The sequence below is a fragment of the Priestia sp. SIMBA_032 genome (assembly GCF_046535215.1).
Lineage (GTDB): Bacteria > Bacillota > Bacilli > Bacillales > Bacillaceae_H > Priestia > Priestia aryabhattai.
Window position 1 is genome coordinate 288,358 of sequence record NZ_JAWRXD010000004.1, and the last position, 57,671, is coordinate 346,028.

The window sequence follows — 57,671 nt, forward strand, 5'->3', positions numbered from 1 at the left end:
CCTTTTACCGGTAGTGATGCATCTAAGGTATAAATTCCTATAAACATAGCTAATAGTGCTGTAATAAAAGCTGTCCATGCTAAAAATGTAAAAGCTGCTGTATTACGCTTTTTCATCGTATGACCTCCTCTTTTCCTTTTTCTGTTAAGCGTCGCTTTCATTTTACATTGTAAAATAATTGTTGTCATGGGTATTTATAGTCAGTTACCCTTTTAATCAGAACAAGATACGGAAGAATTTAGGTCTTACATCCTATTTCTATCATAAAGCTTTTTTTCGAAATGATTGGATATATGGAATTTTTCTTTAAAAGTATGTTCATTCGTTTTCATGAAGAAAAGCTTCAGTTAATTACTGCAATAAAAAAATCATCGCCGAGACGATGATTTTTTGTTTAGCCTTCAAAGTATTCTTTATAAAAGCCGCCGACTTGGCCAGTGTTATCAACAACAAAATAAAATTCTTCTGTTTCGTTTTTTACCTCATATGTTTTTCCTGCTGTTAAAACATTTTCAACCACGAATTTTTTTGCATCTGTATGTATGCATTTTACTTGTTTAATTGTTGGACGATCGTTCCATTCTAAATGAATCATGTATGTACACTCCTTTGTTTTCATTCAAGATTCATTTTATCTTACTTGAAGTAAAAAAGAAACGGAGCGAATTTAAAAATTAAAAAATTCGCTCATGCACTTTTTTTTTGGCAACTGTTGCTTGTACAAACTGTGCCGTTTGTGCAACAATTGTATCTTTATCAAAATCCATCGACGCAACATGGTAAGAGTTTCGAAGCATGTGCTGTCTTTTTTCTGCTGATTGAATATGGTTTAAGATATAAGCTGAATTCTCAGGCGGTACTACGTTATCCACGGTTGATGTTAGTACTAAAGCTGGGCACGTTACATAAGATAAGCGTTCTTTTGTTTCATCCATTAAAGAAAGCAGCTCACGCATAGAGCGCACTGGTACTTTGTCGTACGTAATTTCATGTACGTTTGGATCTTTAATATCAGGATGATCTTCTTTTAAATAACGAGGCGTATGACGAGAGCGATAAGGCTCCATTGAAGGAATGGACGTCATAGCCGGATTGATTGCAATAACCCCGTCAAGATCTAATCCTTGACTCGCTGTATGAAAGGTAAGAGTGCCTCCCATGGACTGACCTAAGATAAATATATGACGGCATTCTTGCTTCAAACGCTGATACCCAGTTAAAAAGTCTTGCTTCCATACCTCGTACGTTGTTTGTTCAATATCATAGTAGTGAGTACCATGTCCCGTTAGTCGCAAACCGTACACAGTAAAACCTTTTTCAGCTAATTCTTTTCCGATATATTCCATACTTTGAGGAGTCCCCATAAATCCATGAGAAACAAGTATACCAATGTCGTTGCCTTTATAATAAAAAGATTCTGCGCCTTGAATTACGTCATAACGTTCCATTTTCTTCACCCTTTATCAAAAATTTTCTGACTAAATGAACTATCTTTATAATACACCTATAATTCCTATAAGTCAACTGGGGTATTTATTTTTTTACGATTCAAAAAAAAACGAAGCAAGAATTATCTCTTGCTTCGTTCTTTTTGAATATGTGGAAATACTAGCTCAGCAAACGTATATGCTTCTTCTAGATGCGGGTAGCCTGATAAAATAAATGTATCAATTCCTAGCTCTTTGTACTCTTTTAACCGATTCGCTACAATTTCAGGACTTCCAACAAGAGCAGTTCCAGCACCTTCTCGTGCTAAGCCAATTCCCGCCCATAGATTCGGAGCAATCTCCAGTGCCCCTCTATCTTTTGTGCCGCTGTGTAAACTTGACTGTGTTTTTTGAGCAGTGGAGTCAAATGAGGCAAACTTATCTTGAAACGCTTTGATTGTATCATCATTAACATGTTTAATTAATTTATCTGCAGATTCCCACGCTTCGTCTTCCGATTCTCTTACAATAACGTGCAGGCGAATACCAAAGCGAATGTTCCTGCCTTCGTTTGCAGCTTTTTCTTTCATCTCATCAATTTTTGTTTTAATCACCGCGGGCGGCTCTCCCCATAACAAATATACATCTGCATGCTTTGCTCCTACTTTTTTTCCTGCTGGAGAAGACCCGCCAAAGTACAGCGGAGGATACGGTTTTTGGACAGGAGGCGATGGAATGTACGCGCCTGCTACATCAACATGTTCTCCTTTGTAGTCCACTTTTTTTCCTTCCATTACATCTCGCCAAATTGTTAAAAATTCATCTGTTAACTCATAGCGTTTATCGTGGCTTAAATAGTTACCGTACGTTGCTTGCTCCACGGGATTTCCTCCCGTCACAATATTTAACATAAGTCGGCCGTTTGACATTTGATCAAATGTCGAAGCCATCCGTGCTGAAAGTGTGGGAGACATTACACCCGGGCGAAGCGCAATTAAAAACTTTAGTCGATTCGTAACGGAAGCAAGTGCCGATGCAATCACCCATGAATCTTCACAATTTGAACCAGTAGGCAACAAAGCGCCGTCATATCCTAGATAATCCAGCCCGTGTGCGATTTGCTTTAAGTAGTGAATGTCGCTTGTTCTGCTTCCTTCGGTTGTGCCTAGATAATGTCCGTCGCCTGCTGTAGGGAAAAACCATAAGATGTTCATTTCTATTTCCTCCTAAATATTCTCGTATTCTATATAAAGCGTTTTCATATTGTTTGTTTAATTCTTGTCCGCTAATTATAGAGATGCATTTTTATATTAGCGTATGTAATACGACTCTTTTTATTTATTAAATTAGTAAAATCATATTGCTTATTTAACCTATATGTCAAGTATGAATTGAAATAAAAAAACAAGAATTAAAAGTAATTCTTGTTTGCTTTATTTCCTCATACGTGAAGCCATCGCGTTAGCAAGGGTTGATTTTGTTGATATATTTTCAAACGATAAACCTAAATGAGAAGCGGTAATCGCGATTTCAGGACGTACCCCAGAGATAGTTGATTCTACACCTATTAATTTTAATGCATCAATCAGCTGGAAAATCTGATGAGCAACCATCGTATCAACAATAACTACTCCTGAAATATCAATATAAAGGTGATTCACTTGCTGTTCAGCGCAGCCAGTTAACGTATTTTCTAAAATTCGGCGCGCTCTTGTCGTGTCGATATCTCCAACAAGCGGAAGAATCGCAATATGATCGCTTAATGGAATAACTGGCGAGCTCAGCTCATTGATCAACTCTTTGTGTGCTTCAAGCAACCGCTTTGAATGCTGATGGTGCTCTTCTACAAATTTATAAACGGTGATATCAAACACGCGTACAATTAATTCGTTCCATTCATCTATTTCTTCTTGCGTAATATTTTGCTCGTACTCTTCTACAAATTGATTTAAATACGTTAAATACTGTTTTCTAACTCGGAAAAATTCTCGAATAATATAATGAATAGGCGTTCTTACATGCTCTCCGTCTTCCGCAATCTTTAAAATCCACGTTTCAAATGAATCAAAAAATTCTTTTTCACTTTTTATAAATACATCGGCTATGTATAAATGGAATTCATTATTTTGATCTTTTAATACTGAAATGACTTCCGGATGAGTAGATGCATAAACCGATTCTGGGTCATTGTCTTCAATGCTTTCATACCATTCTTCCGTCAGTTGATCCGCATGTTTTAAAACAAACATTCGAAGTGCTTCATTTTTATTCAAAACGATTCCCCTTTCCATACCAGCTACTGCTATCATTATAATTCAACTTTTTCACCCTTACTAGTTTTATAAAAAGAGAAGAAAGAAAATTATTCTTTTAAATACGTGTAGTTTATGATTTTATGCTACATTGAAAATAGCTATAAAAACACAAAGGAGTTTTCAAATGATACGAACGTTAGCTCTTACGAACGATGACAAACTTGTGAAACATATACAATTAGATCAAATTCACGATCCCTCTATTCAGTACTATTGGATTGACTTTAACTGCCCTTCTGAAGAAGAAGCGCTGCTGCTTCAATCATCCTTTCACTTTCATCCGTTAGCGATTGAAGATTGCTTTCATTTTCTGCAGCGCCCAAAACTCGATTATTATGAAGGATACAGTTTTTTTGTCCTTCATTCGTTAAATCGTCAAACGTTAGAAGCTGAAGAAGTTGACCTTTTTATCGGCGAAAATTATATGGTTACTTTTCATTTTCATCCGTCAGCTGCAATTGATAAAATATGGGAAAAGCTGCTTCATACACCTTCGATTCATGAAAAAGGGATAAGCTATCTTGCGTATTCTGTGATGGATAAAGTGGTAGATGAATATTTCCCCACTGTATATCAGATTGAAGATGAGCTGAATGATATAGAAAACATAGATGCAAAAAAATCCATCTCTGTTTTAATGGAAGATGTATTCAAACTTCGAAGTGATTTGCTAAAAATCAGAAGAACCATTTTGCCTATGCGCGACTTATTGTACCGTGTTATAAATTCTGAACGCCTAGATGTTCATCCTGAACAAAAAAGGTATTTTAAAGATGTCTATGACCACTTGTTAAAATTAGCCGATATGATTGAATCAAATCGGGAAATGACGTCTGATATGCGCGATAATTATCTTTCTCTTAATTCAAACCGGATGAATTCAATCATGATGACACTGACTGTTATTTCATCTATCTTTATTCCCCTTACCTTTATCGTTGGCGTATACGGAATGAATTTTGAAAATATGCCTGAGCTAAAGTGGCACTATGGCTATTTCTTTGTGCTTGGCTTCATGGGACTGATAACGCTTGGATTAATTCTATGGTTCAAGCGAAAAGGCTGGTTTAATACTGATAAAGAGTAGAAAGATTGGGACATAACGAAATCAATCCAATGTAAAGACGAACAACTTGGATAAGTAAGCTAGTGCTGTCAATTTCCTCACAAGACTTCGCTTTCCGGGGGCGGCCAATGAGCTTCCTCTTCACTTAGCCTCCTGCGGAGTCTCACCTGTTCCGCTTTTCCCGCAGGAGTCTTTGCCTTGCCCTCCAATTAACAGCTAGAAATCCTGTATACATGAAGCCTACGTTCATCCTACCAATGAAAAAATTCGAAAGGTTTCGATTCCTACCAAAAATATGGATTCAATGTTCGGATCTTCCTTCAACGGAAATATGCTTGTCTCAACCGCCTTTCTATGTGATGATAACTAGTTATTTCCCGAAAATATTTATAAAATAACGTGCTTACGTTTCCTTTTTTGAAAAAGTTTCATAAGATAGTGAAAATAATGCTCAAAAAGGAGGCTGAAGTAGTGGATATTAAAGGCAAACACTTGCTAATGGATGCGTTCGAATGCGATGAAGTGATATTAAATGACCCCTCACTTTTAAGGCGAATTCTTATTGAAGCTGCACTAGATGCAGAAATGGAAGTTTTGCACTGTTATTTTCACCAGTTTACGCCCCAAGGCATTACAGGCATTCTCGTATTAGCTACCTCTCACTTGTCTATTCATACTTGGCCGGAGGAAAACTACGCTTCATTAGATTTTTATACGTGCGGAGACAAAGCAATAATTGAAATTGGTTATGCGTTGCTTAAGCAATTAGCTTCAAAAGAAGCTGTTGTGTATTCGATTTCTCGCGGAATTCAACACGCCGAAACTCCAACAAAAAATCGTCAGTATGCTGAAAGCACTCGTCTTCTCAATCGGGGAGATGACTCAGATCACGTTAGTCTACAGCAGATCTTATCAGGCCAGCATGACATTTTGTTTCATCAGAAAAACAGTATTCAAGATATTCAGCTGATTAAAGCATCTGATATTCGAATGTATTTGGATGAACAGCTGCAATTTAGTTCATTGGATGAACATGCGTATCATGAAGCTCTTGTACACCCTATCTTTGCAGCTTCCTTAAATCCTCGCCGTATTCTTATTCTAGGCGGAGGAGATGGTTTAGCTTTACGAGAAGTCCTTAAATATAAAGAAGTTAAAGAAATAGACCTTGTAGAAATAGATGCTGACGTAGTAAATGCTGCGATGAATGTAGAAGAATTAAAGAAGTTAAATCAACGCTCATTTGAAGATTCTCGTGTCACCGTTCATATTCAAGATGCTGTTGACTACCTCTCTTTGAATTCAGCGTGTTATGATATCATCATTATTGACTTTCCTGATCCTACTAATAAAAAAATAAGTGCGCTTTATACAAAAGAATTTTATACACTTCTCCAACGTTCACTATCGCGCAGAGGCTTGGTCGTATGTCAGTCAAATTCTCCTAGAGACACACCTATCGTTTTCTGGAGCATCAATGAGACGATGAAAGCTTCACAGCTTTATACGTTGAGTTACCACACTATTATTCCTTCTTTTGGAGATTGGGGTTTTCACATCGGCTCGAAAAAACCTTTGTCTGCACCTATACTCTCTACTGATGTTTTATCTCCTACGCTGCCATCAGACTTTACTAAGTTAATGCATTTTTCTATTCATTCTCTTTCTAAAAAACAGTTTGCGGTTGTGAACTCTGCTGAGCACTTGGTTCTGCATAAAATATTTAAAAAAGAAGGCTTATACTTGTAAAAAAGAAAGCTTGGCTTATACATTCCTTTTCTTTTGACATACTAAGATAGTCTCGTCACCACTGTGCAACAGAAAGGATTGTTATGAGAAAAATTTCGTTTTTTGTTATCTTATTGCTAACTGTCATTTTCCCTTCCCCCGTTTTTAGCCAAGTGAAAGTACCTATACTGATTTACCACTCTATTGATTCCTACACAGGCCACGGGGAAAAAGAACTGTATGTGACGCCTGAAAATTTTGAGAAACAGCTTCTTTATCTTAAAAAGCAAGGATATACGCCGCTCACATTTGAAAATTGGCAGGAGCTGAAGCGTGTAAAAAAGCCTATATTTATTACATTTGACGATGGATACAAAAATAATCTTACTATCTTGCCTATTTTTCAAAGAGCAGCCAGCCCTCAATTTCATCCAGCGGCTACAATTTTTGTGATTTCAGATTTTATCGGCCGTCCCAACCGTTTGTCGCCAGCGGATTTAAAAAAATTTGTTGATTCAGGATTTTTTTCTATTCAGTCTCATACCGCTACTCATCCGGATTTAACTAAGACGAAAAATTTATCCTATGAGCTAGCTGATTCAAAACGAAAAATTGAAGCCATTACGAGTCAGCCCGTTATTGCTCTTGCTTACCCTTACGGAAAGGTCGATAGCCGCGTAGTGGAAGAAACAAAAAAGAATTATACATTTGGTCTTTCAACGATTCCAAAATTTTTTACTGAAAGTGGACAAAAAAATGAAAACTATCTTATTCCCCGTCTGTACGTCACGTATTCTACAACGATTGAAGATTTTGCTAAGCTATTAAAAGAAGGCTAAAAACCCTTTCCTTAAAAGGAAAGGGTTTTTAGAATTTTGTTATTTCTAGTCCTCGCTCTTGCTGCCATTCAGCATAAAAAACTTCGCTGTATTCCTTTATTTTTTTGATTGCCAACTGTTTTTTTAACCACTTTTCATCTACGTTTGCTTCTTTCAAATTACCAGGCACTACTTTTCCATCCATGATTAAAGCAATAGGTAAATTAGTTTGAGAATAAGGGATGTTTAAATCATTTTTTGTCGGAGGGCCGAATTCGTGTTTAGGAGCGACGCTCACCTCTCCATTCGTTTCTAAAATGACGTATTCTGCTTCATACAGTGAGAAATACCCTTGCTGTCTCATTAGATGCTGAAGCTGATTCAAGTCTAAGTTATTTTTCTTAAGCTCTTTATAAAGGATTTTCCCTTTATAAATAATCATTGAAGGTTTTCCTTCAAGAATTCCTCTAAAACCTGTAAAGGTTTGAGATAGCTTTGTGACTGCGTAAATCAGAAGCCCCCAAATCAAAACGCTATAAAGAATTTCAGTTAATTCTACTCCTTTTTCAAGAGCTGCATCCCCCACAATATTTCCCAGGACAAGCGTTGTAATAAAGTCAAACGGAGTAATTTGAGCAAACTGTGTCTTACCTAAAAGCTTCAGCATAATAAATAACGCTAAAAATCCACATATCAGTTCAATCGCAATATCTTTATACATCGATACCCTTCCTCTATAGCAAGCATATTATAGTATCAGTTTGTATCATATGTGAGAGTGATAAACCTGATTTTTTATTTTTCTTTTCTTTTTTCTCAGTTATAGAACTTTTGATTAAGCTTTTTTCTTACTTGCATAGGTTTCTAACGTTGCATATTGATTAAAAATGGATGCGGCTGCTTTTTGCCCTACATATCTAAGGTGCCATGGTTCGTATTTATAGCCGGTAACCTGCTCTTCACCTTCAGGATATCGAATAATAAATCCGTATTGATAGGCATTTTTTGAAAGCCAATGAGCCTCTGATGTATCAGCGAAGCAGTCTGCGGCAGCACACATTCCACTTCCTCCCGTGACATCGATTGCTAGTCCCGTTTCGTGTTCACTTGTTCCAGGATAGGCGCTATAGGTGCGTGCTTGTTCTTCTCCGTCTCGCTTTGCGTAAAATGCAAAAAGCTCTTTTTGACGCTCGTGAGATCGATAACCGGATACACCAAGTAAGCTGATTCCCTCTTTTTCAGCATCTCGGAAAAGTTCTTCAAGCGCTTGTGCCGCAGAGTTTCTAAGCATTCGTTTTTCTATTTTTTCGTTGAAGATAAATGGAACGTCGGCATAGACTAAATCGGAAGGCTGATAGGATTCAGGAAGCTGATGCTTTTTATTAACTAAAGCCGTAACCGATTCGGGATTCGCTATTACCACTGTTTCGTCTACATTAGGTTTCGTTAAAGAAGAAGAAGCTGATGAGCTTTCTAGTTTTTGAGCCTGTCCATTTTTTGTGAATTCTCTGGCAGGCTTTGATGAAGAATTGCTTGTTCCGCACCCTGCTATCATCAGTGTAAAAGCTAAAGAACAAATAAATAAAAAGTATTTCATGATGTCTTACTCCTTTCAAACGGCTTTTGATGCGCTAAAAAAGCCTATAAAGAAAGGATAAAATATAAATGTTTCTGTCTGTTATTCAGTTGTTTCAAACTTGTAAACACTCTAAAAGAAGTTTAGTATACGTAAAAAAAGACTGCCTAAGCAGTCTTTTTCAAAAAGATAATATACGTATGAACTTGATTTTGCGTAAAGCTGGATGCAACTAGTTTATTTCCTGATTGACTCCAGGCAAGTTGATCAGCGGCATAGTCTAAATTTACGTTTAAGTGTGTAACATCTCCTGTTAATCCATCTGCTATGAATATCCCTTTATCTCCCTCTTTTTCAGAAATAAAGTTATAGGCTAATTTCGAACCGTCGGGAGACCAGCTTACGCCAAAAATTTGAGTGGACAGAGCAAGCTGAAAGGCTTCTGATCCTTTTAAATCTGTGATAGACAGCGTTCTCGTTTGGGCATCTTTTTGCTGAACGAGCGCTAATTGTTTTCCATTTGGAGACGGAATAATAGAGACAACATCATCTCGAATTTTTTCTGGATCCGTCTTTTCATTATGAAGGAAAAAAAGCTGGTTGTTTACACCAATATAATAAATGCCGTCTATTCCTTTAACTGCATCTAAAATTCGCTCATCTCTGTGCAACAGTTGTTCTGCTTCACCTTTTATATTTGCTTTATAGAGCTTTCCTTCCATTGTAATAAACATTACTTCTGAATTATTAAGCCATTCTCCGCTGGATGGATAGAGAAGAGCATCTTTTATTTTAACTGTTTCTTTTGTTTGAACGTTCATTATATAACCAAATGTATCTTCGCCTTTTGCAACTTTATAAAAAAGATATTTGCCATTCGGAGAAAGCTTCGCCGCATGTTGGATTTCATTGCTTGGATGCAACACAAAAGTAGACTTGTTTTTTAGATTATAAGTAGCTAGATTCTGCGCATATACCTCTTTAGGACCGAAATCTTGCGAGCGAAATTGTTTATTTTCTTTACTAACAATCATTGTGTTTTCATTTAAAAATTGAAATGCCCTTACGCCGTTAATATCCTGAACATCTTTCACTTCTATTTTTCCATCTTTATCTACTTGGTCCAATACAGTAATTTTCTTGTCGGGTTTTTCAACGGTTTCTCTATGGATTTCTTTTTGTCCGCATGATGTTAAAATAAGAAAAGTGCTTGCTATACATATTATTAATCTATACCGTTTCAATAACGGTTCACTCCTTTTAGCTAACTCATTTCTCTGTTTTCAAAGGAAACGACACTTTGAAAATCGTCCATTTAGAATCAGAATGATGCAACCTGATAACGCCTTTTTGTTTTTCAGTTAAATCTTTGACTAGGGCTAAGCCAAGGCCCGTTCCTCCGGATAAACGCGACCGGTCTTTATTTACAGTAAAAAATGGTTGAAATAATTTCTCTTCCGCTTCAGGTGGAATTCCTATTCCAGTGTTAGCTACATCCACAATGATAGAATTCTCTAAAGTGTAAGACGTTACTTCCACTTTTCCGCCTGGTTCATTATATTTAATAGCATTATCAATTAAATTGATAAAAATGTGTATTAAGCTTTCGCGATCCGCCCAAACAACCGATTCGTTTATATTTGTATGAAGGGTTAAATCAAATTTAGCCGCTTTTCCTTTCATGCGGTCGCATATGTCTTCGAGAAGTCCCTTCAATTTAACTGACTCCGGTCGCTGCTCAAAATCATATTTCTCAAGTGCTGAGAGTTTTAAGATTTTATCTACCATTTCATGAAGACGATCCGTTTCTTTACGAATATTTTGCACGCCGTCTTCCATAAGCTGAGGATCATCTCGATACATATCAAGTAAGTCAACATAGGCTTTGATTGATGTTAAAGGCGTTTTAAATTCGTGGCTGATGTTTCCGATAAACTGCTTTTGCTGCTGTTCAAGAGACTGCAGCTTTGAAATAGCGAGTTCAAGCTTTCTTTTTTCTTCCTTCATTTGATCGATATTTTTTTCAATCGACGTACTCATAAAAAACAAGCCTTGACTGAGCTCCCCGAGTTCATCGCCTCGTTTGAACGGCAGGTCGGTTAAATAACGGCCTTTTCGAATCTGCTGTGAAGTTTTTTGAAGGCTAGCAATAAGCGAAGCAATACGGTAAAAATAAGCATAGCCAATTAAAAAGGCTGATGCTGATGCAATCGTTCCCCAAGCACGAAATAGGTGTCTAATGTCAGCTATAAACTGCTGATTATTTTTTAATGAATGGTCAAAACGAACGGCTCCAATCAATTGATGATTGATTGAGACAGGTGCAAAGTAAATAAGAGAAGAACCCGAGTTTTGATAGGCTATTTTTCCTTTCAACGCATAGCTAAGCGTATCGGAGACATCTACAGATTTTTGGCCGATGGGAATAGAACTTCCGGCTTCCTGTCCTTTTTGATTATATAGAACTGTTTGCATTCCGCTTTGTGATGCAATAGAAGATGCAAGGCGCTGTCCTTTTTGCTGAAGAAAAGAATTTATGTTCAAAGAGGGGTCACCCGTTAAATAACTTTGACGAATTGTTTGATCGGCTGCTTTGCTTTTTTGAATAAGTTCACTTTCTAGCTGATCGCGCTGATTTGTTTCAATTCCTTTTAACACAAGTACGCTCAGGACCGTTACTGTTAAAATAATTAAAAAAGCAAGAACAAATCCCATCTTAGCTTTCAGGCTAATTTTCATTCATTGATCCCTGCAGTCGCTTTATATCCAACGCCATATACCGTTTGTAGCAAATAAGGTTCTGCGTCTCCTACTTTTTTTCGAAGGCGCTGCATGTGAATGTCTACCGTACGTGTACCGCCTGCATAATCCATTCCCCAGACAAGATCTAATAAATCTTCTCTCGTGTACACTCTTTCTAAGTTGGCAAGTAATAAAGCAATAAGATCAAATTCTTTTGGTGTAAGCTTGACTAAATCATCGGCAACGTGTAACGTGCGCTGAATTAAGTTTACCTTCACTTTTCCTACAGTGATTTCTCCTGCAGCCTCAGGCGCTTCATTCTTTTCCATTCGCCGAACAAGTGCTTTAGCTCTAGCTACAAGCTCTCTTAAATCAAAAGGTTTGGTCATGTAATCGTCTGCGCCTAACTCTAAGCCTAGAACTTTATCGACGATATCATTTTTAACCGTTAACAAAATAATTCCCATTCCTCTTCGATTCTCGAGTTTTCGGCATACTTCATATCCGGTTAATTTCGGCATCATCACATCTAATATCATTACGTCAGGTCGAAAGCTTTTTACTTTTTCAAGCGCTTCTTCGCCGTCGGATGCTATGTCTACAATATATCCTTCGCGCTTGAAAGCATAAGATACCGCTGTAGCAATACTTTTTTCATCATCAACTACTAAAATCCTTTTATTCAATGTATCACGTACTTTCATTTGATATTTCTATTCGTCTATCTTATCAAACAGCTTTAGCAAAAACATCTCCAAGTTGTTTCGAAATTGTAAACAAAAATAAAGAGATTGAGACATAACAAAATCAACTCAATCTAAAGACGAACAAATGAGATAAAGGAGCTAGTATGGAGCGTTTTTGACACCGCAGTTGATTTCCATGCAAGGCTTCGCTTTCCGCGGGCGGCCGCTGAGCCTCCTCGTCGCTTGCGCTCCTGCGGGGTCTCACCTGTTCCGCTTTTCCCGCAGGAGTCTGCGCCTTGCCTTGCAATCAACCGTTAGAATAAACTAAACAGATGAAATCTACTTTTACCATGACTATAAAAAATCCGAATAAAGTTGATTTTCCTTGAAGAATCTCGATTCATCGATCCAATTTTCCTTCAGCTAAAATCATGTTGTCGTAGCTTTTTATTAGCGTTATTATTCATTTGTAAAAGGAAGGATTTTATGAGTATTCAAATATTGATAAAGCAGATCTATACGCTGCTCGCTGCTAATAAAACCAATGTATCCATCCGGTCTAATAACGTACAGAGCATCTTTTTGAAGCCCTGCTTTCTTCAAGTAAGGGTTCCAAGAAAACTCGTGCAAGGAGAAGTCTTTTTCTTGCATGCTTTTTTTTAGCTTCTCTGCTGCTGTTCCATAGACATGTATTTGCCAGTTTAAAGACTGTAAAGATTCAAAATTCCCTTCTACATAGGGTAATCGATCACCACTTTGCACATTTGTCCCTTGCCCGCTGCTTAGGTCACTATTTCGATACTTAATGCGGATTTGAGATAAAATCGTAAATGCTTTGTGACGGGGGTAAGGGAAACGAAATAAAAAGGATAGTACAGGCGGAAAGATATGCTTCCTAAAAAATTGACTCGTTTTATCTCGTGCCACCATTCGCTTAAAAGCGCGATCAGTTGTATTTACAAGCAGCTCTGCAAAAGGCAACCTTTCTTCTTCGTATGTATCTAATATGGAAAGTGCCGCTTTGTGTTGAAGGACAGCTGCTAATTTCCATGAAAGGTTGATTGCATCTCCAATTCCTGTGTTCATTCCTTGTCCGCCCGCAGGACTATGAATATGGGCTGCATCTCCACTTAGAAAAATGCGCCCCTGTCGGAAACGACTTGCTACTCTGTGATGAATATGATATGTCGAGAACCAATTTATACCCTCAATCTGAACACCAAATGTTCGTTGAATAAAAGCGTGAATGTTTTCAGCTTTTACATCGTTTTGATCTCTAAAAGCTGAAGGAATAATGCCAATCATTCGATACGTTCCTTTACTTCTAACAGGCATACAAATCAAAAATTCTTCATTGCTAAAGGACATACTGATTTTTTGATCCTTCATTACTTCACCAGAGCCGTGAACATCCATCACATAAAAATGCTGTTTATATTTTTCTCCTTTAAACTCTATCTTCATTTGCTTGCGAACGGTACTGTGTGCTCCGTCACATCCACAAATATACTTAAAATAAGCGGTTTCCTCTTGCTGGGCTTTTAATAAAGTTTTTACCCCTTCTCCGTGTTCAGCTAGAGATAGTAACTCCGTCTTCCATTCTACTTCGATCCCAAAATTTTTTAATTTTTCAAGCAGAAACCGCTCGTGGTCGTCCTGTGGAAATGTAAGAACAAAAGGAAAAGGACTTAATCCTTCTCCTAAAGATCCTAGATGAACTTTTGCTTTTATTTTATTCTTCACTCGGACGTATACATCTTCCATCTTAATCCCGCTGTCTATGACTTCATCTGCAAAACCGAACTGCTGATAAAATTCAAGTGTTCGCGGTAAAATAGCCATTGCCCGGGAGGCTTGCCCCGGTCCGTCGCTTCTATCAATAATTCGAAAAGGAATGTTATGTCTGGCTAAATTGTAGGCCATAACGAGGCCAGTAGGGCCGGCACCAACGATTAGGATTTGTGGATTCATCATCATCTCTCCTTTTCATTCAGTTACAGTATCTTTTATATTGAGCGAGACTCCTCTTTTTTTACAGAAGATGCAGGTAAAGCAGAAGCAAACAGAGCACACAAACTTATTAAAGAGATAAGAGCTAGAGCAGATACAGAAGGATTCCATGTCAAATGTTCTCCAAAGAAAAATAGTTCTCTTACGCCATCTACCATAAATCTCATTGGCAGCCATGGATAAATCCACTCTCTATAAAAATCAGGCATAATTTCTGGGGCCATTGAAAGCAAAGGTGCGCCAAAAAATAGAACAATAACGAAAATCGGAAGTCCCTTTAGTCCTAGCCATGAAAGTACGGCTGATATCAAGGTGAAAAAACTGAAGTAAGCAATAGCTAAGAAGAGTGCTGTATCCAAAAATGAAGGAACGCTTATTCCAACTACTTCAGCCAGCCACGCTAGCCCGAAACCTGCAGCTAAAGCAAGTATAACCCCGATGACTACTAATCCTGCCTGATTAACGATTTTCTCTTTACGAGAAGAAAACGTGATTTTTTGAATGCTGAGGAAGACCATTGCAGCACCGGCTATACTTGCCATCCACAGCGGCTGAAATAATGAAACGGGGGCATTTCCGTTGACACTATGAGTCCCTGTTTCGTTTACGTTTATCACTGTCTTTTGAATCGGTGCAGCGAGTGCTAATGCTTGGTTTGCACTTAGTTGCGTTCCGTTTTGTTCAAATCTTTTCACTAGCTGCAAGCGCATATTTTCATTCATCTTATCAACTGCCCCGTTTAGCACCTGACTTGCTAGTGTTGAAGCAGCTGTATTCATTCCTTGATTCACTAATAATTTAATAGCAGGTGCATCAGGCTTAGCCGTCTGAAGAGTCGCCTGTTTTTTTGTGAAATCTTTTGGAATGATAAGCGCCCCGTAGTATTGTTGATTATTTAACCCTTTTTCAACTTCTTTAGTATTTGAGACAAAGATCCATTTAACCGAAGACTGTTCGGTACTTGCCCCTTTCGCATTTTGTTCGATTTGATTCCCTATATTTACATTACCCTTTGCTGGAACTGTCATTCCTTCGTCAGCATTTACGAATGCGATTGGCAAATTCTTAGGTGCTGAGCTTGCCGAAGGAATTAAGGTTAGAATAAAGATAAAAATAACAGCTACTACTATAATTGGTGAAAAATATATAAGCTTTTGATTCCCTAATTTCATATAGATCTCTCCTTTTTGTTTTAAGGATATACACGTTAACGAAAAGATAATGTACATGATGTTGATTAGTGATCACTATGTAAATTATAATGAATTTACCTGTATTCTCAATATGCAATAATAGCGGGAATGTCGATTACTTAACACAAAGCATATAACTGTTCATTATTAAAGAAAAAAGTAGGTGTTTAAAAGCTGTGGGGAATTCAAAAACAGACCGCAGAATTATTCGAACGAAAAGATTTATCCGAGATGCTTTGACAGAATTAATGGAAGAGAAAGGGTTTGAAGGTGTAACGGTCAGGGATTTGACGAAAAAAGCGGATATTAATCGCGGAACTTTTTATTTACACTACCAAGATAAATACGACTTGCTTGAAAAAAGCGAAAATGAAGTCATTCAAGAGATAAAAGAATTTATCAAAAATGCAAATCCCAATGAGATTGTGTCTGCTAATTTAAAAGAACAGCCTTTGCCGTTTATTATTACACTTTTTGAATATATTCAAGAAAATGCACGTTTTATGCAGGTTATGCTTGGTCCAAAAGGCAACCCTGGCTTTCATCTTAAAATTAAAGAAGTTATGAAAACCAATATGCTGGAAAAATTAGAGCTCATTGATAATAAAACGCCTCCGCTTGTTCCACTTGAACATTTAATGTCTTACGTAACGTCAGCGCATCTTGGAGTTATTCAGCACTGGTTAGAACAAGGTATGAAGCAATCACCGCGAGAAATGGCCCTGACACTCGCTAGCATGACGTTTTTGGGTCCTGCTTATGTCGCAGGCATTAAGCGAACATAAAAGAACCTGCTATTCTCCCAGAGAATAGCAGGTTCTTTTTATTAACCTTCTAGTAATAAAGATTCTGGATCTTCTAATAGTTCTTTAACAGTAGCTAGGAAACTTACAGCTTCTTTGCCGTCAACGATACGGTGATCGTAAGAAAGTGCAATGTACATCATCGGACGATTTTCGATACGCTCTTCATCAATTGCTACCGGACGAAGCTGAACTTTGTGCATTCCTAAAATACCAACTTGAGGCCCGTTTAAAATTGGTGTAGACATTAATGAACCGAATACGCCGCCGTTTGTAATTGTGAACGTTCCACCTTGTAAATCTTTTAATGCTAATTTGTTGTCACGCGCTTTTTTCGCTAAATCAACGATAGATCCTTCGATACCAGCGAATGTTTTGCGGTCGGCATCACGTACAACTGGAACAACAAGACCGTCTGGAGCTGACACAGCAATACCAATATCGTAGAATTTTTTAATTAATAACTCGTTGCCTTGAATTTCAGCATTTAATAACGGGTATTTTTTAAGTGCTGCTACTACTGCTTTTGTGAAGAATGACATAAAGCCAAGTCTTACGTCGTGCTGTTCAAAGAATTTGTCTTTACGTCTTTTGCGAAGAGCCATAACAGCCGTCATGTCTACTTCGTTAAACGTTGTCAACATAGCCGCTGTTTGCTGAACTTCAACAAGGCGTTTGGCAATTGTTTGACGACGACGTGACATACGTTCGCGTTCAACAGGTTTGTCGCTATTTTCACTTGCCGCTGGAGACGGAGATACCGGGTTAGCTGGTTTACTTGCTTGTGCCTGCTGTTTTTGCTCGTTTGATTTTTGATCTGCATATGAATCAATATCATGTTTACGCACACGGCCAAGAGGATCAGTAGTTGGTACTTGATCTAGCTTGATTCCGCGTTCTCTTGCTGCTTTGCGAGCTGCAGGAGAAGCAATCAGCCATTGTTTTTGATTTCCTTGCTGAGGCGCTTCAGCTGCTGGCGCTACTTCTTCAACTGTTTTTTGCTGAGCTGGAGCCGCTTCTTGTTTTGGTGCTTCCTCTACTGGTTTTTCTTCAGCTTTTGGTGCTGCTGGTGCTGAAGCTCCTTCTTTCGCTTCAAGACGTGCAATTGTTTCACCAACTTGCACTGTGTCGCCTTCGCCAGCAAGAAGTTCCGTTAGCACACCAGAGTCTTCAGCTGTAATTTCAACGTTAACTTTATCTGTTTCAAGTTCAACGATATAATCGCCTTTTTCAACGAAATCTCCTACTTGTTTTAGCCACTGTGCAACTGTTCCTTCAGAAATTGATTCTGCTAATTCCGGTACTTTAATCTCTCCCATGGTTCATTCCCCTTCCTTATCGTGTAACAACGTCGTTAGCAATTTCATTTTTAGTTAATGCATCTTGTAAAATACGTTCTTGTTCTTGTCTGTGAACTGTTGGATCTCCTTCAGCTGGACTTGAGCGTCTTGTGCGGCCGATGTAATCAACAGTAGCTCCTTCTGGTGCTACTTCACGAAGTCGATCTTCTACATAGTTCCATGCGCCCATGTTTTCGGGCTCTTCTTGTAACCAGACAATCTCTTTTAAATGTTTATAGCGAGCAAAGATTTCAGCAATTACGCGTCTTGGGAACGGATAAATTTGTTCTAGACGAAGGACGTGTAGCCAATCTTTATCATCTTCAGCTTTGTTTAAGCGTTCCGTTAATTCACTGCTGATTTTTCCGCTGCACAGAACGATTCGTTCAACTGCATCTTCTTTTTTGCCTAATCCAGGCTGTGCCACTACTAAGCGGAAAGAGCCTTTTGTAAACTCTTCAAGGTTTGACACACTAAAAGCATTACGAAGCAAACTTTTTGGCGTCATAACTACTAGCGGTCTTACTTCTTCACGCTGTAAAATGGCAGCTTGTCGTCGAAGTAAGTGGAAATATTGTGCAGCGCTTGTTACGTTTGCGATTGTCCAGTTGTTTTCTCCAGCTAGCTGTAAATAACGTTCTAGACGAGCGCTTGAGTGTTCTGGTCCTTGACCTTCATGGCCGTGTGGAAGCAATAAGACCATTCCAGATTTTTGTCCCCACTTAGCACGGCCTGCTGCAATAAACTGGTCAATAATAACTTGACCTGCATTGGCAAAATCACCGAACTGTGCTTCCCAAAGAACGAGCGTTTCAGGAGCAAATACATTATAGCCGTATTCAAATCCAAGAACGGATCCTTCTGATAATGGACTGTTACGAATATCGAAGGAAGCGCTTACGTTCTTCATTGCGTGTAGTGGTGAGTAAACATCCCCTGTCTTATGATCATGAAGAACAAGATGTCTATGTGCAAACGTACCACGTTCAGAATCCTGGCCTGTAATACGAATTGGCGTGCCGTCTCTTAAAATCGTAGCAAATGCAAATGCTTCACCCAATGACCAATCTACGCTTTCATTTTCTTCAAACGCTTTGGCACGTTTAGATAAGATGCGGTCAAGTTTTGGAAATACGTTAAATCCTTCAGGGTATTTTACCAGCTCTTGATTCACTTCAAACAGCTCTTCTTTTGTAACCGATGTATCAATATCTGAAATTCCTTTGAAGACTGCTTGTGGCATTTCCATAATTCTATGTTGCTTTTCAGCTTTTGGCGGTACTTTCTCATAAGCTGCTTTTAACTTCGCTTGTAACTCTTCATTAATTTGATCTGCTTGACCGCTTTGAATCACGTTTTGTTCCTCAAGCTGCTTTGCATACATAGCACGAACGGTTGGACGTTTTGTCACAATTTCATACATCTTCGGCTGCGTTACAGACGGTTCATCCATTTCATTGTGGCCAAATCGACGGTATCCAATTAAATCAATCAAGAAATCTTTGTTAAAGCGTCTGCGATACTCATAAGCAAAATAAGCAGCAGCTAAACAGGCTTCCGGATCATCCGCATTTACGTGAACAATTGGAATTTCAAACCCTTTTGCTAAGTCACTTGCATATTTCGTTGAACGAGAATCGACGCTTTCTGTTGTAAATCCAATCATGTTGTTAGCAATAATGTGGATTGTTCCACCTGTTTGATAACCAGTCAATTGATTTAAGTTCAGCGTTTCTTGTACAATACCTTCACCAGGGAACGCAGCATCTCCGTGAATTAAAATCGCGAACGATTTTTTTACATCTTGTTTTGGGTATCCATTCACATCACGCTCATCTTGAGCCGCTCTTGTAAACCCTTCCACAACCGGATTAACAAACTCCAAGTGACTAGGGTTGCTAGCCAATGTCAAACGAGCTCGAACTGTGTTCTCTGCTTTAATTTGTTTGTCGGCACCCAGGTGATATTTTACGTCTCCCGTCCAGCCATAATTGATACCGATTGAACCTTCTGAAGGAACTAATTCCTTGTTAGGTGCATGTTGGAATTCTGCAAAAATCATTTCATACGGCTTACCTAATACGTGTGCCAATACATTTAAGCGTCCACGATGAGCCATACCGATATTAACCGTTTTTGGGCTTGTTTCCACTGAGCGTGCAATCAGTTCATCTACAAGTGGAATTAACATATCTACGCCTTCAATAGAAAAGCGTTTTTGTCCGACAAATGTACGGTGTAAAAATTGTTCAAAGCCTTCTACTTCTGTTAAACGCTTTAATACAGAAGTTCTTTTCTCATTTGAAAGAGGTTGGAAAATAGCACCTGACTCGACCATATCAGTCAGCCACTTATTCTCTTCCATGTTATGTACGTGATGGAATTCAAACGCAATGGTTTTTGTATAGACATCTGTTAAATAGTTAATTGCGTCTAAACCATTTTTAACGTGTGATGGCGCATTCGTACATAAAATATCAACCGGAATTGATTTCAAATCTTCTTGCGTTAAATTGTAATCTTCCAAGTGAAGCAAGACAGGATCTTTCTTCTCGCTTTCAAGAGGCTTAATTGACGCATATAGATGACCATAAGCACGGATATTTTCCGCTAGCTTAATAGCCGATGCAATTTTAGATGTGTTAGCTGAAGGTGCAGCCTGTGCGTATTCAGCTTGCTGAACCTGCTCACTTTCGTTTAATGGAGGAGCACCCCAATAATCAAATAATTCTTTTAACTCTGGATCTACTAGATCTGACTGCTCTTCATATAACTCATACTGTTCTAATACATAGCCATAGTTCGGACCCAAAAATCCTTGCCAAGGCTCCCCTCTATTCGACGTTTCGTTACCCATGATAAAACCCCCAACGAGTTATAATAATTGTCGTACTCAACAATCTTTCCATTTTGAATGTCGATTACCTTATCGTCTGACATCTTTACAACGAGTGATAAATCTCACTGCGTGTGTATCTGATATCTGCTTATATTTTACCACTCTTTTACTCGTCAATCAAAATGAAATCGCTATATTTCTTTAATTTTTTTTACTTTTTTAATAGTCTTACTACTTTTTGAAAGCGTTTTATAAGCAAAGCTGATTAAAGGTCGAATCAGGTGTTAATTAATTGTTATTGACCTAGCTTTTGGCAAAATTAAATTGCTTGAAATATATTTTATGACTATTAAAAAAAAGAAGCAGCGTTTTGCTTCTTTTTTAAAACTCATCTACGATTTTTTCAACGTCTTCAAAATAACCATCATCTACTTCTGTAAGCTTGTTGCTTTTCGCCGCTTCGAGTAAATGAGTGAACCAAGTTAGTTCTACTTTCAAATGCATAATCGTGCGCATAATGATCGACAGATTTGCAATGGAATGATCCACCTTTTTAACTTGGTACAAATTTTGCATTTTTTCTAAATAAGCTGCCGTTTCCTCAATCTTTTTTTCTAAAGCAGAAGCCACTTTTTCTTGATCGACGTAAGAAGTAAATGAAAGAGCAGCATAAACAGGTCTATGCATATGCTCTTTTTTTAATAGCTGTTCAAAATAAAGACGCTCGAATTCTTCTTTTCCTGCATCCGTAATAGAATAAACGGTCTTTTCAGGTCTGTTCGTCTCTCGAATCACATCGACTACTTTCACCAACTGATCTTTTTCAAGCGTATCAAAGGCATAATATAAAGAGCCGCTTGAAAGTTTAATATAGTGCTTCATTTGTCTTTCATTAATGGTTTGCTGAATTTCATAAGGGTGCTTATTTCCTTCCATTAATAAACCCAATATGACTAATTTAACACTCATAACACCTTTCACCTCTTGACATGCATCTTATTTAGTGAAAAAAGCACGAACATCTTCGTGCTTTTTCTATTTTTGAGCTGCAGGTTCCTTAGCTTCTACCCGCTTTTTAGGGGGAACTTCCACTCGTTCATTTCCCATTAAAAAGACAGTAATGACAGCTACCGCAATTGGAATAAGAGCAAGCATAAATGCATACGTGATCGATGTAGACATAGCATCAACAATCTTATCTAATATCTGAGGCGGAATGCTGTTTCGGGCACTTGATTGAAAAACTGCACTCGGATCTCCTATTTGAGAAAATGCTCCTTGTGATCCATTTCCCATACCTTGAAAATTGCGCTGCAGCTCATTTGTAAATGTATTGCTTTGAATCGTTCCAAAAATCGTAACTCCCAGCGTCATTCCTAAAGAACGCGCAAATGAGTTCGTTGAGTTGGCAGAACCTCTAAACTGTGGATCCAGCTTATGCGTTGACGAAGTTGGTAAAAGAGAAAAGCTAAATCCTACGCCAAATCCAGTCAAAATCATGAATACCGTTAGCATCCAACGAGGTGTATCAGGTTCCATTGTTCCTAATAAAAACATTCCTACTGCAAATGAAAAAACGGACATAATCATTAAGTTTCGAAAGCTTGTTTTTGTGAGAAAAATCCCGCCGATAGCACTTCCTGCTACTGAGCCTAACATCATCGGAGTTAAAATTAAACCTGCATTTGTAGCAGAACCTCCGTAGACAGCTTGAACGAAAATAGGAATAAATACTGTTAAAATAATAAATGTTGCTCCGTATAAGAAAGCGAGAATTTGTGATGTTGCAAATAAACGGCGCTTGAACATCCAAAATGAAATAATCGGCTCTTGCGCGCGTTTTTCCACCAAAAAGAAGAGTGATAGCGCCACAGCAAAGATAACAAAAAGAGATAAAATTTGCGGAGAAGACCAATCGTACTCTTTCCCTCCAAGTTCAAGAGCAAACATTAAACTAACTACTGAAATGACAAGAGCGGCTGCACCAGCCCAGTCAATTTTTTGTTTTTTGTGACTTGTTGATTCTTTATAAAAGCGCACAATAAAAAATAACGATAAAAGTCCAATTGGCACGTTCACATAAAACACCCAGTGCCAGCTGATGTATTCCGTAATGTATGCACCAAGAAGCGGACCAAATACGCTTGCTGAGCCAAAAACGGCACCTAATAATCCCGTCATTTTCCCGCGTTTTTCGGGAGGGAAAATATCAAATACAATGGTAAAAGCAATCGGAAGAAGCGCTCCTCCTCCAATTCCTTGAATCGCCCGGTAAATACTTAGCTGCACAATGCTTTGCGCTAGGCCACATAATGCAGATCCAAGTAAAAATACCGTCAATCCAAAAATAAAAAAACGTTTACGGCCGTACATATCAGACAGTTTACCAAATATCGGCATACCTGCCATCACGGCAACCATATAGGCGGACGTAACCCAAACAAACTTATCTAACCCACCTAGATCAGAAATGATTTTCCCCATAGCCGTCGCTACGATGGTATTATCCATGGCTGACATAAAAATACCGAGCAGCAATCCTGCTACGATAAAACGAATATTTTTTTCTGATGAAACCATTTCAGTTCCTCCTTTCGCGTCATCTTTTTGATGAACAGAAATGATAGCTACTTAAATTATTATATTCAAATTTGAGTATTTTACAATCTTAAATGTGCTATTTTTTAGAAATAAACATAACAAAAGCGTAATGGATTCATTACGCTTTTACTGTGAGCTGAGGTTTTAATTCCATCTCTACATTTCCTTGAATGGCTCTTGAAATCATACAGGACGTTTCTGCTTTTTTTATAAGTCGATTGATTTTTTCTTCTTGAGCCGCAAATTCAGATGTGATGATAACATGAGGTTTATGAATAATTTTTTCGTATGTGAATACACCATTCGTCACGTCCACAATAGCTTCTGATTCCATCGTTAAGGCCTCCTGACGGATTCCGCTTCTTTCGAACATCGCTGCAAGCGTAATGATGTAGCACGTGGCTGCTGCCCCTAGCAGCATTTCATCTGGATTTGTTCCCACTCCTGGCCCGTCCATTTCTGGCGGAATGGAAATTTTTGTTTTTAATTGTCCTGATTCAATTGTACCTACTTCATTTCGACCTCCTGGCCAATTTGCTTGCAAATGAAAGTGATGTTTTGCCATAGTTTATCCTTCTTCCTTCTATATAATGATGTGTACCTAGCGTACCCTTTTTATGTATAAAATAAAAATGTTCTGCTTGTAACAGCAAAAAGACTGCTAAACGTGCAGTCTTTGTTGTTCCCTAACTTAAAGGTACTTTCTTTTCGCTCTCAACGAGAGTTTCAATTAATGAAGGCAGCCAGTCCTGCAGGTTCATAAATGAATATCCCCAAAAGCTAGCTTTTTCATTGCTCATCGTCCAAGAATGATCTACTCCGTACGGAGAACTATTTTCATCCGTTAAACGCGAGGTTGTTTTTGCTGTTTTATCCGCTGCTTGTTCAATATATGAAAATAAATTTTTGAGTGAAATGGTACCATTTGAACAAGCATTAATCGGCCCTTTTAGCTTTTGTTCTGCACACCAAACTAAAAATTCACCTGCTTCTTCCTGTGAAATGAAGTTCATTTCTGCTTCAATAGCCGGTACACCAATTTCTTCTCCATGGATAATTTTTTCTATATGAAAACGCAAGCGGTCCGTATAATCATCTTTTCCCATAACAATTGGAAAACGGACAGCCGTTACCGAAAACGGTGCTTTTTGAAAGAATACCGCCTCAGCTTGGCGTTTTCCTTCTTGATAGGAAATATTTTCACGACGTGTATATGAAATAGGATACTTGTATGGATCAAAATCTTCTTCATAACACGTTTTTTCTAAAGAACCGTATACTGAAAGAGTCGAGGTGAGTACATAGTGACTCGTACTATGACGAAAAGCTTCAACAGCAACAGCTGCGCCGTGTGAAGAATAGCATATTTGATCGAAGATAACATCCCATTTTCTTCCTCGGGTTGTTTCGATTACAGAATCTTTTTCTACACGATCAAGAATAATTCGTTCAACTTGGTCGCCGAAATCATCTGGTGTTTTACCTCGCGTTGCTAACGTAACCTGTACTCCTTTAGAAAGCAATGTCTGAACTAAATTTTTTCCAAAAAAACGAGTTCCACCTAACACAAGTGCTGTTTTCATCCTTTTCTCCACCTTTCATATTTGATATGGGTGACCATACCATTATTATCCAACTTTTTCATCCATAAAGCTATGAATCTTTCCGCTTATTTTTTTGTACTCCCACCTATTTTTTCCCCACTGCCGTGTTAAGATGTACATATCTAACCAAAAGGAGCGACAGCGATGAATCCTTCTCCACTTCCCCTTAACGAACGTCTTGTTGTTCTTGATATTATTCGGGGCATTGCTTTGCTGGGCATTTTTTTAGTGAATATACCGGCTTTTACTTCTCCGATATTTATTTTTCAGCTGTACAATGTTTCTTATAAGTATGAAGGAATAGATGCTTATATTGATTTATTCTTGCAGCTGTTTGTCCAAGGGAAGTTTTTTACCATTTTTTCTTTTTTGTTTGGACTTGGATGCGGCATTTTTTTGCATAGAGCTGAAGAAAAGCAGTACTTTGCCGCCGCTTTGTGGTCAAGAAGAATGGCTGCTTTACTAGTAATCGGGCTTTTTCATCTTATATTTTTATGGTATGGAGACATTTTGCATGTATATGCTATTGGTGGTTTTTTATTATTCTTTTTTTACAATCGAAAAGCTAAGACGATTTTGCTGTGGGCAATAGGCTTGCTGTGCTTTTTTTATCTTTTGGCTTGTATGCAGTTTTTTATTCCAGCACACGTCTTGCAGGACGTTCAGTCGGAGTATAAATTTTTACATGAACATGTTTTCACCCAATATTTATTCACCTACAGGCAAGCAGACTATTTATCTTGGCTGTTTTATCGTTTGAATGTTGAAGTGGTGCCTATGCTATTAAATCTACCGTTTTCTATCTTTCCCGTATTTTCTATGTTGTTATTTGGCTTATATACTGCTAAAAAAGGATTAGTGCATAATATCGAACAAAATCGTTCTTTTTTTAAGAAAATTCAGTTAATAACAGGTGCAGCAGGTTTCACTTTAACTATTATTCTCGCCATGCTAAAAATAGAGATTTTAAGATACGAACTCTATCAGCAGGCGGCCATTCACCTTTTTACAAGCTTAAGCGGCATTTTTCTATGTTTTTTTTATCTTACCACCTTACTGTTATTCCTGCAATTTTCTCCTTACGCTTCAATACTTGTTCTTTTTAAATATAGCGGAACAATGGCATTAACAACTTACCTTAGCCAAACTTTAATTTGCCTGTGTATCGTTCGAGTATTTGGTTTATACGGAAGTCTTACCTTAACGGAAAGTACGATTATATGTCTCGTCATCTATACACTCCAGCTTTTTTTCAATAAGTGGTGGCTTTATTATTTCTACTACGGTCCGTGTGAATGGTTATGGCGAAGCTTTACGTACCGATCTTTCCCACCGCTCAGACGGAATAGGAAAGCTTCAGTTTAACAGCAAATCGGCCTTCAAGTTTGAAAGCCGATTTGTCTCCTTTACTGCAAAGGCGGTATGGTTATTCGTTTAATTCCATTTTTCTCAAACTCTCGTATATAATCCATTTCTCGATGGAAAATTTGCATAAAAACTTCATTTTTTATTTCTTTAATGGGGCCTATTTGCTCTATCACATCTCGTTTAGCCATGCGATAGGCTAGCGCTTCCCAAAATACTTCGTTATCGTATTCTCCAATAATATCTTGAAGAGAATCTTCATGTTCTTCTGTAAACATAACCTCACTGTTTAGCATGTGAAAAGGTCCTTTTTCAAGGAAAGGCTCTGCGTGTGAAAACATTTGTTTTTCTACATCCGTATATTCCTGTGCATGCTCATCTTCCACTCCAGAACATGCTGTGACCATCCAGTTACCTAAATAAATTAAATCAAGCAGTTGAAAAAAGTGCGTTTCAGATAGTTGAAGTTCAATATCGTTTTTTACAGGAGCTTTTGACATAAGCGCGGATCTCTCCTTTAATTTTGAGGGTAGTTGCTACTAAATAAAATAGCTAAAAGGGTTAATATGCAGGCTAGCAGGAAAACTGAAGAAATGGCTTCACCTCTTTTCTGTAGTGTGAAAATAGAGGTACTGACATCCAAAGAAGTGAATACGAAGGGTGTAAACTTATCATAATCGAAATAAAGACAAGATACAAGACTTTTTTACTAAATTTTCTGACTGTTTTCGTCATAAATACCTATTTTTGTTTTGCTTATACTAGAAAGATCCGAAATTTGTGTGCTGAGCTGTTCAAAATAAAAAAGCGCTGAACCAGGCGCTTTAACGGTGTAAAAAAATAGATAAACCAATAAAAAAAGCAGCTAAAATAAAATCAAAAATCCATTGCCACTTCTCACGTTTTAACAATACGTGCTCTACCCCTGATAACAGCGAACTTATACTAACTAAAACAAAAATAAAGCTCAATTGGTTAAACGAAAATTTAGTGACAAAATTTGATACAAGTATGACTGCTACGGCGATGAACAGTGCCATTTGACTTATAAGTACCCATTTAATTCTCTGTTTATATCCGTCTTTTAAAGCTTGTAATAAATCGTTGCTGATCACTCTCGCTAAACCCCTTTTGTATTCCTATCGTCAAAAGTAAGAACGCAGCAAAAAACGCTTATCTGCATCTTAACTACTTAGCAAAACTAGCTATTAAATCGAAACATAAATATCAACTTGACTGAACTCAGGATCAATACAGCGTTCATCATATAATTCAAAATCTATTTTATAGGCACGATGATTTTTTTTAGCCCACTCGCGAATATAAGCCCAAGCCTCTACGACTACCTGTCTAGCTGGCCCAACAGCTGTTGTAAACACCATATATTCACCTTCTGGGATGATGAACTCTCTCATATCATCTTTGAGTTCTCCGCCGGGTAAAACTTCATATCCTAGAGCAAATGTAAAATCCATTTTTTGATTATATTCAAATTCTGTATAAAGAGCAAATGTATTACCATTTACTTTATTGGCGATTTTATTAGCTAACTGTTGTTTATAAAAAGTCTGCCAGTGCTTAGGAATAAGACCTGTGCCCGTTTCTTCCACAGGTTCATCTGTTCGAATAGGCACTCCTACAACAGTAAATTCATTTACCTTGACTACTTTTTGACTTACGACTAAGTCAGTCAACATATTGAGCCCCCTTAATTCTTCTTTTTCTGTAGTTACAATGAGGGAAATACTTCTTAATATGCATTTTATTTGTATTCAAAGAAAACGTCAACCTTTTATGCAAATCCCTTAACGAAGGGGCTGAAGATCATTCTTCTAAACTATAAAAAAACGATTCTATTTTCTTTGTACATATCATACGTATAAGATACCCCTAATTTACAATAGAGTGAGGTAAAAAAATGAAGATCATTGAACTTGCCGAATTCATTAAAACAAGTAAAAAAACAACTAAACTTGCTCTCTCCTCTTCTACAGTACAGTATACATTAGAAACAGATGATTTGAAAATTGAATTAAAAACAGGCGGCACGAATAAGCGAATCGTGTTTTTTCGCATCTTCTTAAAAGGAACATACAAGGATTGGATTTCTTATCACCGGAACGAACATCATATTTACGAATTGTATCAAAATATTCCTTTATCTCCTAAAATGCAAAAGCAGCTTTTGTATGCTATTGCATCATAAAAGAGCTGGCTTAGTTAGCCAGCTCTTTTTCAATACATTAGACGAAGCTCAAGCCAATTAGGTTTTAAATGATTCATTTTTTATCAAAAAACACCGGAAGCTTTGGGGTCAGTCCCATGCTCCGGTGCTTTTCTTATTTATGCTGTAGCTTTGTAAACGAATGTTTGTGCGGCTTTGCATGTAATTTTCCCTTTGTCCATTGAATTCCTCTGTATAAATAGTACGAGCACCAAAAAACTGCTGGGACGATAAGTACATATGCGACGATACTATTTGTAAAAAAAGAAGAATCTATGGAACGAAGCAATCGGTAGGTCTCATTTAATATACATATATGCACTACATAAATGCCAACTGAATTTTTCCCAACCTTTGAGAAAAACGAGTTTTTGCCAAGACTTGGACTGCTTAATACGAATAAAAACAATGATGCGGATAAAAAAATCGTAGAAATAAAATAGTCTCCGGGCTTGCTGTGCTGGATATTAACCAACCAGTAACGCTCAACGATCTCTAACGCTGAAAACACAAAAAAGCTGGCTAAATAAATCATGGGCCTTGCGTTTAATACTGACAGAATTTGCTTACCATAAAGGGCAAACATAGCTCCTAATACTGTATAGAACAAACCAAAGAACAGGGCATCTCTCGTTTGAAAAGAAAGTGGAAAAAATAAAGAATAAGACTGTCCAAATAACCCAGTTACATATAATACGGTGCTGATAAGCATTAATAAGCCGATCTTTTTCCATCGTTGAAATAAGAAAACGATGACAACAGCCCAAATTAATGCAATCAAGTACCAAAGCTGAAATCCGCTTGTGTCACTTCCATAATAAAAGATATCTTTGAATGTGATAGATGATGTTAAATAATCAGCTACTGCATTTTTTCGCTCTGCTAACGTTCCGTGGTTCTGAAATAAGCGCAGAACTACGCCAAACAATAAATAAAAGATGAACCAACATGCATAAAGCTTTGAAATATTCCACGTGTATTTTTTTAAGTATGCAGAAGGCTTTGGATGTTTTTGAATTTTATTCATGAACAAATAACCTGATACAATAAAGAAAAAAGGAACCGCGAATCGTGCAAATGTGTCAACAATGACATCTAGCACATTTTCTTGGTTCCCTAAAAAGAAATCGTCATGTGATGGATTAACATGAATACAAACCACAAACACTGTAGCAAAAAACTTAATAAAATCAATTGAATAATTACGTTCCATCTTGTTGTCAGCTCCTTAAAATAAACTCGAGCTCTATTTTAGCATAATTATCCAAACAAAAAAGAGATTTTGGTAAAATTAACCTTATAGTCATGGAAAAAATTTCTTAACTTCCAATATTCTAGTCTTGTTTACTTGTATGATGTCTTTCAATATTCCAAATAAATGATTCTAAAGAACTAAAAAACAAAAAAACAGATTACCGGTAACCTGTTTTTTAAATTAACATCTTCCATGCAAACTTGTTATCGTGTTTAATATCGACTTCTTTTTCATACAACGCCTGCACATGCTGTTTAATTTGTTTGAGAAACAGCATTACTTCCCCGCTTGATACGGCAGCTGAGTTGAGAGATAACGAATGTTTTTTAGCAATTTTTAATTCCTCGGTTTCCACAGAAATACTCACGTGGCGAAATAAGTGCCAAGGGTAGTAAACTGTTTTAAAAGATTTTGAGAAATAAATTCCTTTAGAACAAACGGTAATCCCTTCGGTTTTTTGAAGAGGATATGTATTTAAATGAGCTACAATTTTTTCTTTTGCAGGTAAATAGAGCCTGTTTCGCATCTCTTTTTCAACTTCTTCACATAGTTGTCCTTCTACCGACAACACATCTTTTGGATCAGGTGTTTGATGAATTTGAAAAGATGAACAAATAGAAGTTAATTCTTTTGAGGATACACACGGATATATATAGTCTTGACACATATATTCATGAGAATGAGTGCGAATAAATTTCTTGATTTTTTTTAATAGAGATACTAGCTTTCTAGCTGAGTAATCGTTTTGATTGACTTGAAATTTCTCCACGTCATTAAAACAGATCATTTCTTCTTTTCGAATGGTAATGGATTGAATATTGGCGAACTCTTCCCATGATATCTTTCCTTTTTTCATTCCTCTGCTTTTCCAGTAAATCCCCTTATTTGTAAAGCAAATTCCCCTTTTATCTAGGCCTGCTATAAAAGAGCTGTGTAAATACGCAATTATTTTTTCTTGGGGCTGAAACTGAAAGTATTTGCTAGCCATTTTTTTGTAGAAACTAGGTATTTGCATTACATAAAATTGACTTTCTCTATAGATTAAGCATAAGTCAGTCAAATAATTAGTTTTCAGCGTCGCCACGCTCTCACTTCCTTTTTGAGTGTAAATAACCGTACCCATTTTTTTCTATTACTTTATAAACGTTTTTTGATGAAAAAAGTTTCAACTTTTTTTGTTTTTTTATGAAAAAGCTTTAAATTGAAGCACCCCTTTCATCTAGGAGGTTATCTAATTACTCACTTATTCAATAATCTTATTTTAAACGTTCCCTACTTAATTAAGAAACTAAACCAGATAATAGCAGTGCTTATCTGGTTTATCCAAATCATCCGTTGTGAACAAAAATAAACCGCAATGCGGTTTGTTTTTTTAAGCTAAATAAGCTTCTTTTATTTAATTCCATAATAATCTCGAATATCTTTGTGAAAAATGTTATTTCTGAAAACGATGAAAAAGCTTACTGTTTATGTACACCTTTTTTTTCGCAATCTTTCATAATAGATTCAATCTCATATACAAAGAGAAGCTGAAAAAATAAAAATATAGTTATTTTCTACAATATACTCTTTGGCTGTATATATAACAAAAAAGCATGTCACCGTGAGGAAACATGCCGTGTAACTATTCAACCTAAAAAAAGGTGCATACTATGCACCTTTTATATGACCCTTTGTTTTCCGATTCTCCCCGAGTTTAACTATTATTTCGTAATGCCTGTGATCCCTCTTCCCCTGTTCGGATCTTAATGGCATTTTTTAATTCATAGATAAATATTTTCCCATCTCCAGGCTGACCTGTATTTAGTACTTTTCTTGCTTTATCAACAACGTCAGATACTGGAACTTCGCACACAACAATTTCTACTTTAATTCGGGCGTGCATATTGTCTTGTTTTTTGATGCCCCTGTAAAGTTCCGTAATGCCTTTTTGCAATCCGCATCCTAACGCATCTGTAACCGTAATACCGCTCACGCCAATTTTTGCTAGTTCTTGCTTAAGCTCTTCAAACTTTGAAGGGCGTGTAATAATTTCAATTTTTGTTAAAACATCACTCACTGTGCCCACCCCTTTTACATATTCGATTCATGATACGCTCTTTCACCGTGCAGCGTAATATCAAGCCCAAGCGTTTCTTCTTCTTGTGTCGCACGCAGAGATACGATTAAGCCAACGACTTTAACAATAATGAAGGTAGCGATGCCGACAAATAGATACGTTGCTACGATAGCCACTAGCTGTTTCCATAGTAGACTTGGATCTCCGTAGAATAAACCATTCGCACCGGCATCATTTACAGAAGTGGTGGCAAATAAACCTGTTGCAATACCTCCCCATGTTCCCCCGATACCGTGGAGACCAAATGCATCTAACGCATCGTCGTAACCGATTTTCTTTTTAAGTGAGAAGATACCCCAGAAACAAACTGCTCCGCCGATAAAACCAATTACAATAGAAGCAAACGGTGTAACGAATCCACAAGCTGGTGTAATAGCTACAAGTCCAGCAATCGCTCCCGAAACGGCTCCAAGCAGCGTAGGCTTTTTATTAATAATCCACTCTACTACAAGCCAGCCGATAATTCCTGTTGCTGCCGCTGTATTCGTGTTAATGAAAGCCGTCATTGCAACGCTGTTAATAGTTAAGGAACTTCCAACGTTAAATCCAAACCACCCGAACCAAATCAGCATTCCGCCTAAAAGAGTTAGCGGTAAATTGTGAGGTGCTGCAGCATCGGCATTTTTTCGTTTTCCAACAACAAGAGCTAGAATTAATCCTGCTACACCTGATGAAATGTGAACGACGTTTCCGCCAGCAAAGTCAATAGCTCCTAGTTCACGAAGCCATCCGCCAACTCCCCAAACCCAGTGTGCAACGGGTGCATATACAAATAATGACCATAGGATAGCAAATAAGATAAATGCTGAAAACTTCATGCGCTCTGCAAAAGCACCAGAGATAATAGCTACTGTTAACACAGCAAATGTTAGTTGAAACATCATAAACATGTTATGCGGGATCGTTGCGCTGTAGTCCCCGTTTGGAGTGAATCCAACACCTTTTAATCCCACCCAGTCCAAGTTTCCAATAAAAGCATTGCCACCGGTCGAAAAAGCTAACGAATAGCCAGCTACTATCCAAAGAACGGATATAACAGCTAAGGAACCTACACTATACATCGCGGTACTTAACATGTTTTTACTTCGAACCATGCCTCCGTAAAACAATGCAATAGCTGGTGTCATAATCCAAACCAATAATGCCGAAAAAAACATAAATACTGAATCGCCCATTTGCATGATGATTTCCCCCTTAAGTACGAATAAATAGCCCCTGAATTTAATGTTAGATTATATAACATCTTTTGTTATGTTTATTATCATATTTGATTTATATGTATTTAGCAACTACTTTTTGCAAATTTATTCAGAAAACTTTTGTTTTTTTATACTCTTTTCTTTTTGTTGTTTATTCTTCTATGTACACATAAGCTAAAATATTGTTTGTGTGTTAGAATTTATGACATAAAAAATCCTCTTCTTGGAGTAGAAGAGGATTTTTCTTTACAAATACATATATACACCTGGTCCTAGAGGAATACCGAATACAGCAAAAACAATCAACATTATAATCCAAATTCCTAGGAAAGCTAAAGTATAAGGAAGCATAAGTGAAATGATGGTTCCAAGTCCTGCTTTCGGCTCGTATTCTTTCATAAAGGCTAAAATGACAATCATGTATGGATTTAAAGGAGTGATTACATTCGTAGACGAATCTGCTATTCGGTAAGCTGCTTGAATAAATCCAGGATTGTATCCTAACAGCATGAATAACGGAATAAAAATAGGTGCTTCTAGTGCCCATTGAGCGGAGCCACTAAAAATAAGAAGGCTTAAAACAACAGTTAAAAATACAAAACCAACTACAACTGGAAGGCCAGTTAGATTTAGTGCTTTTAATGCATCCGCTCCTTCTACTGCAATCCACGTTCCAATATTAGTCCAATTAAAGTAAGCGATAAATTGAGCAGCGGCAAAAATAAGGACAATATAGCTAGCCATATCTTTCATCGAATCAGTCATATAAGCAGGTATATCTCTAGAACTTTTGATTTTCCCTACTGTTATTCCATAAACAGAGCCAACTACCACAAAAAACAGCAGCGTAATCGGAATGATACCATCTAAAAAAGGAGATGGAACAATTCCACCGTCTTCATTTCGTAGAGGAGAGTTGGGCCAAAATAAGAAAACAGCTAGTACAACGATATAAATACATGTAGCAACGATACTGTTTTTTAATCCTTTTGCTTCTACCTCACTGATTTCACCAAAATCATTGCGTTTTTTTCCTTTATAATTACCCAGTCTAGGTTCTACAATCTTTTCAGTAACGATCGCTCCTATAATAGTTAAAACGAATACAGAAGCCGCCATGAAGTACCAGTTCGCTGCAGGACTGACAGCAGCGCTTGGGTCAATTGTTTTAGCAGCTTCAGTAGAAATGCCTGATAACAATCCATCGGTTCCGGATATAATAAGATTCGCTGTAAAGCCTGATCCCACCCCAGCAAATCCTGCTGCTAATCCAGCAAGCGGGTGTCTTCCTACTGTATAAAATATCATTGCGGCAAGCGGAGGCACGATGACAAAAGCAGCATCTGCGGCTAAGTTGGCCATAATTCCTGTAAAAATGATGGCGTATGTAATAAGAGCTTTTGGAGCATTTAAAATCGTTTTCTTTATGGCCACTTCAAGCAGACCTACTTTTTCTGCAAGTCCGACTCCAAGCATCATAGCAAGTACAAGTCCTAGGGGCTTAAATTCAGTGAAATTGGTCAGCATCGATGTTAAGATATACTGAATGCCTTCATGCGACAATAAACTTTTAATTGGAAGAGTCTTATTAGTACCAGGATGGACCACCGTTACTCCCATACTATTAATAGCAACAGATGCTACTACGATAATAAGAGCTAAGCATACAAACAAAATAAAAGGATCAGGTAGTTTGTTTCCGAATGCTTCTACTCTTCCTAATAGTTTGTCTAGAAAGGTTGTTGGATGTGATTTTTGCTCTGTTTGCAAATTAGGTTGTGCCATACTTTCTCTCCTTTTTCTTTTAGATTCTTTTTGGTTTTTTTCCTTTTAATTACCAAAAAAGACTATTAGTACATAATAATCTGAATATTTATATTATTCAAGTATTATTTTTAAGGAATTCTTATTTATCTATTAAAACTAATAGCATTTAGATAAATAGAAAGCCAGAAGAGATCTTTTGAATCGACAATCAAAAATAACAAAAAGCTCTCCGTTTGAAGAGAGCTTTTTGTTATTTCGCTATACTAGATGGAGCAGACTCTTTTCCCGACTCGTTAACAGCTGTTACATAATAACGAGACTGAGATGCGTCGGAGTCAGCAAAGCTTTTTCGCTCAAATTCCGAAACGCTGCCAATATGGACAAATGTTCCCCCTAGGTTCTTTTTATAAATTCGGTAACCAATAATATTGCCTTCTCGTACCGCATACCACGTAAGCAAATTACCGCTCATCTTTACATGTGTAGGAGGTTTTGGTGCAGTTGCTTCACGCTCCAATTCTTTTGCTTGGTCAGCTTTTAATTCTGTATAGACAACTAACCTCTCTTGATGGGTTCCTTCTGCACGGTCAAACGTGCCTGTACACGTAATTAGATTTAAATTACGTTTGTTGCTGTACCCAAAAATTTCGTTTAAAGGTGCCTTATCTCGCGGATAGCTTTTTGTACGTTTAACAACAAAGGTAAGCGTGGTCCCCTGTACATCTCTTACGGTAATTTCATCGTCTTTTTTTAAGTTTTTTAGATTATAAAAGACGGCAGGACCGGTTTTACTGTCTACGTGTCCTGCTAATACAGCATTTCCTTTTCCTCCAATCAACAGCTAGAAGCCACTCTATATATTAAACCTGTGCCATAAAAAATCCGAACGAGTTGGATTCTCTATTAAGAATCTCAGTTCATCGTTCGGATCTTCTTTCAACTAAACTACTTTTGTCTGAGCCTCTTTTTATCTTTACTTATTTAAAAAATTCCACATCACGCCGTTTACTTCTCGTGGCTTTTCATGCTGAGGGGCATGAGATGCTTCAGCTAATCGGTGAACAGATATGTTTGGCACATATTCTTCAATACCATCTAAGTTTTCAGGCATAAAAGTAGGATCTTGATTTCCCCAAATAATTTGTACCGGGATATTTAACACTTCTTCTTCTAACGGAAACAAAGATTTTCTTCGAAGGTCTTCTTCCGTGAAAATCTTTAAATTGCGGTAATAACTTAGCATGGACAGCACAGAGCCATTTTCCCAAGAATTCATGTATGCTTGAACATCATCAGCTGTTAGGTATCCTTTTTTTACACCTGGGTCGATCACAAGCTTACGCAAACCTGAGAAGTTGTCTCGTTCCATATAGTCCTGTGCTTCTTGTTTTTGAAACCATTTCATATACTCACTTGCTTTTTGCTGATTTTTATTTGTTCTAAGCTCACGCATAAATGTATAAGGGTGCGGACCGTTAAAAGCAATTAATTTTTGTACATATTCCGGGTAGCGATAAGCGAATGTCCATCCGATTCCTGCTCCCCAATCGTGTACAACTAGCGTGCAGGAGCTATATCCTAAGCCTTCAATCACTTGGCGAATATCTTCTACTAATACATCAATCTCGTATGATTCTAGTCCGCTTGGCTTTTCAGATAAGTTATATCCTCTTAAATCCAAAGCAACTGTGTGAAAATCATTAGAAAATTCATCTATCTGGTGTCGCCAAATATGCGAAAAGTCAGGAAACCCATGAAGAAATAGCATAAGCTCTCCTTGTCCCTTGCTTATGTAGTGCAAATTGACGCCATTTACGTTTATATACTGTTTGCTCATTGTTCATTTCCTCCTTTATAAGTAGCTGTAGAGCAGTATAACGCTGTAAAAAATGAACGTAAATTCATTTGCTTCGTTCACTTCTTTTTAGTTCTTTTTATGAATATAGTTAATTATTTAGAGTGGATTTTTTTGAAGGAGTGATTAACAATGGCTCATATTTATTCAAAGGGCTGGTTTGTTCAGCAGTTAAAAGCGGCCAATATCTCTAAAATTGATGGAAGAAAGCTAGAAAGTTATAAAACCTACATTCTTCGTAATTTATATGCTGAGCTTATAGAACAAGGTAAAATCAACGGCTAAAAGAGGTTGAGACATAACGAAATGAATCCCATCTAAAGATGAACAAATTGGGTATATGAGCTGAACTGCTTGAGACACCGCAGTTGATTTTCGTGCAGGCCGCTGAGCCTCCTCCTCGCTTGCGCTCCTGCGGGGTCTCACCTGTTCCGTTTTCCCCGCAGGAGTCTTTCGTCTTGCTCTCCAATCAACTGCTAGAAAGATTTACACACATGAAATCTACGTTTGTCCTAACAAAAAAAACGAACCACTAATCAAAAGTTTTGATCAATGGTTCGTTTTACATTTCGTCTAACGTATTTTTGTCCCAGCCTCTTTTTTTTACAGCGATTGCTCAATAAAAGATAGTACGTACTTTACATATTCTTTTTTGTATACGTGATAATTTTGAACGTGTTCTGCTTTCTTAGTTTTCCAGAAGTGAAAAGCATCCGGGTGTGTTTTAGCCATTTTTTCGCTTTCAGTGTAAGGAATTTTTGTATCTCCTGTGCTGTGTATAAATAAAATGGGTCGAGGGTAAATATGCTCGACTGCTTTAATAGGGCTAGCTTCAGCAGGATTTACATCTGCAATAACAGGAAGAATAGCAATTGTTAGCGGTGTAAACGGAAAGTTTGGTAAATGAGACCATACAGATAGATTTTCTTTTAAATAAGAGGTTAAATCACTAAAAGGACTATCCGCTACTACAGCTTTTACGTCTTCATCTTGAGAGGCTGCTAATAAAGAAGTGGCTGCTCCCATTGAAATGCCGTAGAGCACAATTGGCTCTTTTGTTGTTTCTTTCATTTTCTGAATAACGCCTAATAAATCGAGCTGTTCTTTTACACCAATCGTTGTTTGATTCCCTTCTGAGTCTCCGGAATCTCTAAAATCAAACATGACTACTCGATATCCCGCTTTTACAAATTCTTTACTCAGCGGCAGAAAGCCAGCTCCTTGTGCTTCACGGTTATTTCCGTATCCATGTGACATAATGATGGTCGCTTTTGGCTGTTCCGTTGGTTCAATCATCCATCCTTTTAAATGGGTTATTCCGTCTTTGCTCAAAAATACTTGATTGCTATAGTGCATGCCGTAATCACCAGGATTTTTCACAGCAGGATTTTTATCTAGTTTTGTCAGGCTTATGCCCACATAAAGAGAAATTGCCGTACAAAGTACCAAACAAAGAATAACAAAGGATATCAGGCTGATCCATATTGTTTTTTTCTTTTTTCCTGTATTTGTCTGTCGATTTAGAACTGGAGTCAAGCTCGTTCCTCCTTTTTATCTAAGATCATCTTTCCTATTCTTATTGCTGCTTCCCTTTCTCCATTTTAAAGCTAGCCCATCTATTTTATGAATAAAATTCGTTTTATTTTCCACATATTTTTCTGGTTCAAAGCGATAGCGATGCGCTAGTTCTGTTTTCAACGTTTCGTATTCTTTTGCTGCATCAGGGTGAGTACGCAGATAATCTCGAAACCATATATGTCGATTAATTTCTGGGTGGCCTTTTTCATACATATGAACATGATGCGTTCTTTCATTTCCGCCTTTTTGGAAGTATCGTCTTCCTTTTATGCCGTTTTCACCTTTCGCTTCGTAACCAAGCTGTTCCATCCTCTGATTATATGTATCTACCTTTTTTATATCTTTCACTTCAATAAGTAAATCAATAATCGGTTTTGCGCTTAAGCCGGGAACAGCAGTGCTTCCGATATGATGAATCTCTAAAACTTGAGCTGACATTATAGTTATTAAGGCGGCAGCTTCTTTTGTAAATTCCTTTTCCCACGCGATATTATAGGGTGTCAGCTGAATTTTTCTTACAGACTTCATCTTCAATTCCTCCTCTTGCAACGAAAAAACTGCTGATTATAGAATAGCCTATAATCAGCAGTTTTTCATCATTTAACATGTTATTAAGACTATGAAGCGCTTTTATCTAGTAAACGCCTGCTTCGCTAAGTTAATAACCGTCATATCATCCATAGGAGGGTTATGAAGGCCGGCACGCACATCTCTATAATACCTCTGTAGCGGATTACTGCGCTGTAAGCTTCGCGCCCCAACTATGCGCATGGCTTTGTCGACGACCGTACAGGCACTATTGGTCACTACGTGTTTGACAGCTGCTAATTCTCCCGCTAATGCTGATCGATCGCTGGTCTCATCCCATTTGCTTGCCACGCTGTACATAAAGTGACGCGCCTGCATGAGTTCAAGTTCCATCTCTCCTACTAAACGCTGCACATTTGGCAATTCGCTAATCGTTCCTTCAATACTATTAGGAGAATATTCTTTAGCAAATGCAACAGCATAATCTCTTGCTGCGATGGCTGTACCCATGTAGCAAGCTGGTATATGAAGCAGCCAGCCGCTTGGCTCATTCTTTTTAAAGCCACCTAGGCGTTCAACAAGAAAATCGTGTTCAATATCGACATTTTCTAGCACAAGGTCGTGACTTCCTGTCCCACGCATTGCAATCATATCCCATGTTTCTTCTATTGAAAGTCCACTTGTTTCACGAGGAATTAAAAATAAGCCGATCTCTTCTTCTCCTTCGATGCTGGCTTTTACCAAAAAGTAATTTAAGACTGGAGACATTGTAGTAAATGTTTTTCGACCATTGATTTGCCAGCCTTTTTTTGTTTTTACGGCTGTCGTCTCAGGTTTTCCTCCTCGAGTAGGACTTCCTGTCTTCGGTTCAGTAGCAGCGGTGTTAATAAGTGCACCTTTTTCTATTTCTTTAAAAATAAAATCGAGCATTTGTTGATTCCAAGGCTGTTTTTCACGTAAATCCATTGTAATTCCCATATGCCATCCAATACTAAGAGCCGTAGAAGCGTCTCCTTGAGCAATTAATTCTTGAAATAATAAAAAATCATAAAGGCGTAATTCATCTCCGCCATATTTGCTTTCGAGAGAAAGACGTGTATAGCCCGCTTCTTTTAACTCTTGAATATTTTCAAACGGAAACGTACCTTCTTCATCTATTTTAAAAGCTCGTTTCTTAAATTTTTCGACTAGAGGCAGCAGTTTTTCATACGTATCTTTTTGGTTTTTATTTACAAATGAAACACTCATTTGCTTCATCTCCTTTTTATATGACAGAGTGTCCCTATCGGATTAATATATAGTTTTTATCATAGCACATCTCACTCTTACTGTGCATGTTTGGTGTGTTTATCTTTCTCGTTCGGTTTATTATTTTTCCAATTTAATGGTCTTTTTTACCTATACGTTCCATACATTTAATGGAATAAAAAGAAAGGGATGGTGTGAATGAATCAATGTCCAAAATGCGGTGCCAGTGCAAGCAAAGACCAATCATTTTGCAATAACTGCGGCTTTTCTTTCACGGTGTCGCCGGCTGCAGCTAAGCATAAAAAGGGCTGGTATATTGGCGGGGGTATTGCGCTTATACTCATTTTAACTTGTGTATTGTATAACCTGTTCGCTAGCTCAGAAGAAAAAACGGCTGACCGCTTTGTTGAGGCATTAGAATCGAAAGATACAGCTGTGTTAAGAGAGTTATTAGACTCTTCACAGTCTAATATAGTTATCAGTGACACATCTATTCAAGCACTGTTGGATGCAACTTCCGATGGTTCTATTTTAGGTGGCGTTGAAAATGACTTAAAAAATAAAACGAGTGTCTATTTTACAATAAAAGAACAGAAACATTCATTATTCTTCAAAAAACAGTATGTGGTCGTGCCTTCACCTTATTATATCTCCCTCACTACGCCAGAAGATGCAACGATTACAGTTAACGACACAAAACAATCGATATCCAAAAATCAAACGCAAAAAATAGGTCCTTTTATGATTGGAAATTATTCGCTTACGGCTTTTTATGAAAGCTCTTATGGAAAACTTACAGATCAAACTACTGTAAATTTTCATCGGCAAAAAGAAGAAAATATATCTCTTGTATTTAAAGGGGCTTACGTTACAATCTCATCGAATAGAGATGACGCTATTTTATTTATAAACGGAAAAAGCACGGGACTGCAGGTGAATAGCTCATCACAAATAGGTCCTGTTGCCACGGATGGAAGCGTCACTGTTCATGCAGAAGTGCAAAAAGACGGCACCACGTTCAAAAGCAGTCCCTACACTATTCAAAGTGAAGAAAGCATTACGTTGAATATACAAACGCCGCCCGTCGAAAAGGAAAAAACCGTCATAAAAGAACGAGAAGTGATTGTGCCTGGGCCGCGCTCTTATGCTACTTCAAGTTCTTTTATTCTTCCTGGTTCGGATTCTTACAAATTAAGCTATAGTGATATCAGCAGCTTGAGCTCTGGTGAACTAAGGCTAGCTCGGAATGAAATCTATGCGCGACATGGGTATGTATTTAAATCGAAAGATCTTCAAGCCTATTTTTATGGAAAGTCGTGGTATACGCCTGATTCATCATTTAGAGACTCCTACTTATCAAGCGTTGAAAAATATAACGTTGATTTTATCAAATCATATGAATAAAGTGAACTCCCCTTTTACACAGGGGAGTTTTTTGATTGAAGCAAGTGCTTACTCCTACGTTTTAACTTACCATGATTCCTGTACACGTTACTAAATTTCTTATAGCCTTCTTCATTCTTTTCACTGTAAAATATAAAATAGATGTACATAAACTTAATACACGCATAAGGAGAGATGGAGAATGAATGGAATTGGACGACTTCCACAAAAGCTTAATGGACATTTGATTTTAGAAAATATTCAAGAAACCATGATCATTGCGGATAAAGACCATCGTGTGCAGTGGATGAATGCAAGAGCAATTGAAACACTCCAAGCAGTACTCCCAATCTACCAGTTATCTCACACTGAGGAGTTAATTGGAAAGCATATGGACTTCTTTCATTCCAATTCTGAAGAAGTAAAAAAATTACTCACCTCTCTTCATACCACTTACCGGACGCGTATAACGATTGGAACTCAATACGTAGCAGAAGCCGTGATTCACCCCATTGACACAAAAGACGGTGAGCGTTATGGCTACTTGCTTATGTTATTAGACTTTACTGATCAAGCAGAAGCAGAGCTTGAAAAAGAACAGTTAATTGAGGACTTATCTACCCCTTTATTAAAGATATGGGACGAGGTTTTAGCTGTGCCCATTACCGGTAAGATGAATATAGAACGTGGAAAGAAGCTGACTGAAACGGTGTTAGAGGCAGTTGTAAAAGAACAGGCGCGCCATGTGCTTATTGATTTGTCTTCCCTTCATTCGTTAGACGAAGAACACGGTTATTATATTAACACTCTTCATGATGCCTTGCGGTTGATTGGTACCACTTGCCTTATTGTTGGTCTGTCTTCAAAAATGGCTCTTTCGCTTGTAGACTCTCAGTTTAATTGGCAGACATTTTCCACTGTTCAACAAAGCATCTCTTACATTTTAGAAAAAAAGAATTATCGTATTGCACCCATTTCATAAGCCCATCATATCATTAAGTAATCCTCTCTCAATCGCTTTTTCCTTCAACCGGAAAAGGCGATTTTAGTTATGAGGAATTGTGAACGTTTAGGCACTTATCATCATAGGATACATTAATCAACCATAGAAAAGGGTGAGAGCGTATGCCAAGTGTTATTAACATTTATAATTTAAAGATCAACAGTATCTCAAGCAACGGTTCTGTCAACATTGGCGAAGCACTCCATAACAGTCACACGGCTCATTCAAAATCCACTGGTACGAACTCTTCTTATGGCGATGTCTCACCTGCTTCCTCGAAAATGCGGAACATTTATATCGATCCTGATACAAATGACCAAACAGATATTGCAAACGTTGATCATGCCAATGGTTATCAGCAGTGATATAGGGCAATGCTTGTCAACAGTATGACGACAAACGGTGAATACATTCTCTCTTAAAGCGATAGTTAGAGCGGAATGAATAAAAACAGTAAGGAGTCTCTTTATGCCTCTTCAAATTAACGTTTTTAATATCGTACCAAATGGTGTCACGCAAAACGCAAATATTGATTTTGGTTCCACCATTCAAAACAGTCACACGGCGAACTCAAAGTTTAACGGCGCAAATTTTTCTTTAGGTAACTTCTCTCCTACTTGCTCTCAAATGAATACGGGCGTGTTAGATCCTGATGTAAGTGATTAAGATCAAATTGCAAACCCTTCAGCTCCAATTGGAAATCAAATTTAGCTTTGACAATTCAGTCATGTTACTTAGCACACTACAAGGAGGTGGATAAATATGTTTCCATTTGGAAAGTCTCCTTTTAAAGGAATGATGGAAAATATCCCAAAAGGAATGGCATCTAAAGACATGAATAAATATATTCAGCAAATGATTTCTTCTACGATGTCCCATTCTTTTCCGGATTTTATGCAAGGAAACGAATTCTTTAAGCAAGCCCAAGACATGATGAAAGAACAGCAGGATGTGGGAAATGAAGGTCATGGACAACAGCTAAGAAGGTTTGATTCAAACGTCATCAATACATTAGACGAATGCATTGTTCAGTTAAAAATCCCTAACCGTGATATTGTATCAAGCATTAAAGTCTATCATACTCCATACGTGTGCACGATTGAAGGAATAGATGGAGAAGAATCCTTCAAAGAAGAAATTCAGCTTCCTTGTTCAGTTCGCAAAAAAGGTACGCGCGCCGTATATCGTTCCGGGGTGTTGGAAATCCGGATGCCTAAACATGTTAATATTCCTATGTCTCAAATAGACGTCCACGATTTAGATTAAAGTGGACGTTTTTTTCTGTTTTCATGCATACATATAAAATAGAAAGCGGCAAAAGGCCTTGTTTTATTTTTTTAAAGAAGGTGACAAATATGAATCATGGAAAGTTTAAAAAGTGGGCAGAAACGTTACAAGAAGAAAACCATACAAAATTTTGGGAAAAGATTTTTGACGATGATCCTGAAGAAAAGAATGATACGGAAGCAGATGCTTCTCCTCAGATTGTAAATGAGTATCGAGACTATCCTTTAATTGATGTATACGAATGGGCAAATCAACTGTTAGTTGTGATTGAAATACCCGGTGCTAAACGAACAGATGTTGAATTGACCATGCACGAAAATACTTTACACATATCCGGTTCATCTCTTTTAACGATGAAGGATGCAAATGTTCTTCACAAAGAAAGACGTGAAGGGACGTTTCAACGATCAATTATCCTTCCACCTGCTGTAGGTGAAGCGCCGTGTCACGCATCATTTAAAGATGGTCTTTTGCATGTGAAATTTGATTTGTAATTTATTGTGCAGAACTATACGTAGCATGAAAGGCAGGGAATTTCATGTTTTCTAAGTGGTTTAAACAATCGCCTAAAATTGAAACAGTCCGCAAAATAAATCCGTCTTCCCTTCCAACCCAAAAAAAAGTGAGTCCCATAGACCAAAGTTCTAATCAAAAGCGGAAAGAATTACCCCAAAAGATGAAAACTAAAAAACATTCTAATCTAAAGAGCCCTTCTCAGCAGCCAAAGAAGTTGCCTAGCAAAATGGAGCCTAAGACCTCTGCTGAAGCTGAATTCACAAAACCTACTCTTTCGTCAGATTCAGCGCTGAACCTGCAGGGAATTATTGATCAAGTGACGCGTTTAACCGACGCGATCCCTAAAATAGAAGAGCTTCATCAGCAATTACATGAATCAGCTCACCTTATTCAATCACTGTCTCAACTGCACGAGCAAACAGCTCATTTACTCTCGGCTATGCAGTCAGCTCCTAATTTCGAAGCTATTCAAAATCAGCTCTCTGCGTTAAAGGAAGAATCGTCCAATACAGCCTTATATGAGATGGTGAAAACTCTTGACAAAAAGATTGATGAAGTAACTCAGCCAAAGCAGTCCATTGTTGTTGAAAAAATCATGGTCGAAAAAGTACTGTTAGACAAAATTGATCTTAGTAATAATTTCGGACAGCTAGGCATTAAAGATCTGACCGGCCACTTAAACATCGGCACCACTTACAGCGCTGACTCTGATCAAGTAGATGAAGAAGTCAAAGACTTGTTTTCTGTTAAGCTGAAAGAAAAAAAGATTGATGAACATACAACTGAGACAACGATGAGTTCAGGAGGTGAAACAGAAAAGTCTGACGATCACTCCGAAGAATAAAAAATGACCGCTACTGCTTACTTAAAGCAATTGTCGGTCATTTTTGTTTCCATAAATAGTTGTAATTCTTTTTGGAGGCGTTCCATTAAGAACTCTGAAATTTCTTCTTGATTTTCTTCTTTATGATGAGATGATGCTACAGCAATACGTCCTGTTTTCCCTAAGAAAGCCCGGTACTCAATTACCTTCATCGCAGCATGAAGTAAGTTCGCGTCCGAAAGCGGTGTATTTGTTAGTAGAACAATATTCATTTCATTCTCTTTTTGTCCATGTGTCAGCACAGCCAGCCACGAGTAACCTTTATCGTCTTTTAAGCGAACTTCATGACTGGATAAAGACGCAGATTTCCACGCCACGTTAGCACTGCTTTGCTGTTGAACAATTTCTTGACACCAGTCTAGACCTGTTTCATTTGAACCAAGCGAAAGAGTTCTCAGAGGACGAACAAATGATAAAGACAACAGGCCGGGTTCCTTTTGTAACTGATACAACTCATGGAAGTCCGTCTCTGGATATTGATGCGGAGGCACAAAAGCAATTTGCCGCTTGTTCACAGCGGGATGGTGAAATACATGCAAATCAACGCCATATACTCTTTTTAACGTAGCTGCATCATGGAAAATGGCATCCATCCCCGTTTCTTCTACTCTTCCATCCTTCAGTAACACGGCATTATCTGCAAACAGCGAGGCGATGTTGAGATCATGCAAAATGGCCAGGACCGTTAAGCTCATTTCTTGCTGTAACGTTTTTAACAGCTGAAGCAGTTCCATCGTATGTTTTACATCTAAGTGATTCGTTGGTTCATCAAGAAGTAAGTAGTCAGGTTCTTGCGCCAGTGCTTTAGCCAGTAAAACCCGCTGTTTTTCTCCACCGCTCAGCGATTGAAAAGTATGATTTCTATAGTGCCAAACGTTTGTTAATTTCAGCACGCTTTCCACCACTTCTTCATCCTGTGCTGATACAGTGCTAAACAATCCTTTTGCCTGATAAGGGTAACGTCCAAGTGAAACAATTTCTTGAACCGTAAATTCTAGCCCAATTTGATTTTCTTGCGTCATGACTGCAACTTTTTGCGCCAGCTGCTTTGGTGAATAAGCCTTCACTGACTTTCCTTCTACCTTCACTTCTCCTGATTGAATGGTTAATACATTCATAATCAAGCGAATAAGCGTTGTTTTCCCGCTTCCATTTGGTCCTAGTAAAGCGACAAAAGAACCTTTGTCTACGGTGAACGTGATGTCACGAACGGTCGGCTGCTGCTTATCGTATCCTCCTGTCACATTATATAGTTCAATCATGATATTCCTCTTTTCCGCATACGTTCTTTTACAAGGAGCAGGGTAAAAATCGGCGAACCAATTAAGGCGGTTACGACTCCAATCGGCAGTTCACGAGGTTCTAATATCGTTCGTGCCAATAAATCTGCTAAAACCAAATAACTTCCTCCGATTAAAATAGAAAGCGGCAGTACATGCTTATGATTAGCTCCCGCTACGAGACGCACTACGTGGGGAATAACTAAGCCAACAAATCCAATTGCCCCAGATACTGATACCGCAGCCCCTGTTAATACGGATGCACCTATTAAAATCATTCTTTTTTTCTTCTTTACGTCTATTCCCATAAACTGAGCGGATTGATCGCCAAATGCTAAGCCGTTCAGCTCTTTAACATGTAACAGCAGTATAATCGTACCGACTAAAAAGAACGGCCCTAAAATTTGAATATGAGACCATCCTCTCATTGATACGCTTCCCATTAGCCAGTATAAAACCTGTCTTACATCTTCTTCAGGAGAAAGAGCTACAATTAATGAAATAAGCGCGCTCATAAAGGATGATAAAATAATCCCTGCTAAGATGATGGTTTCATTGGCCAAATTGCCGCTTGCGAGTTTCGTAATACCAAAAACTAAAAGAAGAGTAATAAAACCAGATACAATGCCGACTACAGGCAGTGTGAAGATAGACAAACCAAAAATACTCCAATGAAAATAAATTGCCATGACAGAGCCAAGGGTTGCACCTGAGGAAACCCCGATCGTATAAGGATCAGCAAGCGAGTTTCTTAATAGCCCTTGAAAGGCAGCCCCTGCTATTGAAAGCGAAGCTCCTACTAAAAATGCCACCAGTACTCTTGGAAAACGAATTTGCCAAATGATTAAATCCATGTTTTCCGGACCGTGATATAAGGATAGCCCGGTAAGGTGGCCAATAATAATTTTGATTGTATCTCCTACGGTTAACGAAACTGTACCAATAAATACGCCCATAATTACCGAAGTACATACAATAAATAAACTGACTATGTATAAAATAGATGCTTTGTTTAAAAAAATACGTTTAAAAATCAATACGTTCAGCTCCTCTAGGAAACGAGGCGTGATGTTTTACATTACATTAACCATTCATTTTCCTGTCCATAAACCATGTTTCCATCCTACATAGTATTGGAAACAATCATCTTTTATTTGTTACGAGTGCTAGACTGTTGAACTAGGCAACGTAGAATAGCGTACTAAAGTTCCCGGTGAAAAAACAAGCGAAAACCTCTACAAGCTACACTTTTTGTGCTTGCTCGGGGCTTTTATAGTTGTCAATTAAATGATAAAGCTTTTCCATATCTACAGCTTCTCTCACATATGCTGCTGCTTTTGAAAAAGACTCCTCTTTTTGCAGGCGACTGTTGAATGTGTCCGTAATAGGCGGCAATTTTTTATGTTTACGAATTTGATTAAGCAAAGCCCTGCGCAAAGCATCGTTATGAAACACATCATGAACATACGTGCCAACAACGTTGTCTTTAACCGTTCCTTCTTTTTCATGCTCTACCACTGCAAAAGCTTCCGTGGTACTCTTAGAAACCGTCTTTCCCATATGAATTTCGTAGCCTTCAATCGAAACTCTTTCACTTTCTAGCTGGACATACCCAGCAACTCTTTCTGTTTTTTTGCTGGTTGTCATAACGGTTTCCACTGGAAGCAAGCCCAGCCCTTTAATGGATTCAATCCGAGATTCTACTGCATCAGGGTCTGTAATTGTCTCCCCTAGCATTTGATATCCTCCGCAGATGCCAATGACGTGAACGTTCGTTGTGTTCAAGACTTGATTAATGGCTAGAGCCAGGCCGCTTTCTTGTAAAAACTGCGCATCTTCAATCGTATTTTTGCTTCCTGGTAAAACAATTAAATCAGGCGTACCTAATTGCGACGGCTTGGTTACAAGCCTCACGTGACAGTCTTCTTCTAAGCTTAAAGGATCGATGTCTGTAAAATTTGAGATGCGAGGATACGAGATAACCGCAATATCGATTTCTTTTAACGGGTTCACAAGCGTTGAGTAATTTCTGAGTGATAACGAATCTTCAGCGTCAATTTCCACGTCATGCATATAAGGAATCACTCCTAGTACCGGAACTCCCGTGTATTCTTCAAACCACTTCAACCCCGGTTTTAAAAGCTCTAAGTCTCCTCGGAATTTATTGATTAACACCCCAATTACTCTAGGTTTATGTTCATCTGGGAGCAATTGAAGAGTACCCACTAAACTCGCAAAAACCCCTCCTTTATCAATGTCTCCTACTAACACAACAGGGGCTTGGGCTATCTTTGCTACGCGCATATTTACCAGTTCCCGATCGTTCAAATTCACTTCAGCAGGACTTCCAGCACCTTCAATCACAATTCGATCATAATGATTGGCAAGCTCTTTATAAGACTCCGTGATAACGTTCAAACCTTCATTAAAAAATTCTTGCCGATACTGAAAAGCAAACATATTACGAAGCGGCTTTCCATGAACGACAATTTGAGATTCATGATCACGAGTTGGTTTAATCAAAATAGGATTCATATTGGTTGTTGCTTCGACTCCAGCCGCTTCTGCTTGAATTCCTTGCGCTCTTCCAATTTCTTTTCCATCCATTGTAATGTATGAATTAAGCGCCATATTTTGCGATTTAAACGGTGCAGTTTGATAGCCGTCTTCTTTAAAAATACGGCAAAACGCTGTAGCAATCATGCTTTTTCCAGCGTCTGAGTGCGTTCCTTGAATCATAAGAGGTTTTCCTTTTTTCACTTTTTCCACTCCCTATCACATAAAAAAACCTTAACTGTAAAAGTCAAGGTTTGGTCATGCGCTCATTAACACATTGTCTTGACTTATTTCTCCCACCGAAAAATAAGGGGTTTTTAAAAGCAGGTCTCCTGGCTTATGCTTCATTTTACTTCTGCATCCTTCCTAGTTTGACTAGTGGGTCTTTGCAGGTTCATCCACATTTACAGTAGCGGGGGCTGCACCGGATTTACACCGATTTCCCTATTATCCTCCTTAGAGGCACTTTTAAAATCATTTATTCTTTATTGTAACGAATTTTATAACCATTCACAATAACGATTTTCTTCTATTATTATATATTACTGTGTTTATACTTATTTGGGTCTCTTATGCTATAATAACAATTATTTTCCAAACATCTTATGAAATAGTTAGGAAGGTGCTCGTAGTTGAAGAAAAAAATCATTTATATCTTTATTAGTTTGCTTGTTCTTTATGCTGTAATCATGTCTTTTTGTATGTATCAAACCGCTCATCAGCCTGTTCCGCAAAAAGCAGATTATGTGCTTATTTTAGGTTCGAAAGTAGATGGAGATCAAATGTCTCCTAGTTTAAAAGAACGAGCAAAAACGGCTTTATCTTATTTAAAGACTCATAAACAAACAAAAGTTATCGTAACGGGTGGAAAAGGATCCGATGAAGAAATTTCTGAAGCAGAAGCAGCCTATCGTTTTCTACGAAAAGAAGGAATTAAAAAGAATCGAATTATAAAAGAGGATCAGTCAACTTCTACTTTTGAGAATTTCACTTTCACTAAAAAGAAAGTTGATATTCAACACAAAAAAGTCGTGCTTGTTAGCAGTGATTTTCATTTATTTCGCGCCTCTATTATTGCTAAACGTCAGGGTTATGATGTTTATTCTTTAGGTGCAAAGACACCAAATTCAATTAAACTTCAAGCCTACTTTCGTGAGTATGCTGCTATCTTAAAAACGTGGCTGTTTGATAAATAAATAGAGTACACCCCTGTACAAATAAAAAACACGGCATGAATTCATGCCGTGTTTTTTATTAATCATCTGTATCGATAACTGCTTTTGGTAAACCTGTGTATTTCGCCCAGTAGAAAATACCGATTGAAACAAGAGCAATTAAAATTAAGTCAAGCGGGTTGCTTAGCACACCCTGTCCTCCACCAAATGAGCCTAGGTAAGAGATAACAAGCATAATAATATAATAAGCAACTAGCCACCAAGCAGATTTAAGCTGCTGTGCAAATTTTACAACGTCAGTTGGTACGTATTTCTTAAATGCTACGTAGATAACAACCATTAGAAGCTGTGATCCTAGAAGCCAAGAAATTGTCGTCCATCCTGACCAATATACGATGTATGAACAGAAGATAAATGAAACAGGAGCAATAACGCTCATACCTTTTAATTTAAAAGGCTTTTTAAGGTCTTTTGCATTTACTCTGAATGCAGCAGCTGAAATTGGCGCAATCGCATAAGACAGAATAAGTGCCACTGAACATACGTTTACTAGCGCTTCCCAAGAAGGAAATGGCAGTGTCCAGAATACGGACATTCCAAATGATAGCCATAGTGACGCACGTGGAATTCCTGTTTTCTTATCTACTTTTGAAAAACGTTTAAATAGTGTTCCATTACGAGACCAAGCATAAACTAAACGAGAAGTTGTATTCATGAAGATGTTCCCGTTACCGCCTGGTGATAAAATAGCATCAAAAATAACAAGCGTTACTAACCAGCCAAGGCCTAAAATAAGTGCAATATCTTTAAATGGTAAAGAGAATTGCTCTTGAATTGTTCCCCACCCTCCTGATAGCATATCAGCCGGGATGTTACCAATGAACAATACTTGCAGTGCTGTGTAAATAATCGCTGAAAGTACAATACAGATAATGAGCGCGATTGGAATATTACGCTGCGGATTTTTAACTTCACTGGCTACAGAAACAATAGGGTGAAGTCCTAGGTAAGCAAACATAACGCCACCTGTTGAAATGGCTGCTTGAATACCATTAAAACCAAACGGAGTAAAATCGCCAGTTGTAAAGTTAGCTGATTTAAAGTGATAAGCTAACACGACGATAATTGTAAGAGGAACCGCATATTTGAACACAGATATAATAACATTTGACTTAGCAAATGCTTTTACACTTACGTAGTTAATGATAAAAAATAGCGTTAATAACGCGAACTGAAATAACCAGCCGATTGTAGTAGGCGATTCAGAACCATGTTTAGTTAGACCAGGAAGCCAAAAAGCAACATACTGACGTACAGCCGTTACCTCGATGGCAATCAAACTAGTGTAAGCAATAATGGTAATGAATGAAATTAAGTAACCCACTAAATGACCGTGTGAGTAAACCGGATAACGGATAATTCCACCGGTACGCGGCAGCGCTGCTCCAAGTTCAGCATACACTAAACCGATAAGTAAAATAATGACTCCGCCAATCAGCCACGAAAAACTTCCGGCTGGACCAGCCTTTGACGCTACGTTACTAACCGCAAATAACCAGGCGGAACCAAAAATAGCCCCCATCCCAATTAACGTTAGGTCAAGTAACGATATTGATTTTTTAAACTTTCCTTGATTTCCTTGATCAGACATAATATCCTCCTTTAAAATTTCCACTCCACACATCTACGCCCTTGCGTCCGATATGGGATTCTTTACATCATCCTCCTCTTACTAAGACCTCACAAGTGGATATGTTAACAAATATTCTCTAAAAAACCAAGTTAAAAACTTTATTTTTTTGTAAAACATCGTTGAATTGCTTATGTATAGCGCATAAATTCCACAGAAGATTTGAGGACTACTCCTCCTATTTAACCGCATTTTTCTTAGGTTAAACATAAAAGAATATTCAAACTATTTGTTGTAAAAAAAAGGTCTGGGACATAACGAAATCGACCGCTAGAAGCGGCTACATACGCAACCCCAACGCTTGCCATACCAATAAAAAAATCCGAACGATTTATCGTTCGGATTTTGCTTCAGCTAAAATAATTTTGTCCGTGCCTCTTTTTTTGCTTATTTAAATACTTTTACACGTTCACTTAGCGGTTGAAATTCTTTTTCACCCGCAGGTGCCACGGGATTACCAAATGGCATTTGGGCAATTAATTTCCATGAGCTTGGAATATGCCAAGCTGCTTTTACTTCATCATCAATCAATGGATTGTAATGTTGCAATGTTGCTCCTAGGCCTTCGAGCTCAAGCGCTGTCCAAATCACATGCTGCAGCATGCCGGATGATTGGTTAGACCAAACCGGGAAATTTTCACTGTAAGATGCGAACTGCTTTTGCAGCCCTTCAACTACTTCTTGATCTTCAAAGAAAAGAACTGTTCCATAGCCGCTTCCGAATAAGTTCATTTTTTGATCCGTATCTGAAAAATTTTCAGCTGGAACAATTTTACGAAGCGTTTCCCTTGTAATATCCCATACTTTATCATGCTGTTCGCCAAATAAAACGACTACGCGTGCGCTTTGGGAATTAAATGCTGAAGGAGTATGTTTCACCGCAAAGTTAATAATTTCTTCAATTTTTTCTTCTGATATTTTTACATTTTTATCAATTGCATAAATAGAACGTCGGTTTTTAATTGCTTCATAAAAATCTTTTCCAGCCTGTTGTTGATCACTTGATTTATCAAATAATTTATCTAAAAAACCCATTTTCCACACTCCTAATTGTTTGTTTTTTTAACCTTAAATTGCATGTTTATACCCTTCCCCCTGATAAAAGGAGATAAACAAGATATAATGAATTCTTATATCTCTAATTCGAGATATTAAACTAAAAAAATACTAATTGAAATTTAATTACTTTATGTAACTTACTTTACAATGATTATTATTACCTGTCAACAGAAAAATTATTATTTTTTTGTTAATCATCAAAAGAGGTTGAGACATAACGAAATGAATCCAATCTAAAATGAACAAATGGGATATATGAGCTGAACCGCTTTTTCCGCAGGAGTCTTCGTCGTGCCCTTCAATCAACTGCTAGAAGGAACGAAACAGGTGAAACCTACGTTCACCGTAATAAAAAAACGAACCGCTAATCAAAAATTTTGATCAAGGGTTCATTTTTTCACTTCGTCTAAAATACTTTTATTTCAGCTTTTTTTATAGATACTTAATGTTCATAATTCATCTTTCGCGTCATTCCCCCGTCTACTACGAGGTTAGCTCCTGTTACAAAATCATTTTCAGCGTTTGTTAAGTACATACACGCTCTTGAGATATCCGCCGGCGTTCCAACTCGATTAGAAGGATGCTGCGTATGATCGATTTCACGAAGGCCATCGTAGTCAGATGTCTCGATCCATCCTGGAGAAATAGCATTTACCGTGATGTTGTCATCACCAAGCGAAATGGCAAGTGCATGAGTTAAAGCAACGATGCCGCCTTTTGTAGCGGCATAGGCTTCGGTGTGAGGTTCAGACATTGTAGCTCTCGTAGAAGCTAAGTTTACAATGGAGCCTCCGCTTTTGTTTTTTCTCATCACCTTAGCTGCTTCGCGAGAGCATAGAAACACGCTGCGCAGGTTCGTATTGATAATGTCATCCCATTCATCAATGGTTAGATCATACGGTGATTTCCAGCGGGAAACACCTGCATTATTAATTAAAATATGTATCGTTCCGTACGTACTGACCGTTTTTTTAACGAGATGTAAAATGTCGCTTTCTTTTCGGACGTCTGTTTTTACAAAAATGGCTTCTCCGCCTTGTCTTTGAATAGCCTCTGCATGACGCTCGCCTTCGATTTCGTCCACATCTGCCAGTACCACTTTTGCTCCTTGTTTCGCGTATGCGCGTGACACATCTTTACCTATTCCGTTCGCAGCTCCGGTAACAACAACAACTAAATCTTTAAACGACATATCATCTCCTCCTTATACGCTTTATTCACTTTTTTCTTCGTCTTTAAACAAGTGATCCGTGACGAAAAGAGCAAACGTTTCAGCCGTTAACTTGCATCCAGAAGCTTTTGGATGACCTCCTCCTCCAAGGTGCCCAACAATTTCGGCTAAGTTGATTTCGTCTTTTACTGCACGGAAGCCAATCTTTTGGCGCCCCATGTCCACCATAACGGAAAAGTCGATATCTTCGTTTTCTAGACACAGTGCGTTTCCTAGCTCAGACTGATATGTATCTGCAAATACAATGCCTACGTTGTATGCTGTTTTAGCAATTTTAACACTTTCTTTTATAATTTGTTTTTGCTTGTCGTAAATGTATTTTTCAATCTTCTTTTCTTCTGCTTCTAGTAAAATTTCGTGTTTGTCCGTAAACGTAAATTCTTGATTTTCAGTATGATACGATTCACGAAGCGTTTCTAGAATGGTCTCTTTAAATTCTTCATGCGGGATTAGATAATATAGATGATTGAGGCGCTTTGCTTTCAAATTATTTTCATGGAACCAGTCCCACGTATCAAATAAGCGCACAAGTTCTACGTATTCATCAAGCAGCTCCGTTTTTTGAAGCATGTTGCGGCGCACTAAGTAGTCGTAAAAAAGAGATGTAGCTGCCGTCTTTTTACCATTTTCATCTTCTGCAATAACATGAACCCAATCATATTTCTCAGCTAGCGGAAGAGCAGAAATATGATGGTCAATAAGAGTGATTTGCTGTCCTTTTTTTACCAGTTCATTTAATTTTTCCGCTACTTCATCGTTTACGCTAATATCCGTTATGTATAAAGCTGTGTCTCCATCGTTTTCTTCTTCAATAAAATGCGTCACTGTGTCATTGATGCGACCTATGCTTACGGTGCTGTAATCAAAGTTGTCGTCGCCAAACGCTAACCGACCCAACAGTGCTGGACTTACCCCGTCTAAATCGTTATGTGAAATTAATTTTATTTTTGTCATTAATCAAAACTCCTTTATTTTCAGTCGCCTTAGTATATGTACCGGCTTGTATATTATAGCAATTTCAACATAAAAATGCTGTTATTTACTTTGAAGAGAAGGAATATATTCGCAATAACCAAAAGTAAAGTAAACGTTTAGACCTAGACTTACTTGTATCAAAAGAGAGTGAGACATAACTACATCGATTCAATCAACAGCTAGAAGAAACTACACACATGAGACCTACGCTCACCAATACCAATGAAAAAATCCGAACGAATGTGATTCTCCATCAAGAATCTCGATTCATCGTTCGGATTTTCTTTTAAATAACCTACTTTTTTCAGCCTCTTTCCACTTACTCTAAATTGCTGTGCTGCTTAAACGCCTGTTCATGATTCGTGTGGTTCAAATTCCCGTATTCTAAGCAAATCGTATCAAATACAACATGAGCACATTGATCAAACAATGAACCAAGCGGCTGAATAGAAGCTGCTTCATTTTCGCTTCGGTATTTGGTTGCAGCGGGAATGTGTAAAAGCTCATCAGTATGAGCAGTTAATGGTGATTCTGTACTAGCTGAAATGCCGATAACTGAACATCCTACTTCTTTCGCTTTTTTTGCTACACTCACTACTTGCTGTGTTTTTCCTGAGCCTGATACAGCCACCAATACGTCACCTGCTGCAATCGAAGGAGTAATAGTCTCCCCCACAACGTATACTGTTGCACCTAAATGCATTAGTCTCATCGCAAATGATTTGCCCATTAACCCTGAGCGACCTTCGCCTATAACAAAAATTCGTTTCGCTTGGTAAAGTGAAAATGCTACTTCTTCTATTTGAGGCTCTTTTATGTGATTCATTACGGTCGTAATTTCGTGTAAAATCGTTTGTGTTTTTGTCATTATACGTTCCCCCTGCTCATAAATAAGTCTTGAAATTCAGCAGATGCCTTTGCCACATCCGAACTTTTTGTAATCGCTGATCCAATAATCGCAACATCTGCCTTCATTTGAAGTAATGCTGCTGCTGAGGCTGGATTAATTCCTCCTGCTACTGCTATTTGCGCATCTGAATGAAAATACCGACGCAAATTTATTTGACTCAGCGATTTTCCTTCTTTTTCTTGCTCATCTTTGCTGATATGATGGCAGAAAATAGCGTTTCTATAAATACTTACTTGCTTTTGCGAGCTGCTTGACGTGTTTAATAAATCAACCATCATTTTTTTATTCCATTTTTCGCTGACATTTGCACATGTCTCTATCGTGGGTAAAGGTGATACGCCCATGACTGTTGCTATATCTGCTCCTGCCTGATAGCACATTGTAAATTCATACTCTGCGTTATCAATCGTTTTGATATCTGCTACAATCATCTTGTGCGGAAATGCCTGTTTGATTTTATAAATGCTTTCAATTCCATACTCTTTTATAAGAGATGTACCTACTTCAATCCAATCAACAGAGGGTTCTGCCAGCTTGGCAAGGATAATAGCTTCTTCAATTGTGACGCGATCTAATGCTAATTGTATCTTCATATTCCTTCTCCTCACTTTCTACTAAACCGGTTTAGTAACAACGTAAAAAAATCTAATGTTTTGATGGGCTAAAAAGAGCACGCCATAGGCGCTCTTTTTAGCTTAATGCGACAACGTTGTTTCTCGAATAATTAATTCACACTCATATTGATACTCTTCATAAGCTATCTTTTCTTTCAAAATTTGCTTAATAAGTAAATCTGCTGCTTTTGTTCCCATGTCAAAAGCAGGCTGCGAAATCGTGGTAACGGCAGGCGTTGCTACATCTGCGTAAGGAATATTATCATAAACAATTAAAGATAAATCATTTGGGATATTAAATCCGTGTTGTTTAATAAATTTCTGTACTTCAATGAACACTAAATCGTTTCCAGCAAGCAGCGCTGTCGGCGGATTATCGGCTGCAAATAGCTTCTCCAGCGCTTTTTGCATGTCCGCTTTTTTGCAGTTAATAATCATGAATTCATTTACAGGCATATTGGCTGATGTTAACGCTTCTTTGTACCCTTCTACACGTTCAATCCGGGGTGTAATAGTTAATGGTTCTGTAATAATCGCTATATGCTTATGTCCAAGCTCGAGCAGATGCAAAATAGCCTGTTTTGTGGCCTCTTGGTTGTTCGCCACTACGGATGGAATTTTTCCTTTTACATCATGAATTTTACGATCCATAATAACAACTGGGTATTCTTCTTTGATCATCTGCTCATAAAGAGAAGTATTGGCACCCGTTGGAAATAAAATAAGGCCATCTACTTGCTTTGCTTTTAACATATTAATATATTTCTTTTCTTTATCAGGGTCATCATCTGCGTTGCAGATGATGGCATGTATATCTTGCGAATGGCAATAGTCTTCAATGGCACGAATGACTTCAGTAGAAAACCTGTGCATAATATTTGCGACAATAATCCCAATCATTGACGTTCGCTTTTGTTTTAAGCTCCGTGCTAGATAGTTGGGCTGATAGCCCAGTGTATCGATCGCTTCTTTAATTTTCTTTCGTGTTTCTTCACCCATATATTCATACCGCTTGTTAATGTATTGTGATACGGTGCTTTTGGAGACATTTGCTGCTTTTGCGACATCAAGCATAGTAACTTTTTGCATCATAATCCGTCCTTTTCATTCAATCCCTAAAATTATGCTACTCCTAGTGTAAACGAAAAAAACGAAAAAGGAAAAGCCTTCTTGATAGCAGAAGGCTTTATTTATTAAGCGTACGCAAGCCTAGCTTCTTGAAT

Annotated in this window: 58 protein-coding genes and 1 riboswitch (2 of these 59 only partly in view); of the genes, 15 read left to right on the forward strand and 43 right to left on the reverse strand. The window is 37.9% G+C overall.

All coding sequences use genetic code 11. From position 1 onward, the window contains the following. The 5 genes from SB717_RS15720 to SB717_RS15740 all read right to left on the reverse strand — a co-directional run. Window positions 1–116: the start of a YiaA/YiaB family inner membrane protein gene (locus SB717_RS15720; RefSeq protein WP_013057577.1), read on the reverse strand. Its footprint begins 124 nt before the window's first position; the window shows 116 of its 240 coding nt (coding positions 1–116); the start codon lies at window positions 114–116; the stop codon falls past the left edge of the window. 278 nt (window positions 117–394) lie between these two features. Then, window positions 395–595, reverse strand: coding sequence for a DUF6501 family protein (locus SB717_RS15725; RefSeq protein WP_074680432.1), 201 nt, complete (start codon window positions 593–595; stop codon window positions 395–397). A gap of 79 nt (window positions 596–674) precedes the next feature. Then, entirely contained in the window at window positions 675–1,448 is a 774-nt protein-coding gene (locus tag SB717_RS15730; protein WP_410904163.1) for an alpha/beta hydrolase, read from the reverse strand. A 122-nt stretch (window positions 1,449–1,570) separates the two neighbouring features. Next, complete coding sequence (ssuD, locus tag SB717_RS15735; protein WP_410904165.1) at window positions 1,571–2,641, reverse strand: FMNH2-dependent alkanesulfonate monooxygenase; 1,071 nt, start codon at window positions 2,639–2,641, stop codon at window positions 1,571–1,573. Window positions 2,642–2,860: 219 nt separating this feature from the next. Then, on the reverse strand, window positions 2,861–3,736 hold the full coding sequence (locus tag SB717_RS15740) for an STAS domain-containing protein (protein WP_410904166.1): 876 nt from the start codon (window positions 3,734–3,736) through the stop codon (window positions 2,861–2,863). Between the two features lie 130 nt (window positions 3,737–3,866). Between SB717_RS15740 and corA the strand changes: the two genes are divergently transcribed. From corA to SB717_RS15755, 3 genes are all read left to right on the forward strand, one after another. Continuing rightward, window positions 3,867–4,829: a magnesium/cobalt transporter CorA gene (corA, locus tag SB717_RS15745; RefSeq protein ID WP_074680424.1), complete on the forward strand. Its 963-nt coding sequence runs from the start codon at window positions 3,867–3,869 to the stop codon at window positions 4,827–4,829. Window positions 4,830–5,279: 450 nt separating this feature from the next. Next, on the forward strand, window positions 5,280–6,557 hold the full coding sequence (locus SB717_RS15750; RefSeq protein WP_410904167.1) for a polyamine aminopropyltransferase: 1,278 nt from the start codon (window positions 5,280–5,282) through the stop codon (window positions 6,555–6,557). 83 nt (window positions 6,558–6,640) lie between these two features. Next, window positions 6,641–7,375, forward strand: coding sequence for a polysaccharide deacetylase family protein (locus SB717_RS15755; RefSeq protein ID WP_098622600.1), 735 nt, complete (start codon window positions 6,641–6,643; stop codon window positions 7,373–7,375). 28 nt (window positions 7,376–7,403) lie between these two features. On the opposite strand, the gene SB717_RS15760 is transcribed toward SB717_RS15755, so the two are convergent. From SB717_RS15760 to SB717_RS15795, 8 genes are all read right to left on the reverse strand, one after another. After that, window positions 7,404–8,075, reverse strand: coding sequence for a DUF421 domain-containing protein (locus tag SB717_RS15760; RefSeq protein ID WP_063247748.1), 672 nt, complete (start codon window positions 8,073–8,075; stop codon window positions 7,404–7,406). A gap of 114 nt (window positions 8,076–8,189) precedes the next feature. Continuing rightward, a complete protein-coding gene (locus SB717_RS15765; RefSeq protein WP_410904168.1) occupies window positions 8,190–8,951 on the reverse strand; it encodes a M15 family metallopeptidase in 762 nt (253 codons plus the stop codon). Between the two features lie 146 nt (window positions 8,952–9,097). Further along, window positions 9,098–10,174, reverse strand: a complete 1,077-nt coding sequence (locus tag SB717_RS15770) for a TolB family protein (protein WP_410904169.1) — start codon at window positions 10,172–10,174, stop codon at window positions 9,098–9,100. Between the two features lie 25 nt (window positions 10,175–10,199). After that, window positions 10,200–11,669, reverse strand: coding sequence for a sensor histidine kinase (locus tag SB717_RS15775; protein WP_410904170.1), 1,470 nt, complete (start codon window positions 11,667–11,669; stop codon window positions 10,200–10,202). Further along, complete coding sequence (locus tag SB717_RS15780; protein ID WP_200508081.1) at window positions 11,666–12,358, reverse strand: response regulator transcription factor; 693 nt, start codon at window positions 12,356–12,358, stop codon at window positions 11,666–11,668. The genes SB717_RS15775 and SB717_RS15780 overlap by 4 nt, the downstream gene beginning before the upstream one ends. A 131-nt stretch (window positions 12,359–12,489) precedes the next feature. After that, window positions 12,490–12,669: a hypothetical protein gene (locus SB717_RS15785; RefSeq protein ID WP_410904171.1), complete on the reverse strand. Its 180-nt coding sequence runs from the start codon at window positions 12,667–12,669 to the stop codon at window positions 12,490–12,492. A gap of 148 nt (window positions 12,670–12,817) precedes the next feature. After that, window positions 12,818–14,329 carry an FAD-dependent monooxygenase gene (locus SB717_RS15790; protein WP_410904172.1) on the reverse strand — a complete coding sequence of 504 codons (1,512 nt, stop codon included), beginning with the start codon at window positions 14,327–14,329 and terminating at the stop codon, window positions 12,818–12,820. A gap of 35 nt (window positions 14,330–14,364) precedes the next feature. After that, window positions 14,365–15,540 carry a YhgE/Pip domain-containing protein gene (locus tag SB717_RS15795; RefSeq protein WP_074680408.1) on the reverse strand — a complete coding sequence of 392 codons (1,176 nt, stop codon included), beginning with the start codon at window positions 15,538–15,540 and terminating at the stop codon, window positions 14,365–14,367. 197 nt (window positions 15,541–15,737) lie between these two features. Here SB717_RS15795 and SB717_RS15800 point away from each other — a divergent pair, with 197 nt between their 5' ends. Continuing rightward, the gene (locus tag SB717_RS15800; RefSeq protein ID WP_410904173.1) at window positions 15,738–16,346 is read left to right on the forward strand and encodes a TetR/AcrR family transcriptional regulator; all 609 of its coding nucleotides are present in this window, start codon (window positions 15,738–15,740) and stop codon (window positions 16,344–16,346) included. 41 nt (window positions 16,347–16,387) lie between these two features. On the opposite strand, the gene odhB is transcribed toward SB717_RS15800, so the two are convergent. The 6 genes from odhB to SB717_RS15830 all read right to left on the reverse strand — a co-directional run bounded on the left by odhB (window position 16,388) and on the right by SB717_RS15830 (window position 24,727). Further along, entirely contained in the window at window positions 16,388–17,683 is a 1,296-nt protein-coding gene (gene odhB, locus SB717_RS15805; protein WP_410904174.1) for a 2-oxoglutarate dehydrogenase complex dihydrolipoyllysine-residue succinyltransferase, read from the reverse strand. Between the two features lie 16 nt (window positions 17,684–17,699). After that, window positions 17,700–20,561 carry a 2-oxoglutarate dehydrogenase E1 component gene (gene sucA, locus SB717_RS15810; RefSeq protein WP_410904175.1) on the reverse strand — a complete coding sequence of 954 codons (2,862 nt, stop codon included), beginning with the start codon at window positions 20,559–20,561 and terminating at the stop codon, window positions 17,700–17,702. Window positions 20,562–20,924: 363 nt separating this feature from the next. Then, complete coding sequence (locus SB717_RS15815) at window positions 20,925–21,512, reverse strand: PadR family transcriptional regulator (protein WP_410904177.1); 588 nt, start codon at window positions 21,510–21,512, stop codon at window positions 20,925–20,927. Between the two features lie 66 nt (window positions 21,513–21,578). Beyond that, complete coding sequence (locus tag SB717_RS15820) at window positions 21,579–23,123, reverse strand: MDR family MFS transporter (protein WP_410904178.1); 1,545 nt, start codon at window positions 23,121–23,123, stop codon at window positions 21,579–21,581. A gap of 139 nt (window positions 23,124–23,262) precedes the next feature. Continuing rightward, window positions 23,263–23,709 (reverse strand): OsmC family protein, encoded by a 447-nt coding sequence (locus SB717_RS15825; protein ID WP_182006186.1) that lies wholly within the window; start codon window positions 23,707–23,709, stop codon window positions 23,263–23,265. Between the two features lie 121 nt (window positions 23,710–23,830). Next, a complete protein-coding gene (locus SB717_RS15830; protein WP_410904179.1) occupies window positions 23,831–24,727 on the reverse strand; it encodes an NAD-dependent epimerase/dehydratase family protein in 897 nt (298 codons plus the stop codon). 165 nt (window positions 24,728–24,892) lie between these two features. Here SB717_RS15830 and SB717_RS15835 point away from each other — a divergent pair, with 165 nt between their 5' ends. Continuing rightward, the gene (locus tag SB717_RS15835; protein WP_410904180.1) at window positions 24,893–26,113 is read left to right on the forward strand and encodes a DUF418 domain-containing protein; all 1,221 of its coding nucleotides are present in this window, start codon (window positions 24,893–24,895) and stop codon (window positions 26,111–26,113) included. A 41-nt stretch (window positions 26,114–26,154) separates the two neighbouring features. Here the strand turns inward: SB717_RS15835 and SB717_RS15840 are convergent, their stop codons facing one another. The 3 genes from SB717_RS15840 to SB717_RS15850 all read right to left on the reverse strand — a co-directional run bounded on the left by SB717_RS15840 (window position 26,155) and on the right by SB717_RS15850 (window position 27,810). Beyond that, window positions 26,155–26,613 carry a hypothetical protein gene (locus SB717_RS15840; protein WP_098622612.1) on the reverse strand — a complete coding sequence of 153 codons (459 nt, stop codon included), beginning with the start codon at window positions 26,611–26,613 and terminating at the stop codon, window positions 26,155–26,157. A gap of 324 nt (window positions 26,614–26,937) precedes the next feature. Then, window positions 26,938–27,228 (reverse strand): hypothetical protein, encoded by a 291-nt coding sequence (locus tag SB717_RS15845; protein WP_014459532.1) that lies wholly within the window; start codon window positions 27,226–27,228, stop codon window positions 26,938–26,940. A gap of 93 nt (window positions 27,229–27,321) precedes the next feature. Next, window positions 27,322–27,810: a GyrI-like domain-containing protein gene (locus tag SB717_RS15850; RefSeq protein WP_410904181.1), complete on the reverse strand. Its 489-nt coding sequence runs from the start codon at window positions 27,808–27,810 to the stop codon at window positions 27,322–27,324. 221 nt (window positions 27,811–28,031) lie between these two features. On the opposite strand from SB717_RS15850, the gene SB717_RS15855 reads away from it, so the two are divergent. Further along, window positions 28,032–28,319 carry a hypothetical protein gene (locus SB717_RS15855; RefSeq protein ID WP_098622614.1) on the forward strand — a complete coding sequence of 96 codons (288 nt, stop codon included), beginning with the start codon at window positions 28,032–28,034 and terminating at the stop codon, window positions 28,317–28,319. A gap of 133 nt (window positions 28,320–28,452) precedes the next feature. Here SB717_RS15855 and SB717_RS15860 read toward each other — a convergent pair whose 3' ends face one another. From SB717_RS15860 to SB717_RS15890, 7 genes are all read right to left on the reverse strand, one after another. Next, complete coding sequence (locus SB717_RS15860; protein WP_098622615.1) at window positions 28,453–29,550, reverse strand: acyltransferase; 1,098 nt, start codon at window positions 29,548–29,550, stop codon at window positions 28,453–28,455. Between the two features lie 217 nt (window positions 29,551–29,767). Further along, window positions 29,768–30,676 carry a hypothetical protein gene (locus tag SB717_RS15865; protein WP_074680388.1) on the reverse strand — a complete coding sequence of 303 codons (909 nt, stop codon included), beginning with the start codon at window positions 30,674–30,676 and terminating at the stop codon, window positions 29,768–29,770. A 612-nt stretch (window positions 30,677–31,288) separates the two neighbouring features. Then, complete coding sequence (locus SB717_RS15870; RefSeq protein ID WP_410904182.1) at window positions 31,289–31,651, reverse strand: P-II family nitrogen regulator; 363 nt, start codon at window positions 31,649–31,651, stop codon at window positions 31,289–31,291. 14 nt (window positions 31,652–31,665) lie between these two features. After that, window positions 31,666–32,892 carry an ammonium transporter gene (locus tag SB717_RS15875; protein ID WP_013057612.1) on the reverse strand — a complete coding sequence of 409 codons (1,227 nt, stop codon included), beginning with the start codon at window positions 32,890–32,892 and terminating at the stop codon, window positions 31,666–31,668. A gap of 264 nt (window positions 32,893–33,156) precedes the next feature. Then, the gene (locus SB717_RS15880) at window positions 33,157–34,695 is read right to left on the reverse strand and encodes an AbgT family transporter (protein WP_410904183.1); all 1,539 of its coding nucleotides are present in this window, start codon (window positions 34,693–34,695) and stop codon (window positions 33,157–33,159) included. 232 nt (window positions 34,696–34,927) lie between these two features. Continuing rightward, window positions 34,928–35,515, reverse strand: a complete 588-nt coding sequence (locus SB717_RS15885; protein ID WP_410904184.1) for a class F sortase — start codon at window positions 35,513–35,515, stop codon at window positions 34,928–34,930. A gap of 135 nt (window positions 35,516–35,650) precedes the next feature. Next, window positions 35,651–36,514 carry an alpha/beta fold hydrolase gene (locus tag SB717_RS15890; protein ID WP_410904185.1) on the reverse strand — a complete coding sequence of 288 codons (864 nt, stop codon included), beginning with the start codon at window positions 36,512–36,514 and terminating at the stop codon, window positions 35,651–35,653. A 150-nt stretch (window positions 36,515–36,664) separates the two neighbouring features. On the opposite strand from SB717_RS15890, the gene SB717_RS15895 reads away from it, so the two are divergent. Beyond that, window positions 36,665–36,817, forward strand: coding sequence for a YflJ family protein (locus SB717_RS15895; protein ID WP_013057618.1), 153 nt, complete (start codon window positions 36,665–36,667; stop codon window positions 36,815–36,817). A gap of 318 nt (window positions 36,818–37,135) precedes the next feature. Here SB717_RS15895 and SB717_RS15900 read toward each other — a convergent pair whose 3' ends face one another. The 3 genes from SB717_RS15900 to SB717_RS15910 all read right to left on the reverse strand — a co-directional run bounded on the left by SB717_RS15900 (window position 37,136) and on the right by SB717_RS15910 (window position 39,886). Next, window positions 37,136–38,068 (reverse strand): alpha/beta hydrolase, encoded by a 933-nt coding sequence (locus SB717_RS15900; RefSeq protein ID WP_410904186.1) that lies wholly within the window; start codon window positions 38,066–38,068, stop codon window positions 37,136–37,138. Window positions 38,069–38,083: 15 nt separating this feature from the next. Beyond that, window positions 38,084–38,638 carry a GrpB family protein gene (locus SB717_RS15905; protein ID WP_074680376.1) on the reverse strand — a complete coding sequence of 185 codons (555 nt, stop codon included), beginning with the start codon at window positions 38,636–38,638 and terminating at the stop codon, window positions 38,084–38,086. Window positions 38,639–38,740: 102 nt separating this feature from the next. Continuing rightward, window positions 38,741–39,886: an acyl-CoA dehydrogenase family protein gene (locus SB717_RS15910; RefSeq protein WP_074680374.1), complete on the reverse strand. Its 1,146-nt coding sequence runs from the start codon at window positions 39,884–39,886 to the stop codon at window positions 38,741–38,743. 198 nt (window positions 39,887–40,084) lie between these two features. Here SB717_RS15910 and SB717_RS15915 point away from each other — a divergent pair, with 198 nt between their 5' ends. The 7 genes from SB717_RS15915 to SB717_RS15945 all read left to right on the forward strand — a co-directional run bounded on the left by SB717_RS15915 (window position 40,085) and on the right by SB717_RS15945 (window position 44,919). Beyond that, the gene (locus SB717_RS15915) at window positions 40,085–41,290 is read left to right on the forward strand and encodes a TcaA 3rd/4th domain-containing protein (RefSeq protein ID WP_410904187.1); all 1,206 of its coding nucleotides are present in this window, start codon (window positions 40,085–40,087) and stop codon (window positions 41,288–41,290) included. Between the two features lie 181 nt (window positions 41,291–41,471). After that, window positions 41,472–42,251 (forward strand): STAS domain-containing protein, encoded by a 780-nt coding sequence (locus tag SB717_RS15920; RefSeq protein WP_074680370.1) that lies wholly within the window; start codon window positions 41,472–41,474, stop codon window positions 42,249–42,251. A 143-nt stretch (window positions 42,252–42,394) separates the two neighbouring features. Then, on the forward strand, window positions 42,395–42,637 hold the full coding sequence (locus tag SB717_RS15925) for a spore germination protein (protein ID WP_074680368.1): 243 nt from the start codon (window positions 42,395–42,397) through the stop codon (window positions 42,635–42,637). Between the two features lie 103 nt (window positions 42,638–42,740). Beyond that, entirely contained in the window at window positions 42,741–42,938 is a 198-nt protein-coding gene (locus SB717_RS15930) for a spore germination protein (protein ID WP_074680366.1), read from the forward strand. A 96-nt stretch (window positions 42,939–43,034) separates the two neighbouring features. Next, window positions 43,035–43,538, forward strand: a complete 504-nt coding sequence (locus tag SB717_RS15935; RefSeq protein ID WP_028412845.1) for an Hsp20/alpha crystallin family protein — start codon at window positions 43,035–43,037, stop codon at window positions 43,536–43,538. An 89-nt stretch (window positions 43,539–43,627) separates the two neighbouring features. Then, window positions 43,628–44,053: an Hsp20/alpha crystallin family protein gene (locus SB717_RS15940; RefSeq protein WP_028412844.1), complete on the forward strand. Its 426-nt coding sequence runs from the start codon at window positions 43,628–43,630 to the stop codon at window positions 44,051–44,053. Window positions 44,054–44,235: 182 nt separating this feature from the next. Further along, window positions 44,236–44,919 carry a hypothetical protein gene (locus SB717_RS15945; protein WP_410904188.1) on the forward strand — a complete coding sequence of 228 codons (684 nt, stop codon included), beginning with the start codon at window positions 44,236–44,238 and terminating at the stop codon, window positions 44,917–44,919. Window positions 44,920–44,936: 17 nt separating this feature from the next. On the opposite strand, the gene SB717_RS15950 is transcribed toward SB717_RS15945, so the two are convergent. The 3 genes from SB717_RS15950 to SB717_RS15960 all read right to left on the reverse strand — a co-directional run bounded on the left by SB717_RS15950 (window position 44,937) and on the right by SB717_RS15960 (window position 49,007). Then, the gene (locus SB717_RS15950; RefSeq protein WP_410904189.1) at window positions 44,937–46,220 is read right to left on the reverse strand and encodes an ABC transporter ATP-binding protein; all 1,284 of its coding nucleotides are present in this window, start codon (window positions 46,218–46,220) and stop codon (window positions 44,937–44,939) included. After that, complete coding sequence (locus tag SB717_RS15955; protein ID WP_410904190.1) at window positions 46,217–47,275, reverse strand: FecCD family ABC transporter permease; 1,059 nt, start codon at window positions 47,273–47,275, stop codon at window positions 46,217–46,219. The genes SB717_RS15950 and SB717_RS15955 overlap by 4 nt, the downstream gene beginning before the upstream one ends. Window positions 47,276–47,480: 205 nt before the next feature. Further along, window positions 47,481–49,007: a cobyric acid synthase gene (locus tag SB717_RS15960; protein ID WP_074680358.1), complete on the reverse strand. Its 1,527-nt coding sequence runs from the start codon at window positions 49,005–49,007 to the stop codon at window positions 47,481–47,483. 92 nt (window positions 49,008–49,099) lie between these two features. After that, a riboswitch (cobalamin riboswitch) is annotated at window positions 49,100–49,279 on the reverse strand. A 147-nt stretch (window positions 49,280–49,426) separates the two neighbouring features. Here SB717_RS15960 and SB717_RS15965 point away from each other — a divergent pair. Further along, window positions 49,427–49,990, forward strand: coding sequence for a YdcF family protein (locus SB717_RS15965; RefSeq protein WP_410904191.1), 564 nt, complete (start codon window positions 49,427–49,429; stop codon window positions 49,988–49,990). A 58-nt stretch (window positions 49,991–50,048) separates the two neighbouring features. Here SB717_RS15965 and SB717_RS15970 read toward each other — a convergent pair whose 3' ends face one another. The 8 genes from SB717_RS15970 to SB717_RS16005 form a co-directional block, all read right to left on the reverse strand. Then, entirely contained in the window at window positions 50,049–51,620 is a 1,572-nt protein-coding gene (locus SB717_RS15970) for an APC family permease (protein ID WP_028412838.1), read from the reverse strand. A gap of 426 nt (window positions 51,621–52,046) precedes the next feature. Next, window positions 52,047–52,694, reverse strand: coding sequence for a nitroreductase family protein (locus tag SB717_RS15975; protein ID WP_410904192.1), 648 nt, complete (start codon window positions 52,692–52,694; stop codon window positions 52,047–52,049). A 466-nt stretch (window positions 52,695–53,160) separates the two neighbouring features. Continuing rightward, window positions 53,161–53,910: an SDR family oxidoreductase gene (locus SB717_RS15980; protein WP_410904193.1), complete on the reverse strand. Its 750-nt coding sequence runs from the start codon at window positions 53,908–53,910 to the stop codon at window positions 53,161–53,163. A 21-nt stretch (window positions 53,911–53,931) separates the two neighbouring features. Next, a complete protein-coding gene (locus SB717_RS15985) occupies window positions 53,932–54,903 on the reverse strand; it encodes a DHH family phosphoesterase (RefSeq protein WP_410904194.1) in 972 nt (323 codons plus the stop codon). Window positions 54,904–55,243: 340 nt separating this feature from the next. Further along, on the reverse strand, window positions 55,244–55,792 hold the full coding sequence (hxlB, locus tag SB717_RS15990) for a 6-phospho-3-hexuloisomerase (protein ID WP_074680348.1): 549 nt from the start codon (window positions 55,790–55,792) through the stop codon (window positions 55,244–55,246). Next, a complete protein-coding gene (gene hxlA / locus SB717_RS15995) occupies window positions 55,792–56,427 on the reverse strand; it encodes a 3-hexulose-6-phosphate synthase (protein WP_074680346.1) in 636 nt (211 codons plus the stop codon). The genes hxlB and hxlA overlap by 1 nt, the downstream gene beginning before the upstream one ends. Window positions 56,428–56,529: 102 nt before the next feature. Beyond that, on the reverse strand, window positions 56,530–57,540 hold the full coding sequence (locus tag SB717_RS16000) for a LacI family DNA-binding transcriptional regulator (RefSeq protein ID WP_034266759.1): 1,011 nt from the start codon (window positions 57,538–57,540) through the stop codon (window positions 56,530–56,532). Window positions 57,541–57,641: 101 nt separating this feature from the next. Then, window positions 57,642–57,671: the final stretch of a bifunctional 4-hydroxy-2-oxoglutarate aldolase/2-dehydro-3-deoxy-phosphogluconate aldolase gene (locus tag SB717_RS16005; protein WP_074680344.1), read on the reverse strand. 615 nt of this gene lie beyond the right edge of the window; only the last 30 of its 645 coding nucleotides appear in the window; its start codon lies beyond the right edge, outside the window — the gene reads right to left on this strand; its stop codon occupies window positions 57,642–57,644.

Coding starts and splice junctions, on each gene's coding strand:
- sucA (WP_410904175.1), bottom strand. CDS start 20,561: ATGGGTAACGAAACGTCGAATAGAGGGGAGCCTTGGCAAGGATTTTTG.
- SB717_RS15725 (WP_074680432.1), bottom strand. CDS start 595: ATGATTCATTTAGAATGGAACGATCGTCCAACAATTAAACAAGTAAAA.
- hxlA (WP_074680346.1), bottom strand. CDS start 56,427: ATGAAGATACAATTAGCATTAGATCGCGTCACAATTGAAGAAGCTATT.
- SB717_RS15915 (WP_410904187.1), top strand. CDS start 40,085: ATGAATCAATGTCCAAAATGCGGTGCCAGTGCAAGCAAAGACCAATCA.
- SB717_RS15790 (WP_410904172.1), bottom strand. CDS start 14,329: ATGAATCCACAAATCCTAATCGTTGGTGCCGGCCCTACTGGCCTCGTT.
- SB717_RS15940 (WP_028412844.1), top strand. CDS start 43,628: ATGAATCATGGAAAGTTTAAAAAGTGGGCAGAAACGTTACAAGAAGAA.
- SB717_RS15910 (WP_074680374.1), bottom strand. CDS start 39,886: ATGAGTGTTTCATTTGTAAATAAAAACCAAAAAGATACGTATGAAAAA.
- SB717_RS15765 (WP_410904168.1), bottom strand. CDS start 8,951: ATGAAATACTTTTTATTTATTTGTTCTTTAGCTTTTACACTGATGATA.
- SB717_RS15890 (WP_410904185.1), bottom strand. CDS start 36,514: ATGAGCAAACAGTATATAAACGTAAATGGCGTCAATTTGCACTACATA.
- SB717_RS16000 (WP_034266759.1), bottom strand. CDS start 57,540: ATGATGCAAAAAGTTACTATGCTTGATGTCGCAAAAGCAGCAAATGTC.
- SB717_RS15760 (WP_063247748.1), bottom strand. CDS start 8,075: ATGTATAAAGATATTGCGATTGAACTGATATGTGGATTTTTAGCGTTA.
- SB717_RS15880 (WP_410904183.1), bottom strand. CDS start 34,695: ATGGCACAACCTAATTTGCAAACAGAGCAAAAATCACATCCAACAACC.
- SB717_RS15830 (WP_410904179.1), bottom strand. CDS start 24,727: ATGAAAACAGCACTTGTGTTAGGTGGAACTCGTTTTTTTGGAAAAAAT.
- SB717_RS15775 (WP_410904170.1), bottom strand. CDS start 11,669: ATGAAAATTAGCCTGAAAGCTAAGATGGGATTTGTTCTTGCTTTTTTA.
- SB717_RS15755 (WP_098622600.1), top strand. CDS start 6,641: ATGAGAAAAATTTCGTTTTTTGTTATCTTATTGCTAACTGTCATTTTC.
- SB717_RS15920 (WP_074680370.1), top strand. CDS start 41,472: ATGAATGGAATTGGACGACTTCCACAAAAGCTTAATGGACATTTGATT.
- hxlB (WP_074680348.1), bottom strand. CDS start 55,792: ATGACAAAAACACAAACGATTTTACACGAAATTACGACCGTAATGAAT.
- SB717_RS15860 (WP_098622615.1), bottom strand. CDS start 29,550: ATGGAACGTAATTATTCAATTGATTTTATTAAGTTTTTTGCTACAGTG.
- SB717_RS15930 (WP_074680366.1), top strand. CDS start 42,741: ATGCCTCTTCAAATTAACGTTTTTAATATCGTACCAAATGGTGTCACG.
- SB717_RS15850 (WP_410904181.1), bottom strand. CDS start 27,810: ATGTTGACTGACTTAGTCGTAAGTCAAAAAGTAGTCAAGGTAAATGAA.
- SB717_RS15740 (WP_410904166.1), bottom strand. CDS start 3,736: ATGATAGCAGTAGCTGGTATGGAAAGGGGAATCGTTTTGAATAAAAAT.
- SB717_RS15950 (WP_410904189.1), bottom strand. CDS start 46,220: ATGATTGAACTATATAATGTGACAGGAGGATACGATAAGCAGCAGCCG.
- SB717_RS15925 (WP_074680368.1), top strand. CDS start 42,395: ATGCCAAGTGTTATTAACATTTATAATTTAAAGATCAACAGTATCTCA.
- SB717_RS15730 (WP_410904163.1), bottom strand. CDS start 1,448: ATGGAACGTTATGACGTAATTCAAGGCGCAGAATCTTTTTATTATAAA.
- SB717_RS15895 (WP_013057618.1), top strand. CDS start 36,665: ATGGCTCATATTTATTCAAAGGGCTGGTTTGTTCAGCAGTTAAAAGCG.
- SB717_RS15825 (WP_182006186.1), bottom strand. CDS start 23,709: ATGGCAAAACATCACTTTCATTTGCAAGCAAATTGGCCAGGAGGTCGA.
- corA (WP_074680424.1), top strand. CDS start 3,867: ATGATACGAACGTTAGCTCTTACGAACGATGACAAACTTGTGAAACAT.
- SB717_RS15835 (WP_410904180.1), top strand. CDS start 24,893: ATGAATCCTTCTCCACTTCCCCTTAACGAACGTCTTGTTGTTCTTGAT.
- SB717_RS15815 (WP_410904177.1), bottom strand. CDS start 21,512: ATGAGTGTTAAATTAGTCATATTGGGTTTATTAATGGAAGGAAATAAG.
- SB717_RS15840 (WP_098622612.1), bottom strand. CDS start 26,613: ATGTCAAAAGCTCCTGTAAAAAACGATATTGAACTTCAACTATCTGAA.
- SB717_RS15935 (WP_028412845.1), top strand. CDS start 43,035: ATGTTTCCATTTGGAAAGTCTCCTTTTAAAGGAATGATGGAAAATATC.
- SB717_RS15795 (WP_074680408.1), bottom strand. CDS start 15,540: ATGAAATTAGGGAATCAAAAGCTTATATATTTTTCACCAATTATAGTA.
- SB717_RS15855 (WP_098622614.1), top strand. CDS start 28,032: ATGAAGATCATTGAACTTGCCGAATTCATTAAAACAAGTAAAAAAACA.
- SB717_RS15820 (WP_410904178.1), bottom strand. CDS start 23,123: ATGGTTTCATCAGAAAAAAATATTCGTTTTATCGTAGCAGGATTGCTG.
- SB717_RS15980 (WP_410904193.1), bottom strand. CDS start 53,910: ATGTCGTTTAAAGATTTAGTTGTTGTTGTTACCGGAGCTGCGAACGGA.
- SB717_RS15970 (WP_028412838.1), bottom strand. CDS start 51,620: ATGTCTGATCAAGGAAATCAAGGAAAGTTTAAAAAATCAATATCGTTA.
- SB717_RS15975 (WP_410904192.1), bottom strand. CDS start 52,694: ATGGGTTTTTTAGATAAATTATTTGATAAATCAAGTGATCAACAACAG.
- odhB (WP_410904174.1), bottom strand. CDS start 17,683: ATGGGAGAGATTAAAGTACCGGAATTAGCAGAATCAATTTCTGAAGGA.
- ssuD (WP_410904165.1), bottom strand. CDS start 2,641: ATGAACATCTTATGGTTTTTCCCTACAGCAGGCGACGGACATTATCTA.
- SB717_RS15905 (WP_074680376.1), bottom strand. CDS start 38,638: ATGAAGTCTGTAAGAAAAATTCAGCTGACACCCTATAATATCGCGTGG.
- SB717_RS15875 (WP_013057612.1), bottom strand. CDS start 32,892: ATGCAAATGGGCGATTCAGTATTTATGTTTTTTTCGGCATTATTGGTT.
- SB717_RS15945 (WP_410904188.1), top strand. CDS start 44,236: ATGAAAACTAAAAAACATTCTAATCTAAAGAGCCCTTCTCAGCAGCCA.
- SB717_RS15985 (WP_410904194.1), bottom strand. CDS start 54,903: ATGACAAAAATAAAATTAATTTCACATAACGATTTAGACGGGGTAAGT.